The sequence below is a fragment of the Neobacillus mesonae genome (assembly GCF_023715155.1).
Classification (GTDB): domain Bacteria; phylum Bacillota; class Bacilli; order Bacillales; family Cytobacillaceae; genus Neobacillus; species Neobacillus mesonae_A.
The window spans coordinates 1-55,594 of the sequence record NZ_JAMBNQ010000034.1 but is presented as its reverse complement, the minus strand read 5'-3'; the positions used below and the strand labels follow the sequence as shown (position 1 = coordinate 55,594).

General features: G+C 40.6%; 56 protein-coding genes and 3 pseudogenes. 18 read left to right on the top strand and 41 right to left on the bottom strand.

Features of this window, described 5'->3' with window-relative positions; genetic code table 11:
* Positions 1-236, top strand: a 236-nt coding sequence (locus M3183_RS20955; protein WP_251472664.1) for an IS3 family transposase, incomplete at its 5' end; no start/stop codon positions are given.
* A 63-nt stretch (positions 237-299) separates the two neighbouring features.
* Here M3183_RS20955 and M3183_RS20950 read toward each other — a convergent pair.
* From M3183_RS20950 to M3183_RS20920, 7 genes are all read right to left on the bottom strand, one after another.
* The gene (locus M3183_RS20950) at positions 300-731 is read right to left on the bottom strand and encodes a hypothetical protein (RefSeq protein WP_251472662.1); all 432 of its coding nucleotides are present in this window, start codon (positions 729-731) and stop codon (positions 300-302) included.
* Between the two features lie 249 nt (positions 732-980).
* Entirely contained in the window at positions 981-1,340 is a 360-nt protein-coding gene (mnhG, locus tag M3183_RS20945; RefSeq protein WP_251472660.1) for a monovalent cation/H(+) antiporter subunit G, read from the bottom strand.
* A complete protein-coding gene (locus M3183_RS20940; protein ID WP_251472659.1) occupies positions 1,318-1,602 on the bottom strand; it encodes a Na(+)/H(+) antiporter subunit F1 in 285 nt (94 codons plus the stop codon). Before M3183_RS20940 ends, mnhG begins: the two co-directional genes overlap by 23 nt.
* Positions 1,602-2,078, bottom strand: coding sequence for a Na+/H+ antiporter subunit E (locus M3183_RS20935; RefSeq protein ID WP_251472658.1), 477 nt, complete (start codon positions 2,076-2,078; stop codon positions 1,602-1,604). Before M3183_RS20935 ends, M3183_RS20940 begins: the two co-directional genes overlap by 1 nt.
* Before the next feature lie 3 nt (positions 2,079-2,081).
* On the bottom strand, positions 2,082-3,566 hold the full coding sequence (locus tag M3183_RS20930) for a Na+/H+ antiporter subunit D (protein WP_251472657.1): 1,485 nt from the start codon (positions 3,564-3,566) through the stop codon (positions 2,082-2,084).
* On the bottom strand, positions 3,559-3,897 hold the full coding sequence (locus M3183_RS20925; RefSeq protein WP_251472656.1) for a Na(+)/H(+) antiporter subunit C: 339 nt from the start codon (positions 3,895-3,897) through the stop codon (positions 3,559-3,561). Before M3183_RS20925 ends, M3183_RS20930 begins: the two co-directional genes overlap by 8 nt.
* A complete protein-coding gene (locus tag M3183_RS20920) occupies positions 3,897-6,734 on the bottom strand; it encodes a Na+/H+ antiporter subunit A (protein ID WP_251472655.1) in 2,838 nt (945 codons plus the stop codon). Before M3183_RS20920 ends, M3183_RS20925 begins: the two co-directional genes overlap by 1 nt.
* A gap of 374 nt (positions 6,735-7,108) precedes the next feature.
* Between M3183_RS20920 and M3183_RS20915 the strand changes: the two genes are divergently transcribed.
* A complete protein-coding gene (locus M3183_RS20915) occupies positions 7,109-7,789 on the top strand; it encodes a universal stress protein (RefSeq protein WP_251472654.1) in 681 nt (226 codons plus the stop codon).
* Between the two features lie 44 nt (positions 7,790-7,833).
* Here the strand turns inward: M3183_RS20915 and M3183_RS20910 are convergent, their stop codons facing one another.
* Entirely contained in the window at positions 7,834-8,397 is a 564-nt protein-coding gene (locus M3183_RS20910; protein WP_251472653.1) for a tyrosine-type recombinase/integrase, read from the bottom strand.
* A 183-nt stretch (positions 8,398-8,580) separates the two neighbouring features.
* Here M3183_RS20910 and M3183_RS27195 point away from each other — a divergent pair, with 183 nt between their 5' ends.
* A complete protein-coding gene (locus M3183_RS27195; RefSeq protein WP_285880626.1) occupies positions 8,581-8,715 on the top strand; it encodes a hypothetical protein in 135 nt (44 codons plus the stop codon).
* A 224-nt stretch (positions 8,716-8,939) separates the two neighbouring features.
* On the opposite strand, the gene M3183_RS20905 is transcribed toward M3183_RS27195, so the two are convergent.
* From M3183_RS20905 to M3183_RS20880, 6 genes are all read right to left on the bottom strand, one after another.
* Positions 8,940-9,626 (bottom strand): FadR/GntR family transcriptional regulator, encoded by a 687-nt coding sequence (locus M3183_RS20905; RefSeq protein WP_251472651.1) that lies wholly within the window; start codon positions 9,624-9,626, stop codon positions 8,940-8,942.
* A gap of 36 nt (positions 9,627-9,662) precedes the next feature.
* The gene (locus M3183_RS20900; RefSeq protein ID WP_251472650.1) at positions 9,663-11,273 is read right to left on the bottom strand and encodes a thiamine pyrophosphate-binding protein; all 1,611 of its coding nucleotides are present in this window, start codon (positions 11,271-11,273) and stop codon (positions 9,663-9,665) included.
* 152 nt (positions 11,274-11,425) lie between these two features.
* The gene (locus M3183_RS20895; RefSeq protein WP_251472665.1) at positions 11,426-12,367 is read right to left on the bottom strand and encodes an NAD(P)-dependent oxidoreductase; all 942 of its coding nucleotides are present in this window, start codon (positions 12,365-12,367) and stop codon (positions 11,426-11,428) included.
* A gap of 129 nt (positions 12,368-12,496) precedes the next feature.
* Positions 12,497-13,516: an Ldh family oxidoreductase gene (locus tag M3183_RS20890; RefSeq protein ID WP_251472649.1), complete on the bottom strand. Its 1,020-nt coding sequence runs from the start codon at positions 13,514-13,516 to the stop codon at positions 12,497-12,499.
* A gap of 319 nt (positions 13,517-13,835) precedes the next feature.
* Positions 13,836-15,800, bottom strand: a complete 1,965-nt coding sequence (locus M3183_RS20885; RefSeq protein ID WP_251472648.1) for a TRAP transporter permease — start codon at positions 15,798-15,800, stop codon at positions 13,836-13,838.
* Between the two features lie 72 nt (positions 15,801-15,872).
* A complete protein-coding gene (locus M3183_RS20880; protein ID WP_251472647.1) occupies positions 15,873-16,910 on the bottom strand; it encodes a TAXI family TRAP transporter solute-binding subunit in 1,038 nt (345 codons plus the stop codon).
* A gap of 386 nt (positions 16,911-17,296) precedes the next feature.
* Here M3183_RS20880 and M3183_RS20875 point away from each other — a divergent pair, with 386 nt between their 5' ends.
* Entirely contained in the window at positions 17,297-17,914 is a 618-nt protein-coding gene (locus M3183_RS20875; protein WP_251472646.1) for a LysE/ArgO family amino acid transporter, read from the top strand.
* Between the two features lie 68 nt (positions 17,915-17,982).
* Entirely contained in the window at positions 17,983-18,219 is a 237-nt protein-coding gene (locus M3183_RS20870; protein WP_251472645.1) for a hypothetical protein, read from the top strand.
* 42 nt (positions 18,220-18,261) lie between these two features.
* On the opposite strand, the gene M3183_RS20865 is transcribed toward M3183_RS20870, so the two are convergent.
* From M3183_RS20865 to M3183_RS20825, 9 genes are all read right to left on the bottom strand, one after another.
* Positions 18,262-19,533, bottom strand: coding sequence for an FtsW/RodA/SpoVE family cell cycle protein (locus M3183_RS20865; RefSeq protein ID WP_251472643.1), 1,272 nt, complete (start codon positions 19,531-19,533; stop codon positions 18,262-18,264).
* A 5-nt stretch (positions 19,534-19,538) separates the two neighbouring features.
* On the bottom strand, positions 19,539-19,946 hold the full coding sequence (locus tag M3183_RS20860) for a PadR family transcriptional regulator (protein ID WP_251472641.1): 408 nt from the start codon (positions 19,944-19,946) through the stop codon (positions 19,539-19,541).
* 3 nt (positions 19,947-19,949) lie between these two features.
* Positions 19,950-20,483 (bottom strand): sigma-70 family RNA polymerase sigma factor, encoded by a 534-nt coding sequence (locus M3183_RS20855; protein WP_251472639.1) that lies wholly within the window; start codon positions 20,481-20,483, stop codon positions 19,950-19,952.
* Between the two features lie 133 nt (positions 20,484-20,616).
* Positions 20,617-22,041 carry a sensor histidine kinase gene (locus M3183_RS20850; RefSeq protein WP_251472637.1) on the bottom strand — a complete coding sequence of 475 codons (1,425 nt, stop codon included), beginning with the start codon at positions 22,039-22,041 and terminating at the stop codon, positions 20,617-20,619.
* Positions 22,011-22,685, bottom strand: a complete 675-nt coding sequence (locus M3183_RS20845) for a response regulator transcription factor (RefSeq protein WP_251472636.1) — start codon at positions 22,683-22,685, stop codon at positions 22,011-22,013. Before M3183_RS20845 ends, M3183_RS20850 begins: the two co-directional genes overlap by 31 nt.
* The gene (locus M3183_RS20840; RefSeq protein WP_251472635.1) at positions 22,678-23,649 is read right to left on the bottom strand and encodes a YncE family protein; all 972 of its coding nucleotides are present in this window, start codon (positions 23,647-23,649) and stop codon (positions 22,678-22,680) included. Before M3183_RS20840 ends, M3183_RS20845 begins: the two co-directional genes overlap by 8 nt.
* 54 nt (positions 23,650-23,703) lie before the next feature.
* Positions 23,704-24,486 (bottom strand): FixH family protein, encoded by a 783-nt coding sequence (locus tag M3183_RS20835; RefSeq protein WP_251472634.1) that lies wholly within the window; start codon positions 24,484-24,486, stop codon positions 23,704-23,706.
* A 304-nt stretch (positions 24,487-24,790) separates the two neighbouring features.
* The gene (locus tag M3183_RS20830; RefSeq protein ID WP_251472632.1) at positions 24,791-25,849 is read right to left on the bottom strand and encodes an acyl-CoA dehydrogenase family protein; all 1,059 of its coding nucleotides are present in this window, start codon (positions 25,847-25,849) and stop codon (positions 24,791-24,793) included.
* A 209-nt stretch (positions 25,850-26,058) separates the two neighbouring features.
* Complete coding sequence (locus M3183_RS20825; protein ID WP_251472631.1) at positions 26,059-26,595, bottom strand: DUF4242 domain-containing protein; 537 nt, start codon at positions 26,593-26,595, stop codon at positions 26,059-26,061.
* Between the two features lie 134 nt (positions 26,596-26,729).
* Between M3183_RS20825 and M3183_RS20820 the strand changes: the two genes are divergently transcribed.
* Positions 26,730-27,170, top strand: coding sequence for a winged helix-turn-helix transcriptional regulator (locus M3183_RS20820; protein ID WP_251472629.1), 441 nt, complete (start codon positions 26,730-26,732; stop codon positions 27,168-27,170).
* A 30-nt stretch (positions 27,171-27,200) separates the two neighbouring features.
* On the opposite strand, the gene M3183_RS20815 is transcribed toward M3183_RS20820, so the two are convergent.
* A complete protein-coding gene (locus M3183_RS20815) occupies positions 27,201-27,551 on the bottom strand; it encodes a CBS domain-containing protein (RefSeq protein ID WP_251472628.1) in 351 nt (116 codons plus the stop codon).
* Positions 27,552-27,649: 98 nt separating this feature from the next.
* The gene (locus M3183_RS20810; protein WP_311315393.1) at positions 27,650-28,432 is read right to left on the bottom strand and encodes a formate/nitrite transporter family protein; all 783 of its coding nucleotides are present in this window, start codon (positions 28,430-28,432) and stop codon (positions 27,650-27,652) included.
* A gap of 432 nt (positions 28,433-28,864) precedes the next feature.
* On the opposite strand from M3183_RS20810, the gene M3183_RS20805 reads away from it, so the two are divergent.
* The 3 genes from M3183_RS20805 to M3183_RS20795 are packed head-to-tail and all read left to right on the top strand — an operon-like array spanning position 28,865 to position 31,324.
* Positions 28,865-29,251: a GntR family transcriptional regulator gene (locus M3183_RS20805; RefSeq protein WP_251472626.1), complete on the top strand. Its 387-nt coding sequence runs from the start codon at positions 28,865-28,867 to the stop codon at positions 29,249-29,251.
* A 9-nt stretch (positions 29,252-29,260) separates the two neighbouring features.
* A complete protein-coding gene (locus tag M3183_RS20800; protein WP_251472625.1) occupies positions 29,261-30,349 on the top strand; it encodes a DUF1648 domain-containing protein in 1,089 nt (362 codons plus the stop codon).
* A 48-nt stretch (positions 30,350-30,397) separates the two neighbouring features.
* Positions 30,398-31,324: an alpha/beta hydrolase family protein gene (locus M3183_RS20795; protein ID WP_251472624.1), complete on the top strand. Its 927-nt coding sequence runs from the start codon at positions 30,398-30,400 to the stop codon at positions 31,322-31,324.
* Positions 31,325-31,357: 33 nt separating this feature from the next.
* Here the strand turns inward: M3183_RS20795 and M3183_RS20790 are convergent, their stop codons facing one another.
* From M3183_RS20790 to M3183_RS20775, 4 genes are all read right to left on the bottom strand, one after another.
* Positions 31,358-32,062, bottom strand: coding sequence for a YjjG family noncanonical pyrimidine nucleotidase (locus M3183_RS20790; protein WP_251472623.1), 705 nt, complete (start codon positions 32,060-32,062; stop codon positions 31,358-31,360).
* A gap of 114 nt (positions 32,063-32,176) precedes the next feature.
* On the bottom strand, positions 32,177-33,508 hold the full coding sequence (locus tag M3183_RS20785) for an MFS transporter (RefSeq protein ID WP_251472621.1): 1,332 nt from the start codon (positions 33,506-33,508) through the stop codon (positions 32,177-32,179).
* Between the two features lie 978 nt (positions 33,509-34,486).
* Positions 34,487-35,455 carry a peptide-methionine (S)-S-oxide reductase MsrA gene (gene msrA / locus M3183_RS20780; protein WP_251472619.1) on the bottom strand — a complete coding sequence of 323 codons (969 nt, stop codon included), beginning with the start codon at positions 35,453-35,455 and terminating at the stop codon, positions 34,487-34,489.
* Between the two features lie 169 nt (positions 35,456-35,624).
* Positions 35,625-35,897, bottom strand: a complete 273-nt coding sequence (locus M3183_RS20775) for a ribosomal protein L7/L12 (RefSeq protein WP_251472617.1) — start codon at positions 35,895-35,897, stop codon at positions 35,625-35,627.
* A 332-nt stretch (positions 35,898-36,229) separates the two neighbouring features.
* Here M3183_RS20775 and M3183_RS20770 point away from each other — a divergent pair, with 332 nt between their 5' ends.
* The 4 genes from M3183_RS20770 to M3183_RS27355 all read left to right on the top strand — a co-directional run bounded on the left by M3183_RS20770 (position 36,230) and on the right by M3183_RS27355 (position 39,216).
* Complete coding sequence (locus tag M3183_RS20770) at positions 36,230-36,772, top strand: RNA polymerase sigma factor (protein ID WP_251472616.1); 543 nt, start codon at positions 36,230-36,232, stop codon at positions 36,770-36,772.
* A complete protein-coding gene (locus M3183_RS20765; RefSeq protein WP_251472614.1) occupies positions 36,769-38,409 on the top strand; it encodes a LolA family protein in 1,641 nt (546 codons plus the stop codon). Before M3183_RS20770 ends, M3183_RS20765 begins: the two co-directional genes overlap by 4 nt.
* Positions 38,410-38,774: 365 nt before the next feature.
* Positions 38,775-39,071: a dihydrofolate reductase family protein gene (locus tag M3183_RS27360; protein ID WP_311315392.1), complete on the top strand. Its 297-nt coding sequence runs from the start codon at positions 38,775-38,777 to the stop codon at positions 39,069-39,071.
* Positions 38,998-39,216: a dihydrofolate reductase family protein gene (locus M3183_RS27355; protein WP_311315391.1), complete on the top strand. Its 219-nt coding sequence runs from the start codon at positions 38,998-39,000 to the stop codon at positions 39,214-39,216. Before M3183_RS27360 ends, M3183_RS27355 begins: the two co-directional genes overlap by 74 nt.
* A gap of 129 nt (positions 39,217-39,345) precedes the next feature.
* Here M3183_RS27355 and M3183_RS20755 read toward each other — a convergent pair whose 3' ends face one another.
* Entirely contained in the window at positions 39,346-40,053 is a 708-nt protein-coding gene (locus M3183_RS20755; RefSeq protein WP_251472612.1) for an MOSC domain-containing protein, read from the bottom strand.
* 381 nt (positions 40,054-40,434) lie between these two features.
* Here M3183_RS20755 and M3183_RS20750 point away from each other — a divergent pair, with 381 nt between their 5' ends.
* Positions 40,435-42,291 (top strand): FUSC family protein, encoded by a 1,857-nt coding sequence (locus M3183_RS20750; protein WP_251472610.1) that lies wholly within the window; start codon positions 40,435-40,437, stop codon positions 42,289-42,291.
* 165 nt (positions 42,292-42,456) lie between these two features.
* On the opposite strand, the gene M3183_RS20745 is transcribed toward M3183_RS20750, so the two are convergent.
* The gene (locus M3183_RS20745; RefSeq protein WP_251472609.1) at positions 42,457-42,702 is read right to left on the bottom strand and encodes a hypothetical protein; all 246 of its coding nucleotides are present in this window, start codon (positions 42,700-42,702) and stop codon (positions 42,457-42,459) included.
* A 290-nt stretch (positions 42,703-42,992) separates the two neighbouring features.
* A complete protein-coding gene (locus M3183_RS20740; RefSeq protein WP_251472607.1) occupies positions 42,993-43,907 on the bottom strand; it encodes a magnesium transporter CorA family protein in 915 nt (304 codons plus the stop codon).
* A 119-nt stretch (positions 43,908-44,026) separates the two neighbouring features.
* On the opposite strand from M3183_RS20740, the gene M3183_RS20735 reads away from it, so the two are divergent.
* Positions 44,027-44,293, top strand: a complete 267-nt coding sequence (locus M3183_RS20735; protein ID WP_251472605.1) for a hypothetical protein — start codon at positions 44,027-44,029, stop codon at positions 44,291-44,293.
* Positions 44,294-44,451: 158 nt separating this feature from the next.
* The gene (locus M3183_RS20730; RefSeq protein WP_251472604.1) at positions 44,452-44,589 is read left to right on the top strand and encodes a hypothetical protein; all 138 of its coding nucleotides are present in this window, start codon (positions 44,452-44,454) and stop codon (positions 44,587-44,589) included.
* A gap of 768 nt (positions 44,590-45,357) precedes the next feature.
* On the opposite strand, the gene M3183_RS20725 is transcribed toward M3183_RS20730, so the two are convergent.
* Together M3183_RS20725 and M3183_RS20720 are read right to left on the bottom strand one after the other, a co-directional pair.
* Positions 45,358-45,540, bottom strand: coding sequence for a hypothetical protein (locus M3183_RS20725; protein WP_251472603.1), 183 nt, complete (start codon positions 45,538-45,540; stop codon positions 45,358-45,360).
* A gap of 52 nt (positions 45,541-45,592) precedes the next feature.
* Positions 45,593-45,919 (bottom strand): YflT domain-containing protein, encoded by a 327-nt coding sequence (locus tag M3183_RS20720; RefSeq protein WP_251472602.1) that lies wholly within the window; start codon positions 45,917-45,919, stop codon positions 45,593-45,595.
* A gap of 120 nt (positions 45,920-46,039) precedes the next feature.
* Between M3183_RS20720 and M3183_RS20715 the strand changes: the two genes are divergently transcribed.
* Positions 46,040-46,387, top strand: coding sequence for a hypothetical protein (locus M3183_RS20715; protein ID WP_251472601.1), 348 nt, complete (start codon positions 46,040-46,042; stop codon positions 46,385-46,387).
* A gap of 716 nt (positions 46,388-47,103) precedes the next feature.
* Here M3183_RS20715 and M3183_RS20710 read toward each other — a convergent pair.
* Both M3183_RS20710 and M3183_RS20705 read right to left on the bottom strand, forming a co-directional pair.
* Entirely contained in the window at positions 47,104-47,967 is an 864-nt protein-coding gene (locus M3183_RS20710) for a CheR family methyltransferase (protein WP_251472600.1), read from the bottom strand.
* Positions 47,964-50,555, bottom strand: a complete 2,592-nt coding sequence (locus M3183_RS20705; RefSeq protein WP_251472598.1) for an ATP-binding protein — start codon at positions 50,553-50,555, stop codon at positions 47,964-47,966. Before M3183_RS20705 ends, M3183_RS20710 begins: the two co-directional genes overlap by 4 nt.
* A 258-nt stretch (positions 50,556-50,813) precedes the next feature.
* Between M3183_RS20705 and M3183_RS20700 the strand changes: the two genes are divergently transcribed.
* Positions 50,814-51,266 carry a Dps family protein gene (locus M3183_RS20700; RefSeq protein ID WP_251472596.1) on the top strand — a complete coding sequence of 151 codons (453 nt, stop codon included), beginning with the start codon at positions 50,814-50,816 and terminating at the stop codon, positions 51,264-51,266.
* A gap of 242 nt (positions 51,267-51,508) precedes the next feature.
* On the opposite strand, the gene M3183_RS20695 is transcribed toward M3183_RS20700, so the two are convergent.
* The 5 genes and pseudogenes from M3183_RS20695 to M3183_RS20675 form a co-directional block, all read right to left on the bottom strand.
* The gene (locus M3183_RS20695; RefSeq protein ID WP_396953745.1) at positions 51,509-52,657 is read right to left on the bottom strand and encodes a PP2C family protein-serine/threonine phosphatase; all 1,149 of its coding nucleotides are present in this window, start codon (positions 52,655-52,657) and stop codon (positions 51,509-51,511) included.
* A gap of 82 nt (positions 52,658-52,739) precedes the next feature.
* Positions 52,740-53,488 (bottom strand): annotated as a pseudogene (gene sigB, locus M3183_RS20690) (RNA polymerase sigma factor SigB).
* Positions 53,472-53,958 (bottom strand): annotated as a pseudogene (gene rsbW / locus M3183_RS20685) (anti-sigma B factor RsbW). Before rsbW ends, sigB begins: the two co-directional pseudogenes overlap by 17 nt.
* A 657-nt stretch (positions 53,959-54,615) precedes the next feature.
* Complete coding sequence (locus M3183_RS20680) at positions 54,616-54,930, bottom strand: TraR/DksA family transcriptional regulator (RefSeq protein ID WP_251472593.1); 315 nt, start codon at positions 54,928-54,930, stop codon at positions 54,616-54,618.
* Positions 54,931-55,217: 287 nt separating this feature from the next.
* Positions 55,218-55,460: pseudogene (locus M3183_RS20675) on the bottom strand (KGG domain-containing protein); the annotation flags it as partial.
* Between the last annotated feature and the right edge of the window lie 134 nt (positions 55,461-55,594).

Below are 55,594 nucleotides of genomic sequence, written 5' to 3'. Positions count from 1 at the left end.
ATGTATTTCAAAGTATGTCACGAAAAGCAAATTGTCTTGATAATGCGGCAATGGAAAGTTTCTTCCACCTTTTGAAATGTGAAAAAATCTATCACCATGATTACAAATCCTTTGAGGATGTCGCTCAGGCTGCAGCAGATTGGATAAGTTACTATAACAATTATCGAATAAAAGAAAAAAACGGTGGTAAAAGCCCTGTACAATACAGGCTTCTAACCACCGGGCAATCAGCATAATATTTTTTGTCCAACTTTATGGGGTCAGATCACAAGGGGGGATTTCATTATAATGTGTTTTTATCATTTGTGTTCTTTTGCTGCAGACTCTTCTTTTTTTCGCTCATTTAACGTATCTTGTATGATTTCCATATGAAATGCGGCCCATGCTTTTTCGCGAAAGTGAAGAATGACACTGATAATTAGAATAAAAATATAAATGAATCCGAAGCTTACCCAGAGTACGCTCCCAAGCAGGTCCGTGATTTGCTCCGAAAACATGAGCAGAAGCCACGGAACTGATGTTAGAAAAATCGGGATAAAACCAGATCCGTTTTTCTCTTTTACCATTCGATAATAAATAAGTCTTAATGTGTCACTGTCTATAGATTGATAAAGGGCCATGATCTCTTCTATCTCCGCAAACTCTCTCATTTCACTGACTGACTCATTTTTATGGACAGTCTTTTGCAGCTGCAGATAAATCTTATGGGCATCCCCTCGGTATGAAAGCATATGTCAAAGGGCTCCTTTTGAAAAATTTCCTTTGGGTGTTAATATTGATATAATTTGCCAATTCGGTGCTGTATATGCATACAGAAAAAGAGCCTGGAGAAACTCAGGCTCTTTTTCCTTGTTTGGCAGCTGGAGATATTCTATGGACCCTTTGAATTGGAATCTTCTTTTTCAGAGGGCTGATAGACACTTTCTATCTTACCTTTAAATCCATTTTCCCCATTCAGAGGTATGATAGAGCAGTTTTTTCTACCGCCCATCAACCTCCAAATACTCCTTCAAATCATCACGCACACTTTCCTTCGCAAGCACGACACCGCTGCGGTAGGCTGCACGGTTCAGCAAATGGGCAACTACTGGTGAAGTTAGAAAAACAAAGAATATCCCAAGCAGCAGGCGGATACTGAAATAACCATCCTTTAGCAGGAAGTATAAAAATGTTCCCAAAAGGATGCATAGAACACCAAGGTTGGCACTTTTCGAAACGGCATGGGCACGTGTATACACATCAGGAAAGCGAATCAACCCTGCAGCACTTAAAAAGCTAAACACCACGCCAATAAATACAAAGACGCCGGCAACCCATTCAACGAACCCGTTTCCGTTCAATAACCACACCCCTTTCCAACAATCTTGCAAATGCAATCGTTCCCACAAACGTGAGAACCCCAATTAGTAAGATTACATCGAAAAAGGCGTAAGTTCTTAAAAATATTGATAAAATGGCAATACCGGCAAGCAGATTTACGCCGATATTATCCAATGCCATCACTCGATCAGGCATTGACGGACCAGCTATAACCCGATAAACGGCAGCCAAAATTGATAATAGCAGGAAAAATAAACAACCGGACAAAAATACTTGAAACATCAACAGGTCACCTTCCTTATCGCATGCTCGAACTTGATTTTTGAATCACGAACTGCTTCCCTCGAGTCCGGCAAATTTAATGCATGAACATAAAAATACTTTTTATCAGGCGTCACTTCCATTACCACCGAACCCGGGGTTAGCGTAAGGAGCAAAGCCAACAGGGTCACTTCAAAATCGGACTCAAGTTCTGTTTCCAGCTTAAAAATACCAGGGGTAATCTGGAGTTTTGGCCGAATTACATGTCCAATCACATAAAAGCTGGAAACAACCGACTCACGCAAAAACACTCCCAATAAATAAACTGCAGCAAAAAACTTATTTAAATAGAACGAGGAGGGAAAAAAGCGCCGCAAGCCAAATACAATAAATATCCCAACCAAATAACCGCTGAAAAAAGATAAAATCCCCCACTTATCCTGTAAAAACATCCACAAAAAAGCGATAAATAAATTAATTAACACTTGAAGTGCCATCCATCAATCCCCCAAACCCAAAACGGCTTCAATATACAAAGACGGAGCCAGCAATGTTTCTGCTGCTAGACGGATATATGGCAGAATGACTTCAGCTCCAATTCCAAGCAGCACCGATAGTACCGTTAATCCAGAAATCGGAAACATGAGCCCTTTTATTGAACCTTTTTCCATCCCCTTGCTCATAGTTGTTTCCCCCCAAAAAACATTCATGAAGACCTTCATCAGTGAATATAACACCATTAAACTAGAAGCGAGTCCAACAGCCCCAAGCCAGTAATATTCTGACTGAAAGGCACCTTTTGTGATAAAAATTTTCCCTAAAAAACCACTTAACGGCGGAATTCCCGCAAGTGCAAGAGCAGCGGTAAAAAACAGCCAGCCAAGATAGGGATGATTCCGAATCAGTCCGCTCATTTCATTCAATTTACTTGTTCCCGTAAGCCGGATTATTGCTCCCCCTAAAAGGAAAATCAGTGCCTTCACCAGAATGTCATGAACAAGATAGAAAACAGAGCCTGTCATTCCGTCAACTGTAAAAGAAGCAAGCCCCGCGATCACAAACCCAGCCCCAACAATCACATTATATGTGAGGATTTTCTTCATATCGGAAAAGGCAGCTGCACCACACGCCCCCAATACCATCGTTACAGCCCCAAGCACACCGATTAGCTGATGGGTAATTTGCGGCTCATGATAAAAAATGAGGGTAAACATCCGAAAAATCGTATAAATTCCTACCTTGGTTAACAAAGCGGCAAATACCGCAGCTACCACTGCCGGCGGTGCACTGTAGGATTCGGGGAGCCAAAAGAATAGGAACAATGCTGCTTTAATACTAAATACAAGTAAAAATAGAAGCGCAACAGTCGTCATCAATCCGTCCTGTCCGATTTCGGCAACCACCACAGAAAGGTGGGCTAAGTTCAAAGTTCCGGTCAAGGCATACAAATAGGCAACTGCCACTAAAAATAGCGAAGACGAGACCACATTCACTAAAATATATTTTAATGATTCACGCAGCTGTACACGTGTTCCCCCAAGTGAAATCAACACATATGAGGCAATCAGCATCACCTCAAAACAGACAAATAAATGAAATAAATCACCTGTTAAAAACGAACCGTTGACACCAGCGATGAGAAACAAAAATAAAGGATAGAAATAGTGTTCCTCACGCTCGCGTCCAATGGTACGAAAGGCATACAGAAAGCACAACAATGCAACAACACTGGTACATAAAAGGAGAAGAGCGGCAAACATATCTGCAGCAAAGCTAATCCCGTATGGAGCCTTCCATCCCCCCGCCTGCAAAGTTTGAATCCCCGAAGAATCAATTTGGAAGATTAATAGAAGTGAAACCAACAGGAGTGAAAATAGAGCTAAAATGCCTGCCCATCGATGAAAACCAATATTCTTACGAAAAATGACCATCAGAAGTCCCGCAATGATCGGGATGATAACAGGTAAGATGACTAGATTATTCATTATCCACCTCCCGAAGCTGCTCCACATCCACCGTCCCTAACGCTTTATATGCACGATAACTTAACACAAGAAACAGTGCGGTAACAGCAAAATTTATGACAATAGAAGTTAAAATCAACGCCTGCGGCAGGGAATCAGTGAAGGCAGCAAAGCTTTCACCTAATAGCGGCGGTCCTCCGTTCTTTAAGCCGCCCATCGTTAAAATCAACAGATGGACGCCATGTGTGATAATCGAGGTGCCCAAAATAATCCGCAGCAAATTTTTCGATAAAATTAAATACGTTCCAATGGTAAAAAACAAACCTACCAGTAGTGACATGAGTGTTTCCATTATGATTCGTCCTCACTTATCGTTAGAATAATTGTCATCGCAGTCCCAGCCACGGCTAAGGCAACCCCTAAATCGAAAAACAAGGCAGTTGCCAATTCAGTGTCGCCAAAAATAGGCAGTTCCACATGACCAAAAGTCTGGCTCAAAAAGGGTACTTGAAACAGAAAAGAACTGACCCCTGTCATCACTGCAATAAGAACCCCAGCTGCCGCAAGCTTTTTAAAATCTATTGGAACATTTTCACGTATTGTTTCATGATCAAAGGTAAGATATAAAAGAATCAAGCCAGCTGCACAGCTTAATCCGCCAACAAATCCTCCTCCCGGGTTGTGGTGCCCCCCGAAAAAAAGGTAAATCGAAAAGGTAAAAATAATGATACTCGCAGCCTTTGTCACTGTCTTTAAAATCACATCGTTGGACTTTTCTCTGACCTCAGCTTTTCTTGCTGTATTCTGGCCCTTTTCACCTAATTGAACGAGTGTAAACACCCCTAGGCCGGCGATACATAGCACAAGAATTTCCAGCATTGTATCAAGACCGCGAAAATCAACAAGGATGGCATTTACCATATTTTTGGCCCCGGCAAGAGTATAGGAATCTTCAAAAAAACTAGAAATCGTCTCAGTAAAACGATGGTTGTTTGCTGATATAGCCATTATGGTAAAAACTGTTCCGACACCAAGCGAAATAAGAAGATTCGTTAGCTGAAAGCTGATTCGGCTTTTTTCCCTGCACCATTTTGGCAAATGATAGAAACATAGCAAATACAGCACCGTTGTAACGGTCTCCACAACCAGCTGAGTCAATGCGAGATCAGGTGCCCGGAATACCACAAATAATAAAGACACTAGGAATCCAAGTGCACCAAGTGCGATGATTGCTGTCAGCCTTGATGTTGCCAGCAGTACAGTTAACACCGTCATAAGCATTCCGGCAACAATTCCGATTTCATACCCATTGACCGGTGCATTTTTTGAAAAATGAATACTGGCTCCGTTCAGCAGCCAGATGGCAGCGCCAAGGACAAGGATAAAAGTGAAGAAAATATATACCAGGTAATCATGAACAAATCCCGTCATATACCTTTTTGTAATCTTTCGAGATATACCTTCCATTCCTTGAATGAACAACTGATAAAAATGATTAAGAGTTAATCCTTTAGGATATAGCTGGTAAACCGGCTGCCATTTTTTCAGGCTCCGATACAGAAGTACCCCTATGCCAATTACGCCGAGCGTCATAAAAACTTCGGTATTCCATCCATGCCAAGGGCTGATTTTTATAGTAAGTCCTGTTTGACCCGGTATAATCGCAGCTAGTGCAGGTTTAAGAAAATAATCAGCAACGGCATTCGGGAAAAAGAATATTCCTATCACAAGCAGCGCCAGCACCATAGGCGGCAGCAGCATCCCGATGGGTGCTTCATGCACTTGTTGCTTCAATTTTTCCGGATTCGCTTTGCCGGTGAAAGTCTTAAACACAAGAATCATGCAGTAAATAAAGGTAAACACACTCGCTGCCCATGCCGCAATGGGGATAAGCACAGCAAGTACCTTTGCCCCAAATACCGGCTGTTCAATGAGAGTTAATACGCTTGTAAAAAACATCTCCTTGCTTAAAAAGCCGTTAAATGGCGGCAGTCCTGCCATTGAAAAACTACCGATGACAGCTATCGTAAAAGACACAGGCATTAAAGCTGCGAGTCCTCCCAAACGTCGAAGATCGCGCGTTCCCGCTTCATGGTCGATGATTCCTACCACCATAAACAAGCTGCCCTTAAAAGTAGAATGATTGATTAAGTGAAAAAGGGCTGCCACTACTGCAAAAGCATAGACTGACGATTCATTCTCTGTCTCGAAATAGAGGGCAGCCGATCCAATCCCCAGAAGACTCATAATCAATCCCAACTGACTAACGGTTGAGAAAGCGAGCAGCGCTTTTAAATCTTTTTGCTGAACAGCATTGATGGAACCATAAAGAAGCGTGATGATCCCTGCTCCAGTAACCAGCCAGAACCATACAGCACTTCCGCCAAACACAGGTGTAAATCGGGCAGCTAAATAGATTCCTGCCTTTACCATTGTAGCGGAATGCAAATAAGCGCTAATGGGTGTCGGCGCCTCCATCGCATCCGGAAGCCAGATGCTAAATGGAAACTGCGCCGATTTCGTAAAGACTCCTAATAACAGAAGGATCATGGCCGGAAGGAATAGTTTGTGTGCCGCTATTTCCGCTGACATGCTCACCATTTCACGAATGCTGTAAGTATCTGCCGCAATACTGAGCAAAATCAAACCTGCAAGCATTGCTAGTCCGCCGGCAATCGTAATCAGCATCGCCTTTAGCGCACCATTGCGGGAATTTTTACGCTGGTACCAATAGGCAATTAATAAAAAGGATGAAATACTCGTCAGTTCCCAAAATACATATAAAACAAAAATATTATCGGAAAATACAAGCCCCAGCATCGCGCCCATGAATAGGAGCAGGTATACATAGAAATTGTGTAACGCCTCTTTTTCCTTGGACAAATAAAAAATGGAATAGAGAATAACCAGTGCACCAATTCCGGTAATAAGAAGAGCAAAAATAAACGCTAAACCATCCAAATATGCCGTAAAATTAATCCCCAGCGACGGCATCCACTTCATTTCTAAAAGAATAGTCTCCCCTTTTGCTATTACCGGGATCTCAGGCAGTAAATAAAGAAAGATGCCAAGCGGTACTGCAAGCACAAACCAGCCAGTGTGAATCCGCGGAGTGCATATTTTATGGATCATGGGGACAAAGAGAGCAAAAATAAACGGAATGAATATCATGAAATGGAGTAAGGACATCCAGTTTCCTCCTTTCTATGGCAAAAAATCTAATTTTTGAATGCATTGATATTAAATATCTGCGGGTTTACGCTGGATATCTGCGAGCTGCACGCATTTATCTGCGATTCTGACCTGGATATCTGCGGATTGCCTGCATTTATCTGCGAGTTTCATTACGCAATCACAGGGTTCAACAATTATCTGCAATTTCTGTAAGATATCTGCAATTTTTCAAGTATATCTGCAGTTTTCCCCATATATCTGAAATTTTAAAAAATGCTCACAGTTCCGGCTGAAAATTCAATTATTTCGGTTGACGGTTCTACCTGCATCGGCTATAGTCATGGATAACGAGTTACCCTTCTTAGCATCTTATTTTAGAGGTGAATAAATTGAAAAAGGTAAAAGGACGTATGGATGAAGGCATCCTCGTCTGCGTTTATTACGGACCAAATGGTGAACGGCTGATTCAGCGTGGCTGCAAGCTTTCACATATGCTTGACTGCCCTCTCTACATCCTGACAGTTGATCCAGCCCCTTTTGATGAACTAGATGCAGAAAAATCGGATTACATCACAAGGTGGAAACAATTGGCGGAACAGCATCATGCTGCGGCCTATATTTTAAAAGATCATGAAAAGCGGCCTGTCGTGGATGTCATTGCAGAAGTTGCACGAGCGAACCATATTACGCAAATCATCCTCGGTCAGACAGCCCAAAGCCGCTGGGAACAGCTGACAAAGGGGTCTATTATTAATGCATTATTACGCGAAATTCCGTTTGTGGACCTGCATATCATTTCTGTATCCCGTTCCTTAAGAGATCACGAAGGACAATTTGAAAAAGGAGTCCGTGCTTATCTTTTAAAGGAAGGAAATCAGTATCGGCTAAGCTTCGACCATAACGAAAATGTTATGTATGAAGGAATTTTTTTTAAAGAACAAGGGACAGATTTCAATAACGGTTTTTTTAAGTTTATGAAGGGGAAAGAAACACTTCAAGTTCCTGTTGTTCGTGACGTGGTGAAGGAGTTAATCCATGTGCGGATGACAGAACCTTTAAATTATGAATGAAATGAAAAGCTCTTCCATCCTTAAGATGGAGGAGTTTTTCAGTTTTAAAGATTCACATCCACTTTTATATATGGCTCCTCATCCTTGTCGATTCCGATATACCGTAATGTTTCGGCATGTGTATGGTGATTGTAAATGTCCATTAAAATCGAAATCGCAATTCCCTTTCTGTATGCGTGATAGCCAAATGTTTTTCTTAATGTATGCATGCCGATTTTTTCCGTAATTCCCACCTCTTTTGCTGCTCCATTGATAATCCGGTAGGCCTGCTGGCGGGTAATTGGGAGGTTATTCTTTTTGGATTTAAACAGAAAATCTTCTCCGTGAAAAACCCCTCCTGCTAAATATTGTTCCAAAGCATTTTTAACCTGCTGATTCAGATAATGAACTTTTGGAGAATCATCTTTTTCAGCAGAAAGGGTTAGAAATTCCCTTACCTCTTCCCCATCCCAAATATCTGATACCTTCAGTGATAGCAAATCATGTACCCGGATTCCCGTATTTATGCCAAAAACAAACAGCAAATAATCCCTGAGCGACTGCCTTTGTAACTTCTCCTTTATTGCATTAATTTGACTGATTTCCTTTATGGGACTGACACATTCCACAAAAATTCCTCCTGCAATGTTACTTAATATAAGGTTATCAAAAATTTTGTAACATTACAAACATAAAACATGCTATTTTCAAAAAATTTTAAAAGCAGAATATTTTTTTCAAAAAATCAAACGATAATGTTGGCTGTACAAATTGAGCAGCTGGTATTCAAAATATAATAAGAAGGTGAAACGATGACGAATCGAAACGACAACCGCAGCCAGCCTCATACTGGAGGCAGCAAAGCCGATACAGAATTTGGTTCTGAGACTGGATTAGGTAAAAAGGCGCGGAAAAAAGCGGCACGAGACCCCAAAAATAATCAATAATGAGAAGCTGCTCCAAAAGGCTTTTAAGATCGACTTGTGGGACACCCTCTTCTTTGTTTTTGCACGCTGAGGAGAGCTCAACTGACTAAAGTCATAATAAAAAAAACTCCCGGCTATTTATAAGCGGGAGTTAATATTTTACATGCCCAGTGTCTGCAGATATTCTGTTTTTGGCTTTACTTTTGAATCCGTTTCGGCCTCTTCTTACATAAAATCCTATAAGTCTAGAAAAATAAACTAAACTTCTTCTCTGCATTCTTTAAATGAATGGCACACTGAACCCTGGCCAATTCAGGTTCTTCCATTTCAATAGCGTCTAAAATATTCAAATGTTCCTGATAAACTGCTTTTTGACGCTGTTTTAATTCCAAATTTGGTTTATGGGCAATTTTTAATGCTTTTTCATATAATGAAGTTAGACTTGCCCAAACGCTAATCATGATTGGATTCTGGGCAGCCAAAATAATCGCCTTATGAAAGGCGATGTCTGCCTCCAAAATTTTTGTATACTCGTTCTCATTTTCCATTTCTATTAGCTCTCGACGAATTCTTTCCAACTGCTCAGGCGTCCGTCTAAGTGCAGCAAAATAGGCGGCATTGGGTTCTAGTATTTTCCTCATTTCAAATAAATATTCAATTGATTCTGTAACATCGTTTTCGATCTGAATGTAATGAAATAGAGATAAGTTGGCCCCTTCTTCCACATAACTGCCGTCCCCTTGGCGGGAGCTAATAATTCCTGCAGCTCGGAGTACGCTAAGTGCCTCGCGAATCGGCAGCCTGCTTACTCCAAAAAGGGAGGCAAGTTCCATCTCTGTTGGAAGTTTTGTTCCTGGAGGGAACCTTCCCAATTCAATCATACTAAGCAATTCGCGAGAAATAGTTTGTGAGAGTTTCTCTTTTTCGGACATCTTTTCCTCCAGAATTATGAATGAAATACAATAACCTTACATTTGATTATGGTATTCACTAGGATTAATTCTAGCTTCAATTAAAGTGAATTGTTTACTCTGTTGTGAGATTTTAACCGCCTCACGTAACTCCTTAACATTTTCTACAACGACACCTATACCGCCATAAGCTTTTGCCAATTGATCATAGGCAGGAGCATTAAATTCGACACCCGTACTTTCATAACCCATTCGCTCTTGCTTTAAACGAATTAAACTTAACAAATTATCCCGAAAAACAACCAGTGTAACGGGAAGTTGATATTGATTTAAAAGGGCCAGCTCTCCCGTAATCATATCCAATCCAGCATCCCCCATGAAAGCAACGACTTTTCGGTCAGGATGTGTAAGCTGAGCACCAATGGCTGCCGGCAGGGCATACGCCATTGTCCCTAACCCATTAGATTGCAAAAGTTCTTTTGGATGATAACATTCCCATACGTGATTTAACATGATTCGATGGCTGCCTGTATCCACAATAGCAATAGCATCCTCAGGTAAGAGTTTCCTAGTTTCAGATACCACATTAAAAGGGCTAAGTCCGGCTACCTCTTTCGGCTGCACACTTTCTTTAATAGCATCCTTGCAGGCAAACAGTTCTTCGTCTGACCATTTACTTTGCACCGTTTGCTGTGCTTCATTTAATTTCGTAAAGAACCTTCCAATTTCGCCAACATACTCCATATCCACTGGAATCAATTGATATTGATTAGGAATGATATCGACATTAATTGTTTTGGTCTCCCAAGATAAATTCCAATCGCTCCGTAATTCTACAGGATCAAATCCTACCGTCAAAATTAGATCAGCTTGTTCCCGTAATAATTGAAAATGCTGTTTATCCACTACCGGGCTAAGCCCCGTCCCCCCGAAACTAATGGCAGCATATTCGGGAATGACTCCCTTTGCTTTATACGTGGTAATTACCGGTATCCGCCAATTCTCACAAAATTCCCTTATGCTTGATGCATCTTCCTTTCGAATGTTTACCCCCGCAAGAACGATCGGCTTTTTTGCCTCTGCAAGACAATTCATAAATGCTTCCACCGTTTCCCTGGCTGGGTCAACTGGAAATGACACCTTCCGCTGCATGGAAACATATTTCTGCTCAAGCCCGGCAATGTTTGTAGGCACATTGATATGTACAGGGCCAGGCACTCCTGATTTGGAAATTTCAATAGCCTTCCAGATTGCCTGACTTGCTGAACCATTTGCCAATGTTGTTGACCACTTGGTAATCGGTTTAAGAATGTCTTGCTGTTCAAGGATCTGATGCGTGTAAGCTCCAGTTAAATTAGTGCTTACCTCTCCTGTGATTACAATCATGGCTGAACGGTCCAAAAAGGCATTGGCTACCGGTGTTACTGTATTTGTTAGGCCCGGCCCCAGTGTGGAAATAAGCACGCCTGGTTTGCCCGTTAATTGATAATAGGCATCCGCCATGAACCCGGCTCCCATCTCATGTTTTGATAATATAAATTGAATACCAACCTTTCGGAATGCCTCTATGATTTCAAGTACTTCCCCGCCAGGAATGCCAAATGCGTAATCAATGCCCACTTCTTTTAATGATTTAGCCAAAATCATGGCTGTTTTTTCCATAGCCATTCTCTCTCATCCCTTCATCTCGTTTATTAGATAAATCTATTTATTTGTTTTAAAACCTTTACACCAATGCTTAGCTGTCCAACATTTTAAAAATGATTAAATTCATCTACAACCACTAGTTCTACTAATCTAAGATTATTTAAACTATTTCTTCAAACTACAGTAGTTTGTTGATAAAAAGAATGAATTTTTTTTGCAATGATCATCCCAGCTCTCTCTTGAGCTTCTACAGTCCAGGCCCCAATGTGTGGAGTGATATAAGTATTTGGATAATGAACATATGCTGGCGCAACTAGTTTCTCACCCGGTCTTGGTTCATTACAAACAACATCGGCAAGATAACGTAAATCACTTCTTGTACCTGCAAGTAATTCATTTAATGCATTTTCGTTGATAATTTCACCACGACTCAAATTAGCCACAATTGCATTTTTAGGAAGGCTCTCTAAGAGTTCCCTTCCGATAAACCCTTCCGTTTCTGTTGTCAGGGGAACATGTAAGGTGACAATATCACTCCTTTTAAACAGGTCATGTAAGCTGATATTGACGATTTCGTTATTTTCCTTGATATACGGGTCAGAAGTCAGAATTTGCATACCAAATGCTTTGCCTAACGTTACGATTTGCCTCCCGATCTGGCCCAACCCACAAATTCCGATCGTCTTCCCAAATAATTCGTGACCAAGGAATTCATATTTATTCCATCCATATGACTTTACATGTGTGATCGCTTCAGCAATGTTTCGATTTACTTGAAAGAGAAGTGCAAATAATAGCTCTGCTACGGACTGGGCATTTGCTCCTTGGGCAGAAAATACCTTTATACCACGAGAATGGCAAGCATCCAAATCAATATGATTGGTACCCGCCGTCGGGCTTGCTACTACTTTCAGCTGATTTGAATTGTATACAATATCACGATCGATGGGTGTGGATATTCGTGCAATAATTACATCAAAACCTGAAGATATCTTCAATAACTCATCTCTATCAATTCCTGGGTGATATACAACGTGAAATCCGCACTTCTCAAGATAATCCTGACAAGATTGCGGATAGTTATCCGCTATTAAAATCGACCACATATTCATCATTTCCTTCAAAAATAATTTCCTTTCAACAAATATGGCTAATAGTCTTCACTTAATGATTTAGCCAATCATGGCTGTTTTTAATAGCTTTTGTCCCACTCAGCCCTTGGACTTGTTTATAAGATAAAAACTTTACATCAATGCTTGAATTACCCTGAACGTATCGGAGGAAAGCGGAATCCCATACTGTCTTCTGTCATTCGCTGTATTTGCCTCTATTTCACCCGGATAATAGATTTCATTGGTTCCAGGTGCCTTTTGTGCAGATTTAATGCTGGAAATTAGTTGATCCATTAAGTGAAAATAGGTATTCATTGGCATAAATTGTTCAATTTGAATAGCCCCAAAAAAATGCCCAACATTTTGATGACGATCGAATTGATCCACTAACTGCCCCACATTGGTAGTAAAATCGGCTTGCGATAATATGGCTGAAAAAATTTCAACTATTATTGCCAAGGCGTATCCTTTTACACCCGAAGCTGGGAGCAAAATCCCCTCATAACCTTCCCCTGCTTTCCTAGCAGGATATCCCTCATTATTCAAGGCCCATCCTTCCGGAATAGGTGTATCAGCTGGCAAATTTCGCAATTTTGTACGGGCTACCGCACTTGTAGCAAAGTCGACGGATAAGAATGGCTTGTTTTTTAAGGGAAAAACAAAGGCAATTGGATTGGTACCAAAAATTGCCTCCTTCCCACCAAAAGGAGCCACACTTGAAGGCGCATTGGTCATTGCTATCCCAATGAAATTTTGACTTGCTGCAATTGCAGGATAATAACTAGTTAAACCAAAGTGCCCGGAGTTCCGGACAACAGTCATCCCCATGCCATGATTTACCGCTTTTTCAATTGCCGCTCGCATCGCATAATTTCCGTTCACTTGCCCTAATCCATTTCTGCCATCAATTACAGCGCTTGTTTCCGTTTCCTTCACAACCTGCGGGAGCTCATTTGGCTGGATTGCTTTTTCTCTGATTCTTTTTACATATACGGGTAGATATCCCACGCCATGGGAATCAATTCCTCGAATGTTAGCCTCAATCATCACATCTGCTGTAATCTGGGAATTGCTTTCATTGACACCAGCCTTCATTAAAACGTTCATACACATATGATGTAAATCTGAAACAGGTAACAGGATCTCTTCCATTTTTATTCCCCCCTTCTGAAGAATCCGAAAGTTAGTTGTATAACAAATTCCAACTAAAAAAACACGATTTCTGATATGTTCAATTATAAAAGTAATTTATTATTTAGAGGAGTCAGAACTATTATTAGGTCTATAATAAATTGAAAACAATAGGCTAATTGTGGAATAAAATTTGTATAACAAACATGGCTTACTTTTCTAATTTATAAAGTCCTTTATTAAATCACCCCACATTATTAGAGAGCATTTCACTCTAGATTTGGTTTAGTTGGATGATCTTTTTTGATGTACATACTTATCGTTCGCAGAGTGCTTTCTGCTAACTCTCCACGGCTGGAATATCGCCTCCTTCGTTTAATAACGTTTTCATTCTGCGTTTTTGATTCATATAGGCGACCAAACCTAGAATCACCCCAATAAAATCCGTTACTAGACCAGGGGTAATCAAAGTTATAGCACCTGCAAACAAAAGTATTCTTTCGATCTTGGTACATGGGATTTTGAAATATCCAATGACGGCGCATCCTAATAGGATAACTCCAACAATAGCAGCGATGATACCTATAATTCCATTGATCAGTGTACCTCGTACAATCAATAAGCTCGGTTCGTAAGCAAACATAAACGGAATAATAAAACCGGCTAAAGCTAACCTTACGGAAGTCCACCCTACTTTAAACGGGGAAGCATTTGCTAAACCAGCAGCTGCATATGCAGCAATAGCGACCGGCGGGGTTAACGTTGACAACGTAGCAAAATAGAAAACAAACAGATGTGCTGCCAATTCATTAATGCCTAGCTCAATTAGAGCAGGTACCGCAATAACGGAAGCCATAATATATGCTGCTGTCGTGGGAAGGCCCATTCCCAAAATAATACAAGCAATCATGGTGAAAAGAAGAGTCAAAAGTAAATGGCCGCCTGTTAGATCAATAATTGAACTAGTAAAGATAACCCCAGCACTTGTTAAGGATACTGAACCGATAATAAACCCTACCACCGCACAGGCTACTGCCACGCTTAATGCCGTTTTTCCTCCAAGCTCCATGGCCTCCAACAGCTGCTTTCCGTTCAAACGCGTAGTTTTACGTATCATCCCAACTAAAACAGTAGAAATAATACCAAAGAAAGCTGCATAAATGGGGGAATTTCCGTTAATGAGAATCCCTGTTACAATGACCAACGGCAGGACCATGTGACCTCTTGCCTTAATGACATCGGTAAATCGAGGGATATCCTCCTTTGCTAATCCTTTTAAATTTAATCTTCGAGCTTCCCGATCGACCATAACCCACGCAGCTAGATAATAGAGAAATGCTGGAATAATAGCTGCAATCATGACTGTTGAATAAGGTATCCCCGTTAGCTCTGCCAAAACAAAGGCAGCAGCACCCATTACCGGAGGCATGATTTGTCCTCCTGAGGAGGCAACCGTTTCTACTGCCCCGGCAAATGTTGGAGTATACCCAATCCTCTTCATCATTGGAATCGTAAAGGCTCCTGTGGTTACCACATTAGCCACTGCCGCCCCGTTAATCGTTCCCATGATACAACTTCCAACCATAGCTACTTTAGCGGGTCCTCCTGGTGTCGTCCCCGCTGCCGAAATGGAAGCATCCGTAATCAACTTCCCCATCCCGGTCTTGGTCATAAATGAGCCGAATAGAACAAACAAGAAGATATACGTAGCGGAAACACCTAGAGCAATACCAAAGATTCCTTCAGTACTTAAATACATCTGCTCAATAATCCGACTATAAGAATAATCAATATGGGCAAAATCCCCTGGAATCCACTCACCAAACATGGCATAAAGAATGAACAGGATCGCCATGATTGGCAGCGTATTTCCCAAAGTTCTTCGCGCAGCTTCTAATACGAGCAGGATTGTAATCGTCCCCATTATGATATCCGTTTGATTGGACATCCCTGCCCTCATGGCTATATCATCATTAAAGACGATCAAGTAGCCAATTCCCACAACAGATAAAAGGGTTAAGGCGATATCCATCAGGGTTGGCTTATCCCTTCTAAACTTCTTGCTAAGTGGATAAATGAGAAAAACAAGCATTAACACTATTCCGAGATGGATTGCCCTCTGCTTGATTGCTAATAGTTGTCCAAACCCTGCCGTGTATAAATGGAACAAGGATAACCCCACAGCAAGGAAGAACACTAAATACCGCCAGAAACCCTCCCGAAATTCCCGGAAATTAGACTCATTGTCATACTTTTTCAGGATCTCTTCTTGTTTTTCGCTTGAAATCTCCTTTTCGATAGTCAATAAAGTCAACCTCCTCACTTGTGGGGATGGCAAATTCTTGCCACCCCCCTTTGTTGTTTTCGTTCTTGAAAATTACGGTAGCAGCTTATCAGGAATTTGAACCCCTTTTTCTTTAAAGTATTTAACAGCACCAGGATGAAGTGGAACAGTAATACCATTTATACCTTCCTCTGGCTTCATATTTCCTGCACCTTTAAAACTCTTTTCTAATTGATCTGTATTCTTATACATGGTGTCAAGCATTTGGTAGACAACATCATCAGATAGGTCTGCAGCACCGATCAACATATTGGACACAGCAACGGTTTCTACTGGTTGAGTTTGATTTTTAAATGTATTGGCCGGTATGGTAACTGGGAAATACGAAGGATACTTTTTAATCAGCATATCCCTTACTTCGCCAGTAATCGGCAAAATTTTTGCATCTGTTGATGTAAGCATTTCTACGACACTGGAATGAGGGATCCCACCGGCAATAAAGGTTACGTCTACTTGATTATTAGAAAACATCTCAGAGGCTTCTGCATTCCCAACATATTGTGCTTTTGCATCCCCTTTGTCTTTATAGTCAATATCAAGAACAGATAATATTTCCCTTGCATTGCCTTCCGTGCCGCTGCCGACAGGTCCTGGGGCAATACGTTTTCCTTTGATATCTGCTAAGGAATTGATTCCCGAATCAGTACGAACCACAAAGTAACAGACATTCGGGTATAAATAAGTCAGTGCTCGAAATCCTTGTTCCGGTTTACCAGCAAATACCCCTCGCCCCTCCCAAGCATCCAAGGCTAATCCATTTTGGGCAAAGGCAACCTGCGCCTCTTTTTTGGCTAGTAATTTAATATTTTGTGGAGTTCCTGCTGTTGCTTGTGCTGAAGCTTTTACATTGCTAATTTTCTTATTCCATAATTCCGCAATGGAATTACCCAACGCATAATAAACCCCTGCCGTAGTCGCTGTAGCAATGTTAACAAAAACTTTTTTATTCGAGGAATTTTCCTGTTTTCCAGTAGATGAAGATTTTGAAGATGTGCCGCCACAGGCAGTTAAAAGAACGGAAAATACCAACATGATGCATAATAAGGATAAAATCCCCTTTGGAATTCTCACAATAAAACCCCTTTCATATTAATCATCATAAAACCCCAAATTTCCCCTTCTCAGCCTGTAATATAAAACTTCTTTCCTTTGTATCCACCCCCACCCCAATTTGTATAACAAATGTTAAAGAAAAACACTATTCCCCCCGATTTGCTTAAGATTAAAACCGATTTATGTAAGGCTGGTTGTTAGCGTTTTCATAACACAATGAAATATATGAAAATAGGCATATTTGTATTACATATTTCTAACGATTTGTGAGGAAAAATGTACGTACTTCAACCTATTCCCTAAAGTTTTTTACAGTAGACGGATCCCCTTCAACTAGCTATTATTGGAATTGTCATCTGTGAAATTTATTTAAGAAGGAATTTTAAATATTGGAGGAGAATGATTTGCTAGCAGCCATCATCCATGGTTTGATATTAGCTTTTGGGCTCATTTTGCCGCTGGGCGCCCAAAACGTGTTTGTCTTTAATCAAGGTGCTTCCCAGCCAAAACTAGCCAAGGCTATTCCAGTGATTCTTACTGCTTCGCTTTGTGATACTATCCTTATTTTATCGGCAGTCTTGGGCGTGTCCGTCATCGTTTTTACCATTCCAGTCCTGCAAAGGGTTATTTTTTCAATCGGGATTTTATTTCTCCTCTATATGGGCTGGTCGATTTGGAAAAGTGAACCCGCTAATTTTAGCCAAAAAGAAGCAGCGATGTCCATGAAGAAACAGATTATGTTCGCCCTGTCTCTTTCGCTGCTCAATCCCCATGCTATTCTTGATACAGTTGGGGTAATTGGAACGAGTTCTCTCCAATATCATGGTGTCGAAAAGGCAGCATTTGCTGTGTCATGTATCGTCGTTTCCTGGATTTGGTTTTTTAGTCTTTCTGTCTCTGGGAAACTCATCGGTAATTTCGATTCGGAAGGCAAGCTTCTTAAAATCATCAATAAACTATCAGCTGTCATTATCTGGAGTGTAACGATATATCTTATCATCCAGCTGACCCAATCGTTTTAGAATGGATGAATGGACCTAACCAGATTGGTAAAAGCTACAATTGAATCTTGAGGCTGGAGGAATACATAATGTCAGATTTCTTAGACCCGATTGAATATGAAACAGGCACTGCCATCCGAACTTTTACTATCATTAGCACTAGTGTAAATGAAGAGGGATATGAAGTCCTATTGGATATTGACTTAGACAGTGGTTATGACTTGGAAAACGTCAAAATGAAAATTGCTTTTGAGGATTTAGAAGCCTACGAAACAAAGGATATCAATGAGGCTGTTAAATATGCATTGGGATTTTTCGAGGAATAGATTTGCTAAAAAATAAGAGGATGCCCTCAAAGCATCCCCTTATTATATTCGCCGGGAAACAAATAAATCCTTTCTGCGGTAAACGCTTAACACAACTCCCATTAATACCGCATTAAAGACAGTAGGCATCAGCCCATAGCTGATAAAGGGCAGGGAAATTGAAATGATTGGCAATAACCCGAGTGCTACAAAGATGTGAGTGGCAAATTGAATTACATACAGGGCAAGGGCACCAGATAGAAGAATTTTCCCATAGGAATCTTTTATTTTTGAAGAAACCATAACGATTCTCACAGCTAATAAGCTAAGAATGACAATTAGTCCGACAGCAAACAACCAGCCATAATAGTAAGTAAAACTAACAAAAACAAAATTCGTATGAGCCTCAGGGATAAACTCCTTTCCTCCTTGATTTCCGAACCATCCTGCTTTAGCCAGCATCTCTTTCATGTGAAGATAAAAATATCCTGCTCCATTTGGATATTTTTCTGGGTGTAAAAAAGCCAGCAGTCTTTGGAGCTGATAGATTTTTGCAAAACGCCAAATAAGTAAACCGGTTATTACAAGGATTCCGGATGCTGACGCCCAGATTGCCATAATCGCTTTTCTGCTAAATTTACTCCACCAAAGCATCACCAATACCATCGCAGTATAGATATAGGCATTTGTAAGACCTGGCATCGAAAAAATTAAGCCCAGTGGAATCACAAACAAAATGGAAAACTGCCAAATCCGAAGCTTTTCATTATTAAAAAATGCTGCCCAGCCAAGGAAAAAGAATGGTAAAGCCATGGAGCTTTCAATCGTTACTACAGAAGGTATTCTTATAATAGGGACACCATTTACCATTGTAGAAGCAAAGAACCTTAACACGACTAAAAGGCAGATTCCCATCACATAAAATAACCAGCCCCATTTCTTCCATTTTCGATAATCCAACAGCATAATTCCTATGGCAGCCGTGCCTCCTAGAAGAACTATCACCATTTTATTAATTGAAAAATATCCTTCATCCATGTAACCCAGGGAAAACAATGGCAGGAATCCGAGGGAAAAAGTTGTTACCAGCAACAAGATGAGCAGCCAGTCCACCTTTGGCCGATGCAGTTTATTAAGCTGCTGTCCTAACTTAGACGGGCTCCCCATCTGTTCAACCGCTTTTTCTTCAGCCTCTTTATCCGTTAGACCTTTCTCCACTAAACGCTGTTTAGCTTCCTTTACATGATAGCTTAATTCATCTGCCACATATTTTCTTGCCTCATTTGACTTGATATGACTGGTGACTTCATCTAAAAAAAGCTGTTTTTTATTCATTCTAGTCACCCCTCAAGTACCCCTTTTAAAACTATTTCTCTTTTACTTTTATTATTTTCTGCTTTACGCAGCAGCTTTTTACCCCTGTCAGTCAGCTGATAAGTTTTCGTTTCTTCTTTCTTCCAAAAGGTTTGCAAATAGCCGGATTGTTCTAATCGGTGTAAGAATGCGTATAAAAATCCTTCATTGTCATCAAATGTTTGAATTCCACGCCCCCGAAGCAGCCCCATTAATTCATATCCTGTTTTTTCATGTACCAGCAGCTGCATGATTGCCAGCAGAATATTTTCTCTAGGCTCATTCTGCCTATTTATTTTTTCATGAATTTTTTTGCGATTCTGTTGAGAAAAGGTTAAGTCCGAAAAGGTCGATTGATCCATTATCTTTCTTAAATTCTTTAAACGGTCCTCCATACATTATCCCTCCAATCTTTCTTTTAGAAGCTCTTTTGCACGTCTAAGCCTCGTTTTTACGGTGTTATTATTGACATCAGTCAACTGGGCAATTTCCTTGATTGGATAATCCTCGTAATAATGCAGATAAATCACTTCCCGATATTTTATTGGGAGGCTCATAATGGCCGAAATTAATTGATCATCAGCTTCCTTTTGAATGACGGCCTCTTCGACCGTTTCCTTATTCGTCACACTAAGTTCAGGCTCTTCCTCTGAAGGCACCACATTTTTGTTATACCAGCTTTTTAAATAATCCTTGCAGTGGTTAATCGCAATCCGCCACAGCCATGTTCGAAACTTTGACTTGCCGTTATATGTATGTAAATTTTTGTAACACTTAACAAAGATATCCTGGGTCAGATCTTCCGCAATGGCTTTATTATTCACATAAGAAAAAGTAAGTTGAAGGATTTCCTGGCCGAAACGATTCATGATATCATCTATTAATTCCTCTTTTTCGTCAGCCGCCAGTGCTTCCATTGTCAGTTCTTCCAAGTCTGTTCCCCCTTCCTAATTCTTAGACGAGGAACCTGCCCCAGAGGTTTTCGTCTTCCAGAAATTTTCTTACTTAGTAACCGGTACCAAAATAAAAGGCAGTGAAGCATTGATTCTTCCTGCCATTTATCCGCTATTCATCATACAAAGGAAGCTTCACTGCTATGATAGTTCCGTCCCCTTCCTCCGATTTAATGGTCAACTCTCCGTGATGTTTTCTCACAATCTGATTCACAATTGCAAGCCCGAGCCCGGTTCCGCCTTCCTTGCGCGATCTTGCTTTGTCAACCCGGTAAAACCTGTCCACGACTTTCGGCAGGTCTTCTTTGGAAATACCAGGCCCGGCATCATGGATGGCCAAGACAGCATAGGAGTCTTCCTTCCGTAATGTAATATCGATCGATTTTTCGTTTGGTGTGTACCGAATCCCATTATCCAAAAGATTGCTCACTACCTGCTCCAGCCGGTCAGAATCTCCGTTCACAATAATGTCCTCATCCAAATGTTGCTTCAATTTAATCCCTTTTTGACCGGCAGTTAATGCAAACCGCTCAACCACATCCGAGATCAGCTGGGCAAACGGCAATGGCTCATCTCTCATCGGATATGAGTCATCCTCCAATTGTGCCAAATCCAGCAAATCGTGGACGAGCCGCTGCATCCGCCCGGTTTCATTATGAATAATCGAAACATATTTTCGTACTGCCTTTTCGTCCCCAGCCACTCCATCCAATATAGCCTCCGTGTAGCCCTTCATATAACTAAGAGGTGTCCGCAGTTCATGAGACACATTTTGCAGAAATTCCCTGCGTTTGTGGTCGACCGCCTCTAAAGATGAAGCTAACGTATTAAAGGATGAAGCTAGGTTGCCGACTTCATCGGTTTGACGAACCTCAATTCTTTTTGAAAAATCACCTTGAGACATTTTTTGCGAAATAGTTTCCATTTCTTTCAATGGTTTAATCAAGCGATTTGTCATCTTAAGCCCCAGCAGAATAACCACAGCTAATAAGAGCAGCAAAGACACTGTCAGCACAATCCGAATGGACGTAAACGGTTCGTAAATTTCAGCAAGAGGCATATATAAAAATAGAGCACCCGCCAATTGTCCTTTTTTTAACAATGGAATGGTAACTGCCAAAATATCCTGGTGAAATCTTGGATGCTCCCGGATAAAAATCACCTTTTTCCCTGCGAGCAGCTGCTGTCTTTCATCGAATGTGATCAAATTCTTTTCTGCTAATTCATCAAAAGGAATGCCCGCACTTAACACCATTGGATCTTCTGTAAAAATCACCTTGGCATCCGAACTTGCATCTGTCCATTGCACCCGCTTTTTAAATTCTTCCTTATTCAGAGCCTGATGGTAGAACTTTTGCAGTTTCACCCCTTGCATGACCAATGTTTCCTTTTGCTTTTCAACATAAAATTTTTCATATAGGTAGTAAGTTAATCCCGTTCCAAAAACAATCGCAATCACTGCAACAATGGTAATGGTTGTCCAAATTTTCTGCTTCAGTCCAAAGTTTATTCTTCGAATTTGTACCCCACTCCCCAAACCGTCTTGATGAAATGGCCAGCCGGCCCGAGTTTAATTCTCAGCGTTTTTATATGAGTATCAACGGTCCGCAATGTCCCGGTGCTCTCCATTCCCCATACCCGATCCAGCAGCTGATCCCTGGAAAAGACCTGGCCCTCATGATGGAAAAAGAATTCCAAAAGGCTGAATTCTTTTCTCGTTAAATTCAACCTTTTTCCATGTACCTCTGCTGAGTGCCCCTCAAGGTCAATGATAATTCCTCCCCGTTCCATTACATGCTGACTTGGCCGAAAATCATTTGCTCTCCTCAAGCATGCTTCCACCCGGGCCATTAATTCCTTAGGGCTGAAGGGTTTTACAATATAATCATCGGCCCCGATTTTTAATCCATGGATTCGGTCCAACTCTTCACTCTTGGCTGTCAGCATGATAATCGGCACTTTTGAGAATACGCGAATTTGTTGGCATACGGTGAAGCCGTCAAGTTTTGGCATCATGATATCTAAAATAACCAAATCAAACTTTCCTTGGTTCCACTTTGTTAAAACATCTTCCCCATCTTCCGCCGTCACTGTTTCATATCCTTCCTTTTCCAAATAGGATTGGATCAGCATCAGCATATGCTCTTCATCATCTGCAACCAGAACCTTATATTTACTCATTTTCCTCACCTAAAATCATCATATGCGGCCCATTTTCCAGCCGAATTTGTTTTGTTATCGTAAAGTCATCACGAGCAATAATTGATAGTGAATCTCCATCCAAACTCGTCACATAAATCCTCTTCTTATCTCCAATAATATCATATGGATTTGCGCCAACCTTCAGCGGCTTACTTACCGTTCTTTTCTTACGATCAATTCTATAAACACTGCTGGAACCATGACAAATGGCATATACATATGGACTTGAGTGATCGCCGTAAAAGCCTACAGGCATTTCTCCTGCTTTTATATGATCCACCTCTTCTCCCGTTTCCGGATCATAAACATAAATATTGTCATTTAACGATCCATATGGTCCATGCCCGCCGGCCCAAATATATTTTCCATCGAAGAAAATCCCCTTTGGCCTCTCTACGATAGGAAATTGAGAAATTTCTTTCTTCGTTTTTATATTGATGATAGAAAGAGAGCCACCTTTTACATTTACCACATATAACAGATTTTTCTTTTCATTAAGAGCCATGGAAGCCGGAAATTCACCGGTTTTCACTTCAGCCTTGACCTTGTCTTTTTGAACATCGTAGAATCCAACGGTATTTTTCGAGCCATTTGAAAAAAAGAGCAGATGGTCCTTTGGGCGATATAAAAGCTCATTGATTCCTTTACCTGTTTGCGATAATTTTGTTAAGGTGCCATCTTTTAATTGGAGACGATAGAGCGAGTCTTCATTTTCTCCTGCTAGAATAATTGTATCTCGGTTTATTTTTTCCATAGAGGTGATGCGAAAGCTTAATTCACCGGCTGTTAATTTACCCTTTTGTAAATCGACAAAGGAAATTTCCGGCTTTTTTAAATTGGAGACAATTAAGGTGTCCTTCATAGATGGAGGGACTGATAGTTTTTCTGCCTGACAGCCGGATAAAAGCAATAAGATTAATAAAATTGAGCCGAGTTTTTTCATTTAATCCCCTCTTCTATGGAAATACGCCTGATTTAGGAAATCAGGCGTAAATGTTTAGTGGACCGTTATAGTATGGACCTCATGTGTATGAACTTCTTCCTTTTCCACATGAACTTTAACCGAATATTCCCCTGAACTTGAAAAATCAGTTTCAGCTTCATATTCTCCTGTTTTACTTTCTTTTGTCTCTATAAATTGATGTTTTTTTTCATTGCCCTTCCAAACTTCAAATCTTACCCTGGCACCGCCAAAAGGAGCATTATCTTTTTGTAAATGAACGGATAAGGTCGTTTTTTCCTTAGCTTTTATTTGGTCATCTGCCGTAAAGTGCATGGAAACACCTGCTGCATCGTGATGATCATCGTGTCCGGATGCTTGGCTGTCGTCATGATGGTCAGAGCTTTTGGCTTGGGTATCGTCCGCTTTGACATCCCCAACAGTAAATTCCTTTTGCGGCATATTGTGCATGTCTCTTGCCGTTACATGAGAAATCACAAAGTACTTTCCTGCTTCAGAAAAGCTTTTTTTAATGGAATATACCCCATCACCCTTTTTTTCTCCTGGAATTTTATCGTGTTTTTCTTGGCCGTCCTTCCAAATTTCAAAGGTTACTTCATCAGCATCATCGACCTTTTCATCAGCTTGTGTAACCGTTGCACTTATTGTTGCCTCTTTATTTGGCTCCGGATTTTCAGGGTTGATTTTTAGAGCAACTTCAATCATTGCAGGCGGCTCTTGATTCTGACTTCCAGTGTCCTTTTCCTTTGCAGTCCCGCAGCCCGCAGCGATGATCATGATGGATGCTATAACCAGCATTAGTAAAGATTTATATTTCATGTTTTTCCACCCTTATCTTTTTTGTAATATCTTCTTCTTTTAGAAAATTGATTTCTAACTATGAGTATAGAATAAAATTGTGAAATCCTTGTGAAAAAATATTGTCTTTTATTTTACCTTTTTGAATACTGTTTTCCAAATTTCATCAAGAAAATCCACCGTCTTCTGAAGTCCATCTTTCCCCTTATTAAGAAATGTATGTCAGCATACACCATAACGCGGGAAACACCCCTGAATTTCATCAAAATAAAAAAGCTGCTTTTAGGACTTTACAAGCAGCTCTTTCATTCATCAACTTTAAATTCTAATTATTTTGAAGTACTTTCTCTAAATGTTTGATGGTTGGTGTCAAGTTTGCATAAAAATAGGCTTCCCGCAGTCTCCGTGACGGGGCACTTTCTTTTAAATAGCCGGCACTTCCGTTATGGAGCATAGCTGCCTGAACAGCCTCAAGTGTTAAATAAGCTGAATCAAGCCGGATTCCTGCAATTTCCTTCCAATTAAGTGATTCTTGACTGAATGCAGTCTGCAGCCTTTTCTCAATTTGTTGTACTGAATCTTGCAAGCTGCCTGACTGCGTTTTTAAAAAACGATTACATCCGTTTTGTCTCTGGCACACTTTTTCAATCGAAGTGATGGAAGCCTTCGTGACACCTAATCCCAGCGGAATTTGGTACGATATGAAAGCCGGCCGGACCCGTTCCACAAATGCGCTTGCATTTTCCGATAGCACCCATTCATTTGGAATAAATACTTGATTAAATTGGCAGGCATATGTTGCACTTCCATTTATACCGAGATAGTCTGCCTTCTCCTTCATCTCAAGCCCAACGGTGTTACACGGAATACAACACATGATTTGTTTTTCCTCATTAACACCTGCAATTAGGCCAAACCAATGATTTTCCCCAAGATTGGAAACGGAAGGGAGAACGCCTGAAAGGATATAACCCCCTTCTATCGGTTCAGCACTTAAGTATAGCCGTTCAAGACCCGCAAAACTTTTCATAGGATTCGACAAACCCGTTGCACCAAGAATTTCCCCATTTTCAAGTGAAGGCAATAATTTACGTTTCAATGTTTCGTTCGTGGTATGGCGTACATAGGTCAATGCAGCTAAGTGGCACCAAAGACAAAAAGCGGTGGTCATACATACTTTTGCTGTTTCTTCTACCAACAGCATTTCGTCCATAATAAGCTGTTTTTGTGTCTTATTTACCGATGACATTAATCCGGCTTCACCAAGTTTTTCCAAGTACCCTTCCGCATAAAAGGCCTCACAATCAACTTTTTTGACCAAAGGTTTTAATTCCTTCTCTATGATTCCTCCAAGAGTAGCATTGTTCTCTAATAATTCATTCATGGATGTCATCCCTGCCTTTTTTTATCATTTAAAACCTTTAATTCCTATTAGTTTAGTATGTTTAAGGTTATTTTATTATACTAACTTCAACAAATCAACCCCAACTTTGAATATTTTAAAGTTTCAATCTCGGAAATTTAAAAACTTACAAAAAAAGGGCACTACATCAGTAATCAGATGTAGTGCCCTTCACTCAAATTCATTATCAATTATTTATTTTGAGGAATAATTTCAGTAATGGAATCAATTGGTGTATCGACAGCTTCCCGTGCACGTTTTACAGCTGCTTCATCTGGAGCATCATAGAAGCATAGGCATTTTGTCATATCTTCACACACATAAGTTCTTGAGAAGGATACTTCAGGAACCTCTTGGTAATGAACGGAGTTCTTTTTCTTTCTAGCTAAATATTGATCCATTGTAATATTTTCAGGAATATTCCATTCTACTAAGTAATTAACAACATCATTATTTTTCTTCACATCGTCTAATTCTTTACCAACAAGGCGTACTTCTTTTACAAGCTGTACTGGAATACCGGCGGCTTTCAATCCATCTGTTGCAACCGTGCGATTTTCACCTTCAACAATAAAGAAAGAACGAGCAAAGTCTTTTGATACTTGAAGTTCAATTAATGATGCATTTGTTTCACTTAATTTTCCTTGAAGTTCAGAAACCTTTTGATCTACTTCTTCCTTTGACGAAGTAATTCCTTTTAAAGATGATTCTACTAAATATAGTCCCATGATAAATCCCTCACTTTTTTTTATTATGTATCTGATAAGGTTATTATATTATACTAAGTTCAAAAAATCAACTTTGTAAATTTTATATTTTTTATGGTAGAATATAATGAAATAATAGGGAGGATTTATTTTCTATGAAGCCAAAATATAATATTCCGTGTAATATTGCGCAGTCGCTCAATATCATTGGGGACCGCTGGACATTATTAATTATTCATGAAATTTTAAACGGAAATACCATGTTTAATGAAATTAAAAAAGCATTAAATGGAATCTCTTCAAATCTATTATCTGAGCGCCTAAGATATTTAGAAGAGGAAGGCCTTATTGTATCTGAGCTTTATTCCCAGCACCCTCCCCGCTACAGCTATAATTTGACAACTAGCGGCAGAGATTTGGAACATGTCTTCAATGCACTCATCGTTTGGGGCAGCAATCATTTGAAAAAATGCTATAAAAGGCTGATTGATCCCTCTACTGGTGATGAGGTGGGTATTGCCTATTACTCTTTAAAAACAGGAGAAATGGTACACGATATTCAAGTAGTAGAAGAGTTAACGGAAAGCCGGAACTAACTAATTCCGGCTTTTTGCTTTTATAAAAGACTAAGCATTATTCTGTATTTTTGCACCAGAAGTATGAATGGAAGTTGATGAATGACTCCTATTTTTCAACGCTGAGTTTAGTACATCCTTTGCCTCAATCAGGCCCATTAATGTTCCACTGGAATCTTCTACCCCAACAATTTGAACACCCTCTGCCAGCAGCTGCTCTAATGCTGAAATTGGAGTATTCCCATGAACATGGCAGCAAGGCAGATTGCCTTCAAGCAATTTTTTTACTGGAACAGCAATTTCCCAGGCTTGAACCTCACCACTCTCTTCTCCAAATGGATAATCAGGATTCTTTCGGTGGAACAGTTTTGCACTAATGATGCAAAGCAGCAACCCGCCCAAGAAAAGCCCCCATGGAACTGGATTCTAAACCGCATATTCCATTACACATTCTCCTTTCTAAATTTCTTACTCCCGCTTGAGCTTACTTTTTCAATCTTTTAAATGAACGATTTATATAAAAGCATGACCCTGTGTGGATTTGAAATAAAGTGAATCATTAACCCAACTAAAACAGCACCGCCAACAAAGTTTCCCATCAGGGTAAAAATCTGATTATGTGCCCAGCCATATTGTGAAAATTCCCAGGATAATTGGGCTGTCGGACCAGCTGCAGTTAAGACCTTTCCTGTAATCTCTGAAAAAAATGTCTGCTGCAAAATAGGTAAAGCAATAAACCCAATATTCGCGATACAATGCTCTGTCATACCTGCCACAAAGGCTAAGGGGCCGTAATAAGCGATCGTAATCTTCCCTGTTTCTGACCTCATTAAAAAAAACAAAACAACAGCAGTTTGTAAGATCCAGGTACAAAAAATTCCCATTGCAAATGCCTGTAAATCTGTTAAGCCCGTTTTCGATGCAGCAATTTGGCGGGCACGGAGCAGCCAAGATGCTGTGCTATGACCGCTGCCGCCAAAATAAACAAGAAGTGAAACCATCATGCTTCCTATGGCGTTTCCAATATAACTAACAACAATAAACAGTAAAAATTGCAGCCATGAAATTCTCTTATGGAATATCCCGGTAATCCCCAGCACAATGTCAGCCGTCACTAAACTGGCACCTGATATTAAAATAATGACCAGGGAGAATCCAAATACTACCCCCATAACTAGATTGGGAATTCCCGGCCATGGAACACCTGCACTAACGGATAATCCCAATATGGCACCAAAGGCCGTCATACCTCCACCCATAATGGAATATAAGAGGAATGAGATCGGTCTGTTCTTTAATCTTAAAAATTTGTCCGATCACAAATCTGCCAGTTAATCACTAATTCCTCCATATAACGCTGCTTGATGTTCATCATTTACCTCCCTATTCCTTCTATTATGTAATTAAAATGAACTTAGTGGATTTTTAATACCGTGTATTCAAAGTTTAATACTCGGGTTTTTGTGTGTCAATAATAATACTGCTATTCAAACAGCAGAAATTTTAAGAAATTCTAAATTTCAGAGTCTGTTTGTTTATTTGCTGATAAGACCACATACTTTCGAATAACTGTTGTTACTTCCGATTGTGAACCATTTACTTGAGGATTCCAAATATCTTTTAAAATTCCTTTTGTTTACCAAATTTTATTGACATCTTGTTACACCTGTTATACTATAAATATAACAGATAACACAAAAGGAGCGTGTGCCGATGTGTATATTACACTTGACCTAGAATCGGAGGAACCGATTTATACTCAATTAAAACATCAAATTATTGAAGGCATAGCGAAAAAGGAATTGAGTCCTGGCGAGGCGCTTCCATCTGTAAGGTCCCTTGCTTCAGATCTTGGAATTAACCTTCACACCGTAAACAAAGCTTATCAGCAGCTAAAACAAGAGGGATTTATTTTGATTCACCGTCAAAAGGGTGTTGTGATTAATCCAGATGGAGTTCCGCAAGCTGATGAGGACTACTGGTCAGAGCTTTCTTCCAAACTCCGCCCAATGATTGCGGAATCGACTTGCCGGGGTATTGCGAAAGAAGAGTTTCAAAAGCTTTGTGATCAAATTTTTACAGAATTCCAACAGAAGGAGTGAATTCAGATCATGTTACTTTTTTTAATCCTTATGATGATTCCGCTTTATATTCCAACTATCTTTATCCCATACTGGACACGGAAAACGGAAAGCTTCGGAGTTTCTATTCCGGAGGAGGCTTATCAGCGCACAGATCTTAAAAAAATGCGAAAAAACTATGCCTGGATTACCAGTATTCTTGCTGTCATTACTACTGCCATACTTTTGCTGACAGCAGGCGGTCAGGATGAAAACTTTATCGGTATTCTATACAGCATCCTAATTTCCGCCTATGTTATTGTTACTTTTTTCGTATACCTTATTTTTCACGGGAAAATGAAAAAGCTCAAAAGCCAATATCCTGAATGGACCAAAAAGCAGCAGGTCATTACAGTCAGTACTCATTTCCGCCGCGAAAAATTAACGTATTCAAACTTTTGGTTTGTGATTCCATTTTTAATTTCTATTGCAACAATCGCTTTTACACTTTTAAACTATCAACAAATTCCGGACCGGTTTCCGACTCAATATAATTTTAGCGGTGAAATAACAACCTGGACAAATAAGTCCTACCGCTCTGTCCTGCTAATGCCGATTATGCAAATCTATCTAACATTGCTGTTTTTGTTCATCAATATCGTCATTTCAAAAGCAAAGCAGCAGGTGTCAGCAGCAAATCCGGAAGAATCATTGAAACAAAATATTACTTTTAGAAGAAGATGGTCGCTTTTCACCATTTTAATGGGGACTGGTTTAATCATAGTGTTCATGCTGCCGCAATTTTCCTTGATTTATCCGATTAGCCATCAACTTCTGATGTATGTTCCGCTGGCCTATGCCTTAATTGCCTGCGGCGGTTCGATTATTTTATCCATTACTACCGGCCAGGGCGGCAGCCGTGTTAGAAGCACTGCAGGCATCAATGGTCAAGTAATTGATAGGGATGATGACCGTTATTGGAAACTTGGGATGTTCTATTTTAATCCAAAGGACCCAGCCATCTTTTTAGAAAAACGTTTTGGCATCGGCTGGACGAATAACTGGGCCCATCCATTATCATGGATTTTCATTATTGTTGTTATTTTGCTGGCTTTCGGTCTGCCAAAGCTGCTGGGATAATATAAATGGTTTAGATGGTTGTCTTTTAATCTCAAGGAGGGAAACTCTATGGCTGGTGAAAAAATAGTGATAGGCGCTGAAACAAAATTTCCACTGAACGGAATCATTACCATTCCTAACGAAACGCAAGGACCTTGTCCGGCAGTTGTATTGGTGCACGGTTCCGGACCAAGTGATATGGATGAAAAGATAGGAGAGAATCGCCCTTTTAAAGATATCGCAGATGGGCTGACTGAAAAAGGTATTGCAGTCCTGCGTTATGACAAAAGAACATTTGTATATGGAAAAGAAATGAGAAATGATACGGAACTATCAGTCAAAGAGGAAACGATTGAAGACGCCATCCTTGCAGCTGACTTTTTACGAAAAGATTCCCGGATTGATCCAAATAAAATATTTATTATCGGTCATAGTATGGGAGGGATGTTAGCTCCCCGTATTGATGCAGAAGGCGGGAATTTTGCCGGTATCATAATTATGGCTGGGTCGCCGCGTAAGCTGGAAGAAATAATGATGAGTCAAAACGATGATGTTTTAAACTCGCTGAATAAATTTTTGCAAATGATTGCCAAAAAGCAAATTGCTGGACTATCATCCAAGTTTGAAAACCTATATGACTTAACCGATGAAGAAGCGAAAGAAAAGAAAATCATAGGAAAGTACGTCCGAGCGTATTACTTAAAAGAAATGGGAGAACATCCATCTGCTGATTATCTTCGTGAAATGGATAAACCCATCCTTATTTTACAAGGTGAAAGAGATGCCCAGTCATCAGTAGAAAAGGATTTCAATGAATATAAAAATTTATTGGCTGATAAGCCAAACGTAACTTCTAAACTGTATCCAAATTTAAATCATTTATTTATGCCTGCTATTTATGGGGAAATCCTGAAAGTAAAAAAAGAATATAAGATTCCGCAGCATGTGGATCAACAAGTGATTCATGACATTTCTGACTGGATTCTTAGTATCTAGAGAAAGCCCGCTTGAAGCGGGCTTTCTTCATGTCTATAATAGGGCATATTCTGAATGTTTCACAATTTTTAAAAGGTCTAGCAGATTACGAATTTCATATGTTGGTTTTACAACATTTGTGTTTTCCTTTTGGTTAGGATTAAACCAGCAAGTATCAATTCCAGCATTTACCCCGCCTTGAATGTCAGAGGTAAGCGAATCCCCGACCATAAGCACCTTATCTGTATTGGAAATCCCAAGCTTTGAAAAAGCATATTCAAAAATCCCTTTCTCTGGTTTTTGAACACCTGCATCCTCGGAAACAATAATTTGTTCAAAGGAATGGGCAAGCGGTGAACCTGCAATTCTAGATTTCTGTACATCTCCAAATCCGTTTGTAATCACGGCAAGCTGCTGGTCTTGGAGACTGCTGACCACTTCAACTGCTCCCGGAACAAGATAGGTTCCCTGCCCCAAATATTTAAGGAATACACGAGAAAACTCTGCAGCATTCACTTCAAGTTCCTCATGAACGAAAAGCCGGCTAAATCGCTCGACCTTCAATTCTTCAAGTGTAATCATCCCCTGCTCCAAATCCCGCCATAATGGTTTATTCGCTTTTTCATAGCTTTCTCTGTACTGTTCCTCGCCTTTTGGCATTCCAAAGTCTGAAAAGGCTTTTTGCAGTGCATTTTTTTCCGCCTTGCCAAAATCAAACAAAGTATCATCAATATCAAATATAATGGTTTCGTATTTCATGGTTGTCCCCTCAGTTCGTAACTGTCTTTAATTCTCTTAAATAATTTTATCACTTTTTGCCTTTTTTTGTTATTTGTAGATTTTGGTTACACATATAAATAAACTATTTTGCTGTTATTGACCAGTCTTCATTTTATGCTTTTCACTAAACTTTATGTTCTTAGAGAATAGAAGATTTTGAGGTAATGTAATAGACGCCAGGCTTGCAAGAAGCGCCAGGATGCCTGCAGCACTGAACGAAAACAAATGTGTTCCAAACACTTCGTAGCCCCAGCCGCCTAAAAATGAACCAATAGCAGCGCCAATTTGATGCCCGACAAAATAAGCCAAACCATTTAAAATTCCTAGTAACCGTACACCATATAAATCACCTAAAATGGCTGTTGCCATCGCTACTGAACCAGCCCATACCAATCCCCCGACAGCGGAAACAAGAAAGAGCTGCCAAGACGACACCGCCAGGACCAAGCCGAAAAATCCAAGGCCTCGGACAAAAAATATTAGAAACAGTATATTTTTCCGTGGAAAACGATCGGCCAGCTGGCCTAAAAAGACTGTGCCAAAGATGGCGACAATCCCAATCACCCCTACTCCAAAGGAAGCAGTCATTGGTGCAAAATGGTGATCCATCAACATTGGCACTCCGTGAGAGCCTAATAGATTCATCCCAAAACCGCATGCAAATAAAGCAAAGACAATTTTCCAATAAGTTGTCGTCTTTAACGCATCTTTCAATCCAATATCTTCCGGGGCCTCCTGCCTTCTCTTTGCACCTGCTGCACCCGGACCATCGGCACCATCTGGTACATCTTCCCTCATGATAAAAATCGATGATGGCAGCACAATCAAGAGAATAAATCCGCCAAATAGTAAAAGGGTATTTTTCCAGCCGACAAGACCAATCAGCCATGTCTCAACAGGGGTCATTACTGCCAGCCCCGCCATTCCCCCGGTCGTCAAATAAAAAAGTGCCTTCCCTCTTTGACGGACAAACCATTTGCTAATAATGGGCGATAAGCTGATACTGCTTAAAAAGGCGAGCCCAATTGACAGGAACACACCATAAGATAGTAAGAAAGATAGCATCCCTTTGGAATAAACCGTCCAGATGATTGATAGACAAACAACCGCCAGCCCCATCAACAACACAATACGTGTATTGAACGATTTTAATAGAATTCCAGCTATCGGCATCCCAATTCCATAAAAAATCATTCCGATGGAAACAATAAGCGAAAGTTCCGTTCGGGAAAGTTTTAAATCATCCATAATGGGATGGATAAAAGGACCAATTCCCATCCGCAATCCCATTGAAAGGAAAACAATAAGAGAGGCGGAGACTACAATAAACCAGCCAAAATAAAGTTGTTTATTTTTATTCATGTTGGACACCAAATAGTAGTTTACAGAAAAAATCAATACAAACATGCCCTGACATTCTGCCACACAGCCTTCCTAAATTTAAGGTTTATTGTATATAGTTACTTTTCTTGAGTAAGCTGCTAAATATTGCTTTTTTATATTATTCAAGATCATTCAAATACACAGTAATACTTTAAATTTCCATGGTAACTTCCTTTATAGCATCTAATGCAGCCATTTTAACGGCTTTACGGGTTGACGGGTTGAACATAACCTCTATTAAAGACCGAGCATTCCCTTTGTTTTGCCTTTTCAGTGGCCAATTTCTCTCTTTGGCTACCCAGCTCTCTTCTTGCTTGGCTTTTCAGTCGCCAATTTCTCTCTTTGGCTACCCAGCTCTCTCCTTGTTTGCCTTTTCAGTCGCCAATTTCTCTCTTTGGCTACCCAACTCTCTCTTTGTTTGCCTTTCAGTAGCCAATAACCCTTATTGGCTACCCAGCTCTCTCCTTGCTTGGCTTTTCAGTAGCCAATAACCCTTATTGGCTACCCAGCTCTCTTCTTGCTTGGCTTTTCAGTCGCCAATTTCTCTCTTTGGCTACCCAGCTCTCTCCTTGTTTGGCCTTTCAGTCGCCAATAACCCTTATTGGCTACCCAGCTCTCTCCTTGTTTGCCTTTTCAGTCGCCAATTTCTCTCTTTGGCTACCCAGCTCTCTTCTTGTTTGGCCTTCCAGTCGCCAATTTCTCTCTTTGGCTACCCAGCTCTCTTCTTGTTTGCCTTTTCAGTCGCCAATTTCTCTCTTTGGCTACCCAGCTCTCTCCTTGCTTGGCTTTTCAGTCGCCAATTTCTCTCTTTGGCTACCCAGCTCTCTTCTTGTTTGACTTTTCAGTCGCCAATTTCTCTCTTTGGCTACCCAGCTCTCTCCTTGCTTGGCTTTTCAGTCGCCAATTTCTCTCTTTGGCTACCCAGCTCTCTCCTTGCTTGGCCTTTCAGTCGCCAATTACTTCCATTCGGCCGTTGGACAATTTCCATTTTCGGCGCCTAAAGTTGACAACCAAAAAAACTCATTCCTCATTCCCATCAAACAATTTCTTAAACGCCCCATACCCTTCTTCATCAAGATTTCCCTTTGGAACAAATCGAAGGGCTGCCGAATTAATACAATAGCGTGCACGGTCAGGACCTGGTCCATCATCAAATACATGGCCTAGATGAGAGTCGGAAGTTTTCGCGCGAACTTCAATCCTCCGCAGTCCATGTGATGTATCAAATCGTTCTTCTAATTCCATCCTTCTCAGCGGTTTTGTAAAACTGGGCCAGCCGCAGCCTGCATCATACTTATCAGTGGAGCTAAAAAGCGGCTCACCGGAAATGATATCAACATAGATTCCTTCTTCCGTATGATTCCAATACTCATTTTGGAATGGCGGCTCAGTTGCATTATTCCTGGTTACCCCGTATTGCAGCGGTGTTAGCTCACGTCTCAGTTCCTCATCACTCTTACGCTTTTTCCAATTTTCACGAATGAATTTTGCTCTGCCTGAGGCTTCAAAATAGTGATTATAATGAAATGGAATTTTTTTATAATAGTGCTGGTGTTTCTCCTCCGCCGGATAAAATGGCCCTGCCGGCAAAATTTCCGTTACAATCGGCTTTTGAAAACGTCTGCTTGCTGCAAGCTCTGTTTTGGATGCTTCCGCCAATTTCCGCTGCTGTTCATTATGATAAAATATGGCTGTCCGGTATGAAGATCCGCGGTCACTAAACTGGCCTTCCTCATCTGTAGGGTCGATTTGCTGCCAAAATAACTTCAATAATTTTTCATAAAGGAAAATAGCGGGATTAAATTTTATCTGGACCGCTTCATAATGCCCGGTTGTATTGGAGCAAACTTCTTCATAGGTTGGGTTTTCCATATGACCGCCTGTGTATCCTGAAATAATCCCTTCAATACCCGGCTGTTGATCAAATGGAGAAACCATACACCAAAAGCAGCCGCCGGCAAATGTGGCCAATTCGAATGGCTGTGTCATTTTATTCAACTCCTTCAGTAATAAGAACACTCATCTTTTGTACATCATAACAAAAAGAAGCGCACTTTTGTAAAGCCGCTCATTGAATGCCCCCGCCTCTATTATTTCCTCGGGATTATTCATATCAGTCATTATTAGGAATGAAAATACCATTCCCTGCTAAAAACCATCATATCTTGAAATGATCCACATATTGTTTAGCCTCCACTAAGGAGAGACCAGTTCTTTCTCTAACTCTTTTAACCGCTTTTATTTTTTTCCCATCTAATAAAAGTTGCCGTATTTCTTCTTCTATTAATGAATCTTCCATTTCAATCTGCTTAAGATCCTGGTCTATGACCGTTTTCTTAGTCCCTGATATTTGTTGTTCAATTCTATTTAATTTGTTTAAAATGCTGACACCAAAAATGACTATTAATATAGCTACGAAAATAAAACCCATATTCATCCCCCTGCCCAGTTTTTAAAGAAATGATGTGTTTTCTTTCTCTCTTTTAGAGACCAGTCCCCCTATGTATTCCTTGATTCTAAAACGGTCTTCATTTTATTATAGCAAATATTTTTTAAAAATTTTGAATAACAAGCAAGGGAAGTGATTTGATTAAAATATTTTAGTTGAGAATGCAATCAGGACTGGAACTCCTCTACTTTGCCATACATTTTAGACGCAACAAAAAATTTAAATTTACATCTTTCATGTAACACTATGAACCATTAGGACGTTTTTATTTTTGAAAAAACAACAGCCTGGCAGTGAAAGAAGGTGCAAAACGGATGCCTGGATTTAAGAAAGGAAAATCAGGATCAGGTGGCCAAACAGACTCCATTGAAGATATATGTAATGCTGCATGGGAACCTGTTTACCGATTCATCTATTACAAAGTTCAAAATCGCGAGGAAGCGGAGGATATTACACAGGAAACATTCGCTAAAGCCATTCCTTATTTACAAAAAGGCAGGGTCCATCCTGAAAAATATATTGGATTTTTAAAAACAGTTTCCTTAAATATTCTGCGAGATCTATGGCGTAAGAAACAACGGCGCGGTACGACCATTGATATTGATTTATCTAATCCAATGGAAAGCGCGGCTAGTGATCATGCCGAAAACTCTACAGAGCGGATCATTATTGAAAATGCTTTGAAGCAGCTTACAAAAGAGCAGCGGACTGTAATTGAATTACGAATTTTGAAAGGATATTCAGTTGCCGATACAGCAAGAGTCATGAACAAAAAGGAAATAGCCGTTCGAGTGATGCAGCATCGGGCATTACAGGCTCTTGCTGCTATTCTAAAAAAAGGAGGGACAACATCATGAATCAAAACGAAAAAAGACTATCTGATTATATCGACCGTTTAAATGATGAACAAAGACCAGATGAAGATGAATATTCTACAGACTCAGAAGAACTTAGAGAACTTTTTCAAACAGTTAAAAAAGTCCGCAGCCTAAAGGACCCCGCCATGCCAGGACCTGAATTTGCAAAAAAGCTGGCCAAGTCGGCCAACAAGTCCAAAGCCAATAAGAAAAAATGGACATGGGCAGCAAGCATCACCGGAATTGCCGCTATCATCGCCTTAATGCTAAATTTTCTGTTGCCGTCCAGCCATACCGATATCGTTTATGCTATGGAAAAAGCCTTTCAAGATGTCAAAACCTATCATGGCGTGCTTGAAATTGTTGAAACCAATAAAGCCGGCGAGTCCAATACCCAGGCTAAATTAGAGGTATGGGCTGACCAAAATGGGAGCTATTATATAAAAAATCTAGTAGGCCCAAATAAAGGGATGATTACTGTAAATAATGGAGAAAAGAAATGGCAAATCCAGCCGAAACAAAAAAAGGTACAAATTCTGCCGGTCTTTCCTGATACCAATCGCTTTACCTTTGAACTCGGAACTGAAATAAGTGAAGTAAAGCAAGCTGTATCCACAAAGACGGCCGGGGATGATACAATTGCCGGAAGAAAAGCATCGATTTTGGAGGTAACCCCTAAAGGCGGTGCCCCTTATAAAATTTGGGTGGATAAAGAAACAAATTTGCCTTTGCAAAAACAAACGGCAATGCAAAATGCCATTCAATATAAAGTAACCTATACGAAAATGGATTTTAATGAAACGATGCCAAAAGAACTTATTTCATATCAAATTCCAAAAGGATATTCCGTCATTGATAAAAATCCAGAGCAATTCGTGAATGATTTAGATGAGGCAAAAAAGGCAATCGGATTCTTTCCAAAAACACTAAAAACCCTGCCTGATGGTTTTTCAGAAGAACGTATTTCTGTCATTCCTAGTCAACATCTTGTCAAACTATATTACAGTGCCAACTCTCAAAAAGTCATGATCATCCAAAGAAAATCATCTGGCAGGTTTAAAGCTGCCACAAATGCAAGTTTAGGAAAGGTTGGGGATAACACGGCAGAAATTCAGTCACCTATTTTTGATAATACAGGGATTCTTTGGGGAGGCGGCCTTTATGCAGGAATGACCGACGTCAGCTCCATCCGCTGGCAACAAGATGGCTTTGAATATGCCATTATTGGAGATGTTCCATTGGATAAATTAGTTTCTGTTACAAAAATATTTACAAACGGAACATTCGAACTATCGTCCAGTACATCCGCGATGAAACCTCAAGTGGAAGTACCTTATGATCTAACTATTGAAAAAAATGATCAAAAGAGTGTTGATGCTGGTAATTCTCCATGGAAACTGGATGCAGCCTTTACTGCCCAAGTTTTTGTAAGCTTAAAGATTTCCCCAGAAGGAATCAATGGGGATTATCCGATTGATCGTAAAGATTTAAAAGTCGTTCAGAACACCGGTACCACGGCTATTGTGGAAGTAAGCAGTGATAAAACACCTATTAAAAGAGTTTATCTCAAACGGATAGTTAGACAAAATTCCACAGGAATTTGGACTGTTACGGGGTATGATCCGGTAAAAAAGTAGCTAGGGGGTTAACCTCCCAGCTATTTTTTAATGCATTAACTTAAGGACTATCCATTCATTTTTCCTTTTCTATAAAAATTGCTCCTTCTAAAAAAAAGTAACTTTCTTAAAAAGCTAATAGAGTATCACAGAAAAATCGTAACTGCAGAGTACATCAATAATCCACACATAATAATCCGAACGAATGAGGGAAACACAAAAGCAATGACTGCTCTAATTCATAAAAGAGAATAAGATCTATTCTAATTGTCTTATTTTAAAGGGGGATTTTATGATGAAGAAACGAAATTTAGTATTATTTATTTGCTTCTAGTTTAGATGTGTATATTGCTGCAAAAGATGAATCTCTTGAGTGGCTCTTTAATATGGAAGGTGAAGATGATAATGGTTTTTCGGAATTTTATGATACGGTAGAAACTGTTTTAATGGGAAGAAGGACATATGATTGGGTAATGAAGCAAGATTTAAAGAAATTCCCATACAAGAACAAAGAATGCTGCGTATTTACAAGGTCTTCTGTAGAAAATACCGAAAATGTAAAATTTGTTAATGATGATGTATCTAATTTTGTAAATAAACTAAAAAGCCATGATGGGAAAAACATCTGGATTGTTGGCGGAGAAGAAATTGTACCATTCCTTTATACAGAAAAATTTGGTTGATAAACTTATTATCACAGTTGCCCCAACTATACTTGGTACAGGCATTTCATTATTTAGAGAGGGAGATTACCATTTAGACCTTTCATTGGTGGGAATGAGAAATTTTAATCAATTTGTCGAGCTTCACTATGAAGTTAAAAAGTAAGGATAAACGTTTCAACTAATGGCTTTAGTTTAACAAACATGGTGGAAAACCGCATGAATGAGATTTTCCACCATGTTATGAAAAGACCAGCTATAAAACTTCGACAAAGCCTTTTATTAAAGAGGCCTTTCACTCATTCGGTCCAAAAACCCGTTTCTGGATATCCGATGCCCCGCCATTTGCAATCCGCTTTTCCAGCGTCTCCCTTAATTTCGGTGCCAATAGTTCACATCCAGCAAGCTCGCCCATCAACGCCAAATCTGGTTTTTTTGCATGGATCATTTCATTTACTTTTAAAATGGTCCACTGTGGAAATGGCCGATCAATTAATGTAAAGATTTGCCCTTCTTCTACATGGCCTTCCTTCAATACGCGAAAATACCAGCCCGTTCTTCCGGTATTTTGTAAAAGCAATGCCAACGTTTTTACCCGAAACCGCCGGGCCGGCTTCCAGCATGGCTGCCGCGGCTGTGATATCTGGACAATCGCTTCACCAATTTGAAAAGTGTCGCCAATTGATATTCCGCCCTCCATTACATGCTCCATCACAAAGTTTTCGCCCATCCCGCCAGAAGTAATTTCAGACACTCCTAGTTTCTTTTGCCAGTATGCATAATTTTCATAGGAATAGGCAAATACCGCCTTTTCCGGTCCGCCATGATGTTTGGTATCTGCCTGGCCGTCTCCTGCCAAGCCTGTCCCGCTAACCCAAACAGGTCCATGAACCTGCTCTTTAAAAATAGCACTCGTCCATTCCCGGTCCATCAAATGGAGCGCTTCTTTGTCTCCAACTGTTTGGGGAAGACCCGCAAAAACACTTTTCAATAAAATTCCCATGTCCATTCTCCTCAAATATTTCCCTTTTAGAAATATTATCAATCCTTTGAATCTTCTCTGCAACCAAAACGTATGAAAAGGACCGGGGGATTCAATTGAAAGCGGAAAAAGAAATCCCATTTTTTAGAGTCATTGAATTACTTCTCAATTTCATTGAACCAATCACCAAATTTACAGTCCGGGCTGTGACCAAAATTTTGGATTAACACCTGCCTAAATGGACGGCTCTTTTTTGGACTCAAAATAATCAAAACCTGATGCAAATTGCTGTACCTCTTTGCAAATACTATTAACATGGCTTGTAAAGAAAGAGGTTTAGGATTTGAGTAAGATAAATTCATCATCAGCATTCAGTTTGTTCAAACAAGCATTTATTATTAAATGAACCCTCTCCCATGGAAAAAGGCTGTATTTGCAGGAGTTTGTGCGGCTATTCCCTCCATAATCGGCCTTCTTACAGGAAATTTAGCCAATGGGATGCAAGCGGGAATTGGCGCATTTACCTTTCTCTATGTATTTAATGAGCCTTATGCTCAAAGGGCAAAAAAATTATTTTGGGTTATGATTGGCTTAAGTCTAGCTGTTGGATTGGGGACGATTCTTGCCCCCTCCCCGCTGCTATCTGCCATCATGACAGGTATAATCGGCATGGTCGGGACTTTTATTTTTGGTGCATTGCAAATCCCCGGACCGGCGGCGGTATTTTTCGTACTATGCTTTGCCATGGCCACTGGAATGCCAATTGATCCTGCACTTGCACCCTATAGAGCCGGGCTTGTTTTATTAGGGGGCTTACTTTCATGGACTGTTGCCATGGCCGGGTGGCTTTACCGGCCTCATGAACCGGAAATAAGGGCTGTCAGAAAGGTTTATATGGCATTGGCTGACTACTTGGATTCAATTGGAACTGATCACTTTCATCATTCCAGACATCAAACCGTAATGCAGATGAAGGAGACAGAAGATGTCTTGAGGGCTGGGTATATCTCATGGAGAATCACAGATTTATACAAACGCCTCATTTTGTTAAATAATCATGCGAATGATATCTTTCTGCACGTGATGGAGCATTTTTCACCGCAAGGCCGCAAGCTGCCGCCTGAAGCGGCCAAGGCCATCAGGGGAATTGTCGATACCATCAACCATAAAATGAACACACGATTTACGATTCACCTGCCCGATGAAATGGATGGACACCTTGCTCTTTTATTTCGTAAAATTTTTAATGCTGACGCCATTATGAACGAACCTATTTCAAAAATTGATCAAAAGGTAACCATTTCTAAGCGTTCCTTAGGTGCCATTTTCGGCGGGGCTTTTGACAAAAATTCTATTGTATTTCTTTCTGCCCTTCGATATGGTTCTGTTCTTTTAATCGCGGCATTGACTGCCTATTTCCTTGATTTCTATCGTTCCTATTGGATTCCATTGTCCTGCGCTGCTGTCATGCTTGGTTCAACAATAATTTCTACCTTCCATCGCGCCATACAGAGAACCATTGGGACCATTGTCGGCATTTTGGTGGCAAGTATCATCCTTGCATCAAGTCCTCAAGGAATATTAATTGTGTTGATTATGTTTACCCTGACAACCGCAACAGAGCTTTTTATTGTCCGAAATTATGCACTTGCAGCTATGTTTATTACCCCCAATGCCTTGCTGATTGCGGAAAGTTCGACCCATTTACATAAGCTGTCACTTTTTGCATCAGCAAGAATTATTGACGTGTTAGTCGGATGTTTCATTGGCTTAATTGGCACCTATGTAACTGGAAGAAGATCTGCCTCTACTCGTCTGCCGCATGCACTGGCTAAGACGATTCGCAGCCAGATGCAGTTTCTGCATTCGCTGTTTTCAGTACAAAGCCGGAACGTTTCTTTTTCAAAAAGAAACCCGGCACAAGGAAAAATGCATACTAATTTATCAAATTTAAAACTCATTTATACTACCGCTTTAGGGGAGATTTCAAACAATAAAACGGCGTTGGAATCTTTATGGCCGGCGATTTATTCCTTAGCACAGCTTAGCTACCATCTAGATGCCTGTTTGAAAAGCAACGACCTGTCTGTTATGCCGGATGAGGACCTTGCACAATTATTATTGGTGTTTGAGACAATGGCAAACGCAGTGGAACAAAACCAATTTGGATTAAAAAAGAGGATTCCTGAATTACTAGAATTCCCGGAAATTCAGAAAGAAATTACTGCTCTTCAAAATGCAGTATGCGGGTTTGAGTAAGAAAAACTGTGAATGGCTAATTTAGGCAGCAAAACTGTAAAACAGAAATTAAACCACATCGCTAGTCATGAATTTTCTCCATTGAATTCGTAACACATAGAAAAATGGCTTGGGATTTTCATCCGATCCATTTTTCTATTAAATTTCACTTTTGTCGAAGAAAACTTATTTTTTTCTTTTAGAAACGATTTGTATGGGGGTTCCATCTGGATCTTGTCCCCCCCCGCCCTCTAAATCATTTAAAAAATTATGAGGATGAGATAATATATTAGCACTATTATCAATTAAATACTGAATGGCAGAATCCGTATTTACTGTCCATACTACAATTGCGCAACCCATTATCCATTGAACAGCTAGTTTCTGTTCATGATTATGAATAATTTTTCCGTATTCTATAGAAGGTTTCAAATTGAACATATTCTTCTTTGTTTGTATAAAGTATGTAGAACAATCTCGTAAAACTCAAACGGGGCTTCTTCGTCAGTTCATCCCCAAACAATGCTCCAATTGAATTCTTCAACAGAAGAAATAAGTTTATTCTGAAGTATAAATGATACCCCTCAGCATGTCAGAAATGATAGTTTAAGAATGCACAACTTGAATGGCTAATTGATAATATTCCAGACAGATTAATCGTCTCTACATGCCCTTTTATTTGTAAAGGAACAGCTTCTTCTAAAACCCTCCCGCTGGTGTTTTTATTCAAAAAAAGCCCCTTTCTTTTTTCCCTTTAAGAGGTCCCCTGTCCAGCCCTTAATTTTTAAATAACCATAAAGCAGCAGTGTGGAAATGATGATAAGAAAAATGGAAAAAACATAGCCAAAATGCCACTCGAGCTCGGGCATATTCTTGAAATTCATACCCCATAGTGCGCCGAAGGCCATAATTGGGGTAAATATCGTTGTAATCACGGTTAGGGTTTTCATGATTTCATTTCCACGGTGGGAGGAAATAACCTCCTCCAAATTAATCATCGAATCCAGTTGGTTTTCATATTCTATCAACAGGGTACATGCCCGCTCAATCCGCCGGCTCGTATTGACAAAGACCTCCCCGCTTGCATGAAGGTCTATTTCCTCTATCCCCATGTTAATCTCCTTAATAGGAATTAACAAACTTTTCCTGACCAGCAACTCATGTCTACGCTGATACACAAGTTCAAGAATCCCCGTTTCATTTCGCTTTTTCACACACCAAATGAGCGTTCTTAGTTCCTCCTCAAACTGATCGATTTTCGCTAACAAGTCATTCACCAGCTCTCCCAGTAAAAGCAAAAAGCCCTCAGCTGCAGTTTCCGTCCGTTCTAATTGGCGTTGCAGCTCATCTGGATTTGTCTGTGTTAGCTCGGCCCAATCCAGGTCAACAGTAACTAGCATATCTTTTGTCAGATAAAAATGAAATATTTTATAGTCTCGTTCCTTCTTCCAATTTTGTTTATAAATTAAGGATCCCTTTACCACCTTGTCTAAACTTTTAACTTGCAGGAGATTAGTTTTATTTTTCCGAACCTGTTCCTGCCAATTGTAGACCTTGATGGGGACCTGTACATTTTCCGCCCCACTTTTGGTCAGCTGCATCCATTTCCACCTTTTTGCACCGATATATTCTTCCAAACCTCTTCGCCCCCTTTTTCTACTTACATCCCCCAAAAGGAAGAAAATGAAACTTTTTGTTTAAGGTGTTGGTTTTGAGGGTAATCATAAGGCAAATACAATTAAAGGAGGAATTATAGATGAAACGAGCATTAAGTATGGGTTCATTACTGGCTGTAGGTGTAGGTGCATCAGCAGTGTGGTTGTCAAACAAACCAAACCGTATCAAAGCGGAGAGCTTTTTAAAAGATTTGAAACGAAAAGTGCAACCGACCTTATTTGAAAAAAGTAAGAAGCTTCCAATTGAAAAAGGCGGCCATCCCCACCCTTATGATCTTGAAGATAACAAAATGGTCGACGAGGGTGCAATGTATTCTGTAAAATTTTACAACGAAAAAATGCAGTAACGGTTGGGGTCATTCTTCCCCAACTGTTTTTTTAGATGAGCCATGATCCTTTTCCTATTCATCTATTTCGTTATCATTCTCGCTGTCATTGAAATTTTTGTTATTCTATTTCGTTTAACGGGTTAAAAAGGGACGTCTCCAGGCTTTAGGTCATTTCCATGATGACGGCAACCGTCTTTACTACCGGGGAATCCGAGCTGATTTTAGGACACCCAATCCGCCGCAGGCTTGCTGCCTTCTCGATATTGTTTGGTGTCTTCTCCCTTGCCGTCATCATTTCTTCGATAAGCCAATGACTGTCGAAAGGCATCGGGCTAAGGGAAATATTAATTGGAACAGATGCGATTATTTTTGTATTTGTCCTTTTAAGATTGAACCGTGTTCAACACTTAAGTCAGGCCGTTAATATATACGAAAAAATACAACCACTAGCATTCCCTCATGTACATCGCCCCCCATACGAACTTCCCCGTCCTTTTCACCGTTCCTCGCGCTCATTGAAAAACTAAAATGCATTCTGGAACAAGTAAAGTGGAAGCAAGAGAAATGGGGCAAATTATTGATGATCATTTCAAAGGGAGCAAGAGGGAAAGTTGATAAGAGAAAGGGAAATAAAAAATGGCTATGGCGAGGTAAAGGAGATTACAGTGCTAATAAGCAATAGGAATAGAGGAAACTTTTTAGTTCTAATGTTCTGTATATCTTGCATGACTCGATTTATGGTATAACTATTCGTTTCTATGTCTAATCTTGTCTTGAGTACTCGGGTGGGCCTTAGAAGTTTTCCAGGTTAATCCTGCAAGCCGCCGGGAAATGGCAATAAAACACAAGGTTTGGTAAGCAATATACTAACCAGCGAGGCTTACCCAAAATCATTAACCATTCTGCGAACTCCTTTTACCTAATCCATTTTTCCACAAAGACGTAAAAAGGTTATGAAGTTTTCCCGCCTTTTGGACAATCTTTGTAAATTTAAAAAGTAATGGAGACAAGCCAAAAAATTAACTTCCGAAACACCGTTTCCCACACTTTAAACGGTGTTTCGGAAGTTAATAAACACAACATTAATATACCCCATTCCACACCTTGTTCAAATTAAGCGGTACATAGACATGCTCCCCCTGGATTTCCCGATGGATGATGGGGTTCTCAAAATATTGCTCCAAGGTTTGATTTTCTCTTATCTTATGTCTTGCACGTTTGTGTTCTCCCATTAATCTTTCAAAACTAAAATTTGAATACTTCATGATTAGTCTCCTTTCTATATTACAGCGGGGAGGCAGCCCCGCTGCTTTATTCTTATGGCTGGGTGGAAGCAATAACTACTACTCTTCCACGGTCCATCTCTTCTTCACAGCGCTCGGCTTCTGCATGGGATAGCCCTAATGACACCAGCTTGGAGCGAAGTTCATCTCCTCTTGTTCGAAAAACGTTGGCAATTGATTCAAAAAAACCTTCTTCTTTGACTCCAATATCCTGAATGTCCAAAGCATCCGTCAGGTCCTCAGAACGGGTTTTGTCGTGTGCCAATAAATAAATATCATCCTTTGTGAATCCTTGCATGTTGTACTGGTCAATGACATTTTTTGCTGCTGCTCCATTTTCTACAACTTTTACTGTGTTCATTTTGCATTCCTCCTTCGCGTTTAGTGGATATATAACCGTTTATTAAAAAATTGAAACCTCTTTTTTCAGGATTATTAAAAATCAATTGTGGGTATATACACGATGACGGAGGTGTTTTTTATGAAGAAATTAGTTTGCAGGAAATGTGGCAATGATCAATTTTATGTCTTACATGTAAATGAAACGTTGTGCAAATGCGGGGCCCGGCTCACCAAGCTCAGCGATTACTACGCGGAGCGGCCATCCTTCTGGGAAAAACACTTTTCTTTGGAGCAGGAGCGGCAGGCAGAAATGATTGCCCGGGTTAGTTTGTTAAAATGGGAAATTGACAAATGTTTGGACGAACACGATGAGGACGGCTTTAAAAAGGCAGCGAATGAATTAAAGGAATGCCAGGATTTTCTGCATAATTCGAAAGCCCGGCTTAAAAAGCGGGTTTATGATATGAATGGAAAAATCATTACATGATTTAAGGGGCGGATTCTATTTCATTCCTGCCCTCATCAGCGCTATTCTCCTCGTATTTATTCTCAGCCTCATATTTAAAGGAGTAAAACACGCCTAATCATGTCCACCTGCCAAGAAGCGGCCTCCCTAAGCTGGATTTCTTACTACGACTTAGGGGGCACTTCACATAGCAGGTGGTTTTTTGTTATGCATCAATCGCGGGCCCAACTGACTATAGTCATAAAAGTAAAAATGGCTCAGTTCACAAAACTAAGCCATTTCTTTAGGATAGGCTCTTTTCTAAAAGATTGTTGCTTTTTGCTCCCTTTTTAAGATTCATTCAAAAAATAGGGGTAGAAATTCCCCTTATTTAGGAAATTGGATGTTAATTAGCTGAAATAGACGGAGGAATTCCCCCTATTTGATTTTAAACTGCTAAAATCGGGTGCTTTTCATTGAATAACGGAAAAAACTCCGCTTATTTTTTACTATTTAAACTTAATTTTGCAAATAACGGGAAAACTTCCGCTTATTTTTTACTTCCAAGGGGGCTATCCTGTAATCCAGCTTTTTCGCAGAGTCCGCTTATTCCTAAATTGAATAAACCACCGCTTTTCTTGGCATAACAACATAGTTTACGAAAACAGCCTTAGGATAAGACCAACCTTATTTCCCATAAAAACCGTTTTTCAGGAAAATAAGTTGGAATAATAATGGTGTTCCAAATAGGGCAGTCCCTAAATTTCAACCAGCCTTCCCTTCCGGTAAATCTTCTCATTCACATTAAATTCCTCGTAGTCCATCCCCTGCGGCATGAACAAGATTGATTCTTTGCTTCCCAGCCCGACAAAGCCGCCGTCAGCCAGGCTGTTGTATATTAGGTGATGGACTTTCTGCTGCAGGTCGTTGTTAAAATAAATCATCACATTCCGGCACAAAATCACATGGAATTCATTAAACGAGCTATCCGTCACCAAATTATGCTGGGCAAAAGTGAGGTTGTCCTTCATAATGGGATAAAAATAAGCAAATTGATGATCCGTGGTATAGTACTCGGAAAATGAATTTTTTCCGCCAGCTTTCAAATAATTTTTCGTGTATTGCTGCATTTTTTTCAATGGAAAGGCGCCCTTTTGCGCGGCCCTTAGCGCTTTTGCATTCATATCGGTAGCATAGATTTTTGTTTTTTCCGCCAAGCCCTCCTCCTGCATCAGGATGGCCATCGAGTAAGCCTCCTCGCCGGTCGCGCAGCCGGCATGCCAGATACGGATTTCCGGCAGCCTGCGTAGGAGCGGCACCACATCATGTCGAAACGCCGCAAAAAAGCTTGGGTCGCGGTACATTTCCGTCATCCGGATGGACAGGTCATTCAATAACCGCCCAAGATACGCCTCATCATGCAGGATTTTTTCTAATAAGGCTGTAATCGTCGGAAGCCCCTCCGCCTTCATGCGGTGGATAATCCGCCGGCTCAAGGAAGTCCGAACGTAGCCGCGAAAATCATAGCCGTACTTTTGATAAAGTCCTTCCAGCAGCAAACTAATTTCGATTTTCTCGGTCTCACTTAACGGTAATGTCCCGGTTTCTGCTTTAAAACTCATTCTCCATCCACCTGCTCCGTCAGCCATACGCTCATCAACGAGAATAGCTGGTTGATGTTTAACGGCTTCATAATATAGTCAGAAGCCCCTGCTTCCATACACTTCTCCCGCTCACCCTTCATCGCCTTCGCAGTCAGTGCAATAATCGGCAGCTTGTGCATCCCAAGCTCCCCGCGAATAATCTGCATTGTCTCATAACCGCCCATGACCGGCATCATTATATCCATAATCACCAGATCAAAATCAGACCCTTCCCTTAGGATACCGATTGCCTCTTTACCGTTTTTTGCAACTTCCACAATGATTCCCTTTTTCTCAAGAGCCGAGATGAGTGCGAAAATATTCCGTCCGTCATCCTCTACAAGCAGGATCTTTTTTCCTTTAAAAATAGAGCCTTCATATTCCACTGACGCGGCTTCTTCCTGCTTCACCAGCTCACTCTCACTCACTGTGACAGCTGCTTCTTCTAGCGCCAACGGCTCAGGCGATTCGACAATCTCAAGTGTAGACGGAATATATAATGTAAACGTGCTTCCCTTCCCAGGCTCGCTGTCGACTGTAAGGGTGCCGCCAAGCAAATGGGTAAATTCACGACAGATGGACAACCCTAGTCCAGTTCCACCGTATTGCCGGTTCGTCGTACCGTCGACCTGCTGGAAGGCCTCAAAAATAATTTGCTGCTTATCTGGCGGGATTCCAATGCCAGTATCACGAACCGCGATTGCCAGCCCCCTTTCAGCCAAACTAATCCTAACGGAAACAGACCCTTTTTCCGTAAATTTAAAGGCGTTGGACAATAAGTTTTTCAAAATTTGCTGAAGTCTCTGACCGTCCGTTGATATAACATCCGGAACATCTGAATCCATCATTACTTCAAATGTTAAATTCTTTTTCGCTGCAACCGGGTCGAACATATTTCGTAACATCTGCGGCAGTTCCGTTACGTTGACTTCATCTGTTAAAATTTCAATTTTTCCGGCTTCAATCTTGGAAAGGTCGAGGATATCATTAATCAATCGAAGCAAGTCTTCGCCGGCAGTATTGATGACACGGGCCGAATCCTTCACTTCCTCCAGATTGGTGTCCTCGTCACTCTCCATCAGCATCTGCGACAAAATAATAATGCTATTAAGCGGTGTACGCAGCTCATGCGACATGTTCGCGAGGAAATCCGATTTGTACTGCGAACTCTGCTGCAGCTTGCGCGAGTATTCCTCAAGTTCGTCCTTCGCTTTTTTCAGCTCGAGCGCCCGCTGTTCAGCGTATTGCTTCTGAACAGCTAAAAATTCATTCGTCGTTTGCAGCTGGTCCTGTTGCATTTGTAATTCTTCCGACTGTGCCTGCAGTTCCTCGGACTGCGCCTGGAGCTCCTCTGTCATGACCTGGGACTCCCCAAGCAGCCGCTCCACTTCCATCCGGCCTTGAACACTTGAAATGGCCGAACCGAATTTATCTTGCAGAAGGTCGAGTAATGTCAGGTGTTTTGACTGAAACGGCTCAAGCGCCGCAAATTCCACCACCGCTTCAACTCTTCCTTCATACAATATAGGCGCTACTAATAAACTTCTTGGTGAAGATGCCCCTAATCCTGTGATCATTTTGAAATGTTCTTCCGGCAGGCGGTCAATCAGGAAGATTCTTTTATCAACTGCTGCTTGTCCGATGACCCCTTCCCCAGGACGGAAACTTTCAGCCATTTCAGCATCGTTTGCCAAAGCATAGCTTGCAGCCTTTACGTAGAACACCTCACTGTCTTGAGTTTTACGGAGATAAATAACCCCGTAAACCGCCTCCAGCATTGGCGCAAGCTTCATTAAAAAGCCTTTTGATAATTCTTTAACATCGGTGATTCCCTGATAGATTAGCGAAATTTCAGTGATACTTTTTTGTACCCAGCTTTGTTTTTCAAGATTGTTGAGTAAGTCGTTCATTGCGTCCGCAAGCTCGCGGGTCTCGTCCTTTGTTTTTACATGAATCCGTGTTGTTAGGTCAACCTTTGATTCTGTAATACTCTTAATCGTTTTCACTACCTGCCTGATGGTATGGACAATCGAACGGGACAGGTAAAACGCGGTTACGAGGGTAATCACCGTGACCATCAGTATAATGGCATATAAAGTAATTTTTAAATTGGCAGTGTTCTGATTGAGCTTGTTGATACGCTCGTTTGTTGACTGCTTTTCTTTTGCAAGAAAGGATGTAAACTGCGTGCGCAGCTGCTCCATCATCTTCTCTTCCCCGTGATTCTTAAATTGCGCGTTCAGGGCAGTCGTGTCCCCCGCTTTTTTTTGCTGAATCGCCGCTTCTCCAAAATCGGTGATCCAGTCGATTATCAGCGGCTTCATCTCATCCAGCGTACGCTGCTGGTTCCCATTTTCCTTCAACAGAGAGTGGAGTTTGTTGTAGTTATTAAGCCAGCTTCGGTTCGCTTGATTATAGGGTTCGAGGTATTGCTCATCACCGGTAATGACGAACCCCCTCATCCCGGTTTCCATGTCGAGCATATTTTTTTGAATCTGATTCGCCAAATCGTGGACCTCGACATCATGCTGCGAAACGAAATCGACCTCTTTCTGCAAAGCAGTCATCCGGTTCATCACGATCAGCAAGACCAGCACCAGGCAAATCAAGATGGTTAAATAGCCGGTGATGATTTTGGCGTGTATATTGAACTTTTTAATGGCAGGTCCCTCCTTTTTGGAAAAAATTCATATTTCTATCTTATCGTTTTGATGGCTGTGACCCAATGGGACATTGGTCCTGAGATGTTTTTTTTAAAAAATAGTTTAACATCACGGGCACCGTGGTATTTAATAGGTAACGACATAATTGGGAGGTAAATAAAGATGGAAGAAAAAATGAAAAAAGTATCAGTTAAGCTTAATAAGCAGGTTGCTAATTTCTCGGTTCTTTATATGAAACTGCATCATTATCATTGGTATGTAAAGGGAAAAAACTTCTTTACACTTCATCTGAAATTTGAAGAGTTATATAAGGAAGCGGCGCAGCATCTGGATACGATTGCGGAGAGGATGCTGGCGGTAGGGGCTAGTCCTGCTGCTACGTTGAAGGAGCATTTAGAGGCAGCCTCGATTGAGGAAGCTTCTGGTAGGGAGACTTCTGCTGCGGATATGATCCAGGCGCTGGCAAATGACTTTGACACTATATGCAGCGAGCTAACAGAAGGAATCACCGCTGCCGAAGACCAGGAGGATCAGCCAACCGCTGATATGTTTATTACGATTCGGGCATCGCTGGAAAAACACAAGTGGATGCTTGGGGCTTATTTAGAAGAATAATATATTAGGACTGTCCTTCTATCATGAAGGACAGTTTTCTTGAAATGCCTTGGTACCCCATCAATTACTAAAGAGAACAGTTACAGCGGATAAACCAAGGAATTTGTCTGTTATCAAAGCAAACCCTGGTTCCCATTGACCGCCAAAAAAGTTACTGTTCCTGTTTTTTGGACAATGCAATCCCCACCTAACCTTCAAAACACCAAAATTACCTTTTACAAAAAGGCAAAAAGCACCCCATCTTAAATCCCCGTCGATACCATCACTAAACACATATCATCCTTGGGTGAATCGAGATTCAGCTGCAGCCGCTCCAGCAAGCACTCAGCTTCCTTATCCTCAACTCCAGAGGCATCCCGAAGACTGTCCGCCAGCCGCTCCATTGCATCTCCATATTCATCCTCGAGCCACTCCGACACCCCATCTGTATAAAGCAAAATCCGTGCCTCATCGCGATATGGAATAACCTCTTTTACCATCTCTATCTCATCGAAAAAACCCAGCGCACAGGACCCCGATGTCAAAAGCTTCACCTCATCATCGACAATTGCAATCCCCGCCGGATGCCCGGCATTCACATACTCAATCGTCTGTGCCTCCGTGTCCAAAACAAAATAAATCGCCGTAAAATAGTAATTGATTAAACTCAAACTATCCGGCATCTTCAGCTGATTCATCCGCCGGTTCAGCTCCTGCATAACCTCCACGGGATCCCCTAGTCCGATAATTGTATCTTTTAACACAGAATATATGTACATACACACAAGAGAGGAGGAAATCCCATGCCCCATCACATCCAGCAAAATCACGCCATAACGGGTCGGCGAAATCCGATACCACGCATACAAATCACCGGCGAGTTCAAATGAAGGTTTGTAGACGGCTGAAATGGTCACATTGTCTTCATGAAGAGGACCGCTCAGCATACTTCGCTGCACCTGTTTCGCCAAATCCAGCTCATATTGAATCCGCTCTTCGCGTTCCTTGCGCAAATCTTTTTCGTGCTTTAAGCGTAAAACCGAACGTATCCTCGCCAAAAGCTCGACTTTATTAATCGGCTTCATGACGTAATCAAGGGCGCCGGCATCCATCGCCTCAGCCATCTTATTGGAATCACCCATCGCCGTGACAAAAATAATCGGCAGGTCGTGAAACTGTTCATGGCTCAAAACCGTACGGCACGCTTCAATTCCATCTATTTCCGGCATCATCAAATCCATCAAAATCAAATCAACCGGCACTTCCTCAGACTCTGCATCATTCAGCCGCAAATACTGATATAATTCCTTCGCAGAGGACAGCATAACAATTTTTCGATATCCGGCACGCTTCAAGATTTTTTCGATAATCATGAGATTTGTTGCATTATCATCCACAATTACTATATTCATTTTATCCATAGCTGATTTTCCTTTCTAAAAAATACCTATACCTGATGTGTTCCATAAAAACACTGCAGGTGTCAGGCGCCTTTTATTTGCTGAGTGCCCTTCGTAGTTTTTTGAGTGCTTTTTTTTGAAGTCGTGATATGTGCATTTGCGAGATTCCTAAAAATTCACCAGTTTCCTTTTGGGTTTTGTTTTCTATAAATGTACAATGAAGAATGGCTAATTCTCTCTCCGTCAACACTGTAAGGGAGCTTTCAATTAACAACTTCTTGTCCACTTTTTCAAAGCCTGGATCTCGGAACCCAAGAATGTCGTGCGTCGGCACCGTGCTTCCCTCGGAGCCAATTTCAATGGGTTGGTCGACAGAAACAGCCTGGTAGCTTTTCCCCATTTCCATCGCTTCTAGCACGTCTCCTCAGAGGCGTCCAAATACTCGGCGACTTCATGGATTTTTGATGAACGCTGATAGTGATTGGTAAGTTCGTCCATGACGGAATTGATTTTAACCCATAATTCCTTAATCCCTCTCGGAACATGAATGCTCCATGCTTTATCCCTTAAAAACCGTTTGATTTCCCCGATTACGGTCGGGATTAAAAAGGACTCAAACGTTTTTCCGGCGCCCGGCTCATATCTTCTAATGGCGTTTAAAAATCCAACCATTCCGACCTGCATAATATCCTCATGAAAGCTCTTTCCCTTTGAATATTTTCGCACAAGGCTCGCGACAAGTCCTGTATAGTGCTCGGTCAAAGTAGTTTGTGCCTCTCCGTCCTGGTTCTTTTGGAAAGCCAGAATCAAAGCATCGATTTCTTCCTTAGATCTTTTCACCATTTAAGATGGATTCGTCATGATTTTCACGCTCCCCGCCTAGACGCTTCATCATGAAGACCGTGACATCTGAATGATTCATTACACGGACCTCATCCATAAGCGTTTCGATCAAATAGAGGCCTAAGCCATTCACCAAGAGATGTTCAACTATATTTGATTCCGTATAAGGGCTACGTTCGGTTTGAGTCTTGGAAAAATTAAAACTCTTACCGCTGCTTGTCACCATCATTTCAAGCTTATCCTGATAGATGCCAAAGCCGACAATCACTACACCGCCTTTGGCCCCTGCATTCGCATACTGAATAGCGTTCGAACAGGCTTCACCTACCGCAATTTTCATATCTTATCTTCCATTTCCTCATATGTATACGCATGGTGCTGGCAATTCCTGATAACGTCAATCGAATGACACCTGCATGGTCCGGTTTGGCAGGAACTTTAATTTCTATATAATCCATCATTTGATTCATCCTTATCATCACCTTTAATAAGTTAGTTGTTTCATACCCTTCTAAACCTAAATTCAAACCCATTTTCGAGATAAAACTGACTCAAGCGATATATGGATGATAAAGTATCCAAAGATATATTTAAATCTTTTTTGTTTAACAACCGAATCTTCGGTTTTTTTACATACCATTACTTGTAAGAGTGCTCACGGCATTTATTTGGTCATTAGTCATTAATTATTGGAGGAGTTATCAGTTGGCTCGCGGGACTCATATTGGGAATCGATGTACCGGTGAAATACTTGGAAATATTACTTTATAATTCATGGTTTTTGCCATAAACATCTTTCATTCACCGAAAAATAGAGCCTCTTTTGAAGTGGTCGATAGCGTATCCAAATTATCGACACAGATAAATCGCTTTTAATTAAAAATTTACTTAAAACGCAGCATGATGCTTCTGAATTTCTACCATATATTTATGGACCTCTCCTGAATTGGCTGCTTGTTTGAATTCCATTAATAAAGATGATTCAACTATGGTACGACGTGAATTGGAAAACTGAATCCATTTCTGTAATAACTTAAGGTTCATCTAGACCGTAAAAAAAAGAAGGCTTGCAGACTTCTTCCCCTACTGAATAGGACCTGTCTCTTCATCAAACCTTTTTTGCGCTTCTACCGTACGTTTTGCATAGGGTAAGACTTCGAGTCTCCATAAGGAATGTCCTCACCTGTATCGACACATTTACCATACGTCCCTCTGCATATTCGCTCTAACGCTTCATTTACCTGATTTAATATATTTTGCACTGAATAGGCTATTGTAATTTGTTTTTCCTTTGCCTCTAAACCTGCCACATGATTGTGGTGGATCGTAAACTTTTCATCAGTCAACGATGATAACTGGTTTGCCTCCAACATTTGAATCATCTCTTTCTTTGTTCGTAATAATTTTTTCTTTAGATGAATAAGCTCTTTCTCTGTTAACATGATTTCTCTCTCCTTTAATATCTCCTTTAATATCTCCTTTATATATACCCTCTGAGAGTAGAGACTTAAACTTTTTGAGTTTGAAAGTCAAAGGGAGAGGTCTGGATATTTAATACTCCCAAATGCAAATAAAAGAAATGCCCTGATATGGGCAAAACAATAAAATGTACCCCACAATTAGCCTGTTTTGTGCAGGTAGATTCCGTCAATTCGAACAGAAAATGAGCTTGCACATGTTTGTACAAGCTCATTTTTTCTGATTAGATATGGTTAATTATCATCCATTAAGACTTTCCGCCTTTTTGACCGATCTTTTGATAAAACTCTTGATCATGATTCTCAGCTGTCGCTTCTCCGCCTCTTTGACCAATCTCTTGATAAAACTCTTGATCATGATTTTCGGCTGTCGCCTCTCCGCCTTTTTGACCGATTTCTTGATAAAACTCTTGATCATGCCTTTCTGCGGTTGCTTGTCCACCCTTACGTCCTCTTTCTTCCATACTCATTCTACCGTTATTATTGTTAGCCATTTTATTTTCCTCCCTCTATAAATGTTGATTTATCAACGGTTTGACCCGTTGGTGGGGTGTCAAAAAAATATTTTTCGACACGATTTTCTAACAATATTTTTATATTATGTGAAACTATTCCATCACATGGGTAC

Coding starts and splice junctions, on each gene's coding strand:
- M3183_RS20925 (WP_251472656.1), bottom strand. CDS start 3,897: ATGGAAACACTCATGTCACTACTGGTAGGTTTGTTTTTTACCATTGGA.
- M3183_RS20950 (WP_251472662.1), bottom strand. CDS start 731: ATGCTTTCATACCGAGGGGATGCCCATAAGATTTATCTGCAGCTGCAA.
- M3183_RS20680 (WP_251472593.1), bottom strand. CDS start 54,930: ATGTTAACAGAGAAAGAGCTTATTCATCTAAAGAAAAAATTATTACGA.
- M3183_RS20775 (WP_251472617.1), bottom strand. CDS start 35,897: ATGGGTTTTATTTTCGTAGCTATATTAATAGTCATTTTTGGTGTCAGC.
- M3183_RS20700 (WP_251472596.1), top strand. CDS start 50,814: ATGGAAGAAAAAATGAAAAAAGTATCAGTTAAGCTTAATAAGCAGGTT.
- M3183_RS20865 (WP_251472643.1), bottom strand. CDS start 19,533: ATGAATAAAAAACAGCTTTTTTTAGATGAAGTCACCAGTCATATCAAG.
- M3183_RS20755 (WP_251472612.1), bottom strand. CDS start 40,053: ATGGGAATTTTATTGAAAAGTGTTTTTGCGGGTCTTCCCCAAACAGTT.
- M3183_RS20710 (WP_251472600.1), bottom strand. CDS start 47,967: ATGAGTTTTAAAGCAGAAACCGGGACATTACCGTTAAGTGAGACCGAG.
- M3183_RS20735 (WP_251472605.1), top strand. CDS start 44,027: ATGAAACGAGCATTAAGTATGGGTTCATTACTGGCTGTAGGTGTAGGT.
- M3183_RS27195 (WP_285880626.1), top strand. CDS start 8,581: ATGACGAATCGAAACGACAACCGCAGCCAGCCTCATACTGGAGGCAGC.
- M3183_RS20715 (WP_251472601.1), top strand. CDS start 46,040: ATGAAGAAATTAGTTTGCAGGAAATGTGGCAATGATCAATTTTATGTC.
- M3183_RS20900 (WP_251472650.1), bottom strand. CDS start 11,273: ATGGCTATGGAAAAAACAGCCATGATTTTGGCTAAATCATTAAAAGAA.
- M3183_RS20845 (WP_251472636.1), bottom strand. CDS start 22,685: ATGAGTAAATATAAGGTTCTGGTTGCAGATGATGAAGAGCATATGCTG.
- M3183_RS20825 (WP_251472631.1), bottom strand. CDS start 26,595: ATGGGACTATATTTAGTAGAATCATCTTTAAAAGGAATTACTTCGTCA.
- M3183_RS20765 (WP_251472614.1), top strand. CDS start 36,769: ATGAATCAAAACGAAAAAAGACTATCTGATTATATCGACCGTTTAAAT.
- M3183_RS20750 (WP_251472610.1), top strand. CDS start 40,435: ATGAACCCTCTCCCATGGAAAAAGGCTGTATTTGCAGGAGTTTGTGCG.
- M3183_RS20840 (WP_251472635.1), bottom strand. CDS start 23,649: ATGAAAAAACTCGGCTCAATTTTATTAATCTTATTGCTTTTATCCGGC.
- M3183_RS20820 (WP_251472629.1), top strand. CDS start 26,730: ATGAAGCCAAAATATAATATTCCGTGTAATATTGCGCAGTCGCTCAAT.
- M3183_RS20830 (WP_251472632.1), bottom strand. CDS start 25,849: ATGAATGAATTATTAGAGAACAATGCTACTCTTGGAGGAATCATAGAG.
- M3183_RS20920 (WP_251472655.1), bottom strand. CDS start 6,734: ATGTCCTTACTCCATTTCATGATATTCATTCCGTTTATTTTTGCTCTC.
- M3183_RS20770 (WP_251472616.1), top strand. CDS start 36,230: ATGCCTGGATTTAAGAAAGGAAAATCAGGATCAGGTGGCCAAACAGAC.
- M3183_RS20790 (WP_251472623.1), bottom strand. CDS start 32,062: ATGAAATACGAAACCATTATATTTGATATTGATGATACTTTGTTTGAT.
- M3183_RS20725 (WP_251472603.1), bottom strand. CDS start 45,540: ATGAAGTATTCAAATTTTAGTTTTGAAAGATTAATGGGAGAACACAAA.
- M3183_RS20835 (WP_251472634.1), bottom strand. CDS start 24,486: ATGAAATATAAATCTTTACTAATGCTGGTTATAGCATCCATCATGATC.
- M3183_RS27360 (WP_311315392.1), top strand. CDS start 38,775: ATGGAAGGTGAAGATGATAATGGTTTTTCGGAATTTTATGATACGGTA.
- M3183_RS20890 (WP_251472649.1), bottom strand. CDS start 13,516: ATGGAAGAGATCCTGTTACCTGTTTCAGATTTACATCATATGTGTATG.
- M3183_RS20905 (WP_251472651.1), bottom strand. CDS start 9,626: ATGTCCGAAAAAGAGAAACTCTCACAAACTATTTCTCGCGAATTGCTT.
- M3183_RS20730 (WP_251472604.1), top strand. CDS start 44,452: ATGATGACGGCAACCGTCTTTACTACCGGGGAATCCGAGCTGATTTTA.
- M3183_RS20705 (WP_251472598.1), bottom strand. CDS start 50,555: ATGACTGCTTTGCAGAAAGAGGTCGATTTCGTTTCGCAGCATGATGTC.
- M3183_RS20860 (WP_251472641.1), bottom strand. CDS start 19,946: ATGGAGGACCGTTTAAAGAATTTAAGAAAGATAATGGATCAATCGACC.
- M3183_RS20720 (WP_251472602.1), bottom strand. CDS start 45,919: ATGAACACAGTAAAAGTTGTAGAAAATGGAGCAGCAGCAAAAAATGTC.
- M3183_RS20895 (WP_251472665.1), bottom strand. CDS start 12,367: ATGATGAATATGTGGTCGATTTTAATAGCGGATAACTATCCGCAATCT.
- M3183_RS20695 (WP_396953745.1), bottom strand. CDS start 52,657: ATGAATATAGTAATTGTGGATGATAATGCAACAAATCTCATGATTATC.
- M3183_RS20870 (WP_251472645.1), top strand. CDS start 17,983: ATGTCAGATTTCTTAGACCCGATTGAATATGAAACAGGCACTGCCATC.
- M3183_RS20800 (WP_251472625.1), top strand. CDS start 29,261: ATGTTACTTTTTTTAATCCTTATGATGATTCCGCTTTATATTCCAACT.
- M3183_RS20930 (WP_251472657.1), bottom strand. CDS start 3,566: ATGAATAATCTAGTCATCTTACCTGTTATCATCCCGATCATTGCGGGA.
- msrA (WP_251472619.1), bottom strand. CDS start 35,455: ATGACACAGCCATTCGAATTGGCCACATTTGCCGGCGGCTGCTTTTGG.
- M3183_RS27355 (WP_311315391.1), top strand. CDS start 38,998: ATGATGGGAAAAACATCTGGATTGTTGGCGGAGAAGAAATTGTACCAT.
- M3183_RS20795 (WP_251472624.1), top strand. CDS start 30,398: ATGGCTGGTGAAAAAATAGTGATAGGCGCTGAAACAAAATTTCCACTG.
- M3183_RS20935 (WP_251472658.1), bottom strand. CDS start 2,078: ATGGCACTTCAAGTGTTAATTAATTTATTTATCGCTTTTTTGTGGATG.
- M3183_RS20940 (WP_251472659.1), bottom strand. CDS start 1,602: ATGTTTCAAGTATTTTTGTCCGGTTGTTTATTTTTCCTGCTATTATCA.